45 protein-coding genes, 1 tRNA gene and 1 pseudogene (1 of these 47 only partly in view) are annotated in these 57,671 nt (G+C 43.0%); 15 read left to right on the top strand and 32 right to left on the bottom strand.

All coding sequences use genetic code 11. The annotated features are described in order from the left end of the window. On the bottom strand, nucleotides 1–922 hold the 5' portion of the coding sequence (locus tag V7R39_RS04605; RefSeq protein WP_334028646.1) for a diguanylate cyclase. It extends 344 nt beyond the left edge of the window; 922 of the gene's 1,266 nt are visible here — the first part of the coding sequence; it begins with the start codon at nucleotides 920–922; its stop codon lies off the left edge, out of view. Nucleotides 923–1,243: 321 nt separating this feature from the next. On the opposite strand from V7R39_RS04605, the gene V7R39_RS04600 reads away from it, so the two are divergent. From V7R39_RS04600 to V7R39_RS04590, 3 genes are all read left to right on the top strand, one after another. Beyond that, complete coding sequence (locus tag V7R39_RS04600) at nucleotides 1,244–1,891, top strand: NAD(P)H-dependent oxidoreductase (protein ID WP_334028644.1); 648 nt, start codon at nucleotides 1,244–1,246, stop codon at nucleotides 1,889–1,891. After that, the gene (locus V7R39_RS04595) at nucleotides 1,892–3,889 is read left to right on the top strand and encodes a monovalent cation:proton antiporter-2 (CPA2) family protein (RefSeq protein ID WP_334028643.1); all 1,998 of its coding nucleotides are present in this window, start codon (nucleotides 1,892–1,894) and stop codon (nucleotides 3,887–3,889) included. A gap of 176 nt (nucleotides 3,890–4,065) precedes the next feature. Then, entirely contained in the window at nucleotides 4,066–6,033 is a 1,968-nt protein-coding gene (locus V7R39_RS04590) for an EAL domain-containing protein (protein ID WP_334028641.1), read from the top strand. Nucleotides 6,034–6,044: 11 nt separating this feature from the next. On the opposite strand, the gene V7R39_RS04585 is transcribed toward V7R39_RS04590, so the two are convergent. The 6 genes from V7R39_RS04585 to V7R39_RS04560 form a co-directional block, all read right to left on the bottom strand. Then, nucleotides 6,045–7,766, bottom strand: a complete 1,722-nt coding sequence (locus tag V7R39_RS04585; RefSeq protein WP_334028639.1) for a sensor domain-containing protein — start codon at nucleotides 7,764–7,766, stop codon at nucleotides 6,045–6,047. A gap of 146 nt (nucleotides 7,767–7,912) precedes the next feature. Continuing rightward, a complete protein-coding gene (locus V7R39_RS04580) occupies nucleotides 7,913–9,199 on the bottom strand; it encodes an amidohydrolase (protein WP_334028637.1) in 1,287 nt (428 codons plus the stop codon). Between the two features lie 170 nt (nucleotides 9,200–9,369). Next, nucleotides 9,370–10,149: a ferredoxin--NADP reductase gene (locus V7R39_RS04575; protein WP_334028635.1), complete on the bottom strand. Its 780-nt coding sequence runs from the start codon at nucleotides 10,147–10,149 to the stop codon at nucleotides 9,370–9,372. 237 nt (nucleotides 10,150–10,386) lie between these two features. Beyond that, a complete protein-coding gene (locus V7R39_RS04570) occupies nucleotides 10,387–11,283 on the bottom strand; it encodes an SDR family NAD(P)-dependent oxidoreductase (protein ID WP_334028632.1) in 897 nt (298 codons plus the stop codon). Continuing rightward, nucleotides 11,280–12,122 carry an alpha/beta hydrolase gene (locus tag V7R39_RS04565; RefSeq protein ID WP_334028630.1) on the bottom strand — a complete coding sequence of 281 codons (843 nt, stop codon included), beginning with the start codon at nucleotides 12,120–12,122 and terminating at the stop codon, nucleotides 11,280–11,282. Before V7R39_RS04565 ends, V7R39_RS04570 begins: the two co-directional genes overlap by 4 nt. Before the next feature lie 46 nt (nucleotides 12,123–12,168). Beyond that, nucleotides 12,169–13,695: a flavin-containing monooxygenase gene (locus V7R39_RS04560; RefSeq protein ID WP_334028628.1), complete on the bottom strand. Its 1,527-nt coding sequence runs from the start codon at nucleotides 13,693–13,695 to the stop codon at nucleotides 12,169–12,171. A 145-nt stretch (nucleotides 13,696–13,840) separates the two neighbouring features. Between V7R39_RS04560 and V7R39_RS04555 the strand changes: the two genes are divergently transcribed. Continuing rightward, on the top strand, nucleotides 13,841–14,932 hold the full coding sequence (locus V7R39_RS04555; RefSeq protein ID WP_334028625.1) for a helix-turn-helix domain-containing protein: 1,092 nt from the start codon (nucleotides 13,841–13,843) through the stop codon (nucleotides 14,930–14,932). A 132-nt stretch (nucleotides 14,933–15,064) separates the two neighbouring features. Here the strand turns inward: V7R39_RS04555 and V7R39_RS04550 are convergent, their stop codons facing one another. The 4 genes from V7R39_RS04550 to V7R39_RS04535 all read right to left on the bottom strand — a co-directional run bounded on the left by V7R39_RS04550 (nucleotide 15,065) and on the right by V7R39_RS04535 (nucleotide 20,456). Continuing rightward, on the bottom strand, nucleotides 15,065–16,537 hold the full coding sequence (locus tag V7R39_RS04550; protein ID WP_334028623.1) for a M20 family peptidase: 1,473 nt from the start codon (nucleotides 16,535–16,537) through the stop codon (nucleotides 15,065–15,067). A 94-nt stretch (nucleotides 16,538–16,631) separates the two neighbouring features. Next, nucleotides 16,632–18,575: a DNA topoisomerase III gene (locus V7R39_RS04545; protein WP_334028621.1), complete on the bottom strand. Its 1,944-nt coding sequence runs from the start codon at nucleotides 18,573–18,575 to the stop codon at nucleotides 16,632–16,634. 302 nt (nucleotides 18,576–18,877) lie between these two features. Further along, the gene (locus V7R39_RS04540) at nucleotides 18,878–19,801 is read right to left on the bottom strand and encodes a DUF3307 domain-containing protein (RefSeq protein WP_334028619.1); all 924 of its coding nucleotides are present in this window, start codon (nucleotides 19,799–19,801) and stop codon (nucleotides 18,878–18,880) included. Nucleotides 19,802–19,823: 22 nt separating this feature from the next. Beyond that, a complete protein-coding gene (locus V7R39_RS04535) occupies nucleotides 19,824–20,456 on the bottom strand; it encodes a hypothetical protein (RefSeq protein WP_334028617.1) in 633 nt (210 codons plus the stop codon). Between the two features lie 316 nt (nucleotides 20,457–20,772). On the opposite strand from V7R39_RS04535, the gene V7R39_RS04530 reads away from it, so the two are divergent. Then, a complete protein-coding gene (locus V7R39_RS04530; RefSeq protein WP_334028615.1) occupies nucleotides 20,773–21,783 on the top strand; it encodes a helix-turn-helix transcriptional regulator in 1,011 nt (336 codons plus the stop codon). A gap of 60 nt (nucleotides 21,784–21,843) precedes the next feature. Here V7R39_RS04530 and V7R39_RS04525 read toward each other — a convergent pair whose 3' ends face one another. Next, nucleotides 21,844–23,127 carry a cell division protein FtsZ gene (locus tag V7R39_RS04525; protein ID WP_334028613.1) on the bottom strand — a complete coding sequence of 428 codons (1,284 nt, stop codon included), beginning with the start codon at nucleotides 23,125–23,127 and terminating at the stop codon, nucleotides 21,844–21,846. Nucleotides 23,128–23,333: 206 nt separating this feature from the next. Between V7R39_RS04525 and V7R39_RS04520 the strand changes: the two genes are divergently transcribed. Next, complete coding sequence (locus V7R39_RS04520) at nucleotides 23,334–24,008, top strand: nitroreductase family protein (RefSeq protein WP_334028611.1); 675 nt, start codon at nucleotides 23,334–23,336, stop codon at nucleotides 24,006–24,008. Between the two features lie 6 nt (nucleotides 24,009–24,014). On the opposite strand, the gene V7R39_RS04515 is transcribed toward V7R39_RS04520, so the two are convergent. From V7R39_RS04515 to V7R39_RS04460, 12 genes are all read right to left on the bottom strand, one after another. Beyond that, on the bottom strand, nucleotides 24,015–25,103 hold the full coding sequence (locus V7R39_RS04515) for a branched-chain amino acid ABC transporter permease (protein ID WP_334028609.1): 1,089 nt from the start codon (nucleotides 25,101–25,103) through the stop codon (nucleotides 24,015–24,017). After that, on the bottom strand, nucleotides 25,100–25,966 hold the full coding sequence (locus V7R39_RS04510) for a branched-chain amino acid ABC transporter permease (RefSeq protein ID WP_334028608.1): 867 nt from the start codon (nucleotides 25,964–25,966) through the stop codon (nucleotides 25,100–25,102). Before V7R39_RS04510 ends, V7R39_RS04515 begins: the two co-directional genes overlap by 4 nt. Further along, entirely contained in the window at nucleotides 25,963–26,667 is a 705-nt protein-coding gene (locus tag V7R39_RS04505) for an ABC transporter ATP-binding protein (protein WP_334028604.1), read from the bottom strand. Before V7R39_RS04505 ends, V7R39_RS04510 begins: the two co-directional genes overlap by 4 nt. After that, nucleotides 26,668–27,384, bottom strand: a complete 717-nt coding sequence (locus V7R39_RS04500; protein ID WP_334028599.1) for an ABC transporter ATP-binding protein — start codon at nucleotides 27,382–27,384, stop codon at nucleotides 26,668–26,670. It lies immediately after the preceding gene. Between the two features lies 1 nt (nucleotide 27,385). Continuing rightward, the gene (locus V7R39_RS04495) at nucleotides 27,386–28,690 is read right to left on the bottom strand and encodes an ABC transporter substrate-binding protein (RefSeq protein ID WP_334028597.1); all 1,305 of its coding nucleotides are present in this window, start codon (nucleotides 28,688–28,690) and stop codon (nucleotides 27,386–27,388) included. 330 nt (nucleotides 28,691–29,020) lie between these two features. Then, nucleotides 29,021–30,901: a methyl-accepting chemotaxis protein gene (locus V7R39_RS04490; RefSeq protein WP_334028595.1), complete on the bottom strand. Its 1,881-nt coding sequence runs from the start codon at nucleotides 30,899–30,901 to the stop codon at nucleotides 29,021–29,023. 129 nt (nucleotides 30,902–31,030) lie between these two features. Further along, nucleotides 31,031–32,386 (bottom strand): outer membrane beta-barrel protein, encoded by a 1,356-nt coding sequence (locus V7R39_RS04485; RefSeq protein ID WP_334028593.1) that lies wholly within the window; start codon nucleotides 32,384–32,386, stop codon nucleotides 31,031–31,033. 364 nt (nucleotides 32,387–32,750) lie between these two features. Next, the gene (locus tag V7R39_RS04480; protein WP_334028590.1) at nucleotides 32,751–33,035 is read right to left on the bottom strand and encodes a YciI family protein; all 285 of its coding nucleotides are present in this window, start codon (nucleotides 33,033–33,035) and stop codon (nucleotides 32,751–32,753) included. Between the two features lie 11 nt (nucleotides 33,036–33,046). Continuing rightward, nucleotides 33,047–34,843 (bottom strand): FAD-dependent monooxygenase, encoded by a 1,797-nt coding sequence (locus V7R39_RS04475; protein ID WP_334028587.1) that lies wholly within the window; start codon nucleotides 34,841–34,843, stop codon nucleotides 33,047–33,049. 59 nt (nucleotides 34,844–34,902) lie between these two features. Beyond that, nucleotides 34,903–35,862, bottom strand: a complete 960-nt coding sequence (locus V7R39_RS04470) for a VOC family protein (protein WP_334028585.1) — start codon at nucleotides 35,860–35,862, stop codon at nucleotides 34,903–34,905. A gap of 19 nt (nucleotides 35,863–35,881) precedes the next feature. Beyond that, nucleotides 35,882–36,784, bottom strand: coding sequence for a fumarylacetoacetate hydrolase family protein (locus tag V7R39_RS04465; RefSeq protein WP_334028583.1), 903 nt, complete (start codon nucleotides 36,782–36,784; stop codon nucleotides 35,882–35,884). Between the two features lie 373 nt (nucleotides 36,785–37,157). Then, entirely contained in the window at nucleotides 37,158–37,841 is a 684-nt protein-coding gene (locus V7R39_RS04460; protein ID WP_334028581.1) for a GntR family transcriptional regulator, read from the bottom strand. A gap of 417 nt (nucleotides 37,842–38,258) precedes the next feature. Between V7R39_RS04460 and V7R39_RS04455 the strand changes: the two genes are divergently transcribed. Beyond that, nucleotides 38,259–40,025 (top strand): FAD-dependent oxidoreductase, encoded by a 1,767-nt coding sequence (locus V7R39_RS04455; RefSeq protein ID WP_334028579.1) that lies wholly within the window; start codon nucleotides 38,259–38,261, stop codon nucleotides 40,023–40,025. A 117-nt stretch (nucleotides 40,026–40,142) separates the two neighbouring features. On the opposite strand, the gene V7R39_RS04450 is transcribed toward V7R39_RS04455, so the two are convergent. The 3 genes from V7R39_RS04450 to V7R39_RS04440 form a co-directional block, all read right to left on the bottom strand. Further along, nucleotides 40,143–41,543 carry a DUF1501 domain-containing protein gene (locus V7R39_RS04450; protein WP_334028576.1) on the bottom strand — a complete coding sequence of 467 codons (1,401 nt, stop codon included), beginning with the start codon at nucleotides 41,541–41,543 and terminating at the stop codon, nucleotides 40,143–40,145. 11 nt (nucleotides 41,544–41,554) lie between these two features. Next, nucleotides 41,555–43,387 carry a DUF1800 domain-containing protein gene (locus V7R39_RS04445; RefSeq protein WP_334028574.1) on the bottom strand — a complete coding sequence of 611 codons (1,833 nt, stop codon included), beginning with the start codon at nucleotides 43,385–43,387 and terminating at the stop codon, nucleotides 41,555–41,557. Nucleotides 43,388–43,668: 281 nt separating this feature from the next. Then, complete coding sequence (locus V7R39_RS04440; protein ID WP_334028572.1) at nucleotides 43,669–44,220, bottom strand: SDR family oxidoreductase; 552 nt, start codon at nucleotides 44,218–44,220, stop codon at nucleotides 43,669–43,671. A gap of 77 nt (nucleotides 44,221–44,297) precedes the next feature. Here V7R39_RS04440 and V7R39_RS04435 point away from each other — a divergent pair, with 77 nt between their 5' ends. Next, a complete protein-coding gene (locus V7R39_RS04435; RefSeq protein ID WP_334028570.1) occupies nucleotides 44,298–44,474 on the top strand; it encodes a hypothetical protein in 177 nt (58 codons plus the stop codon). A gap of 33 nt (nucleotides 44,475–44,507) precedes the next feature. Here the strand turns inward: V7R39_RS04435 and V7R39_RS04430 are convergent, their stop codons facing one another. Next, nucleotides 44,508–47,570, bottom strand: coding sequence for an efflux RND transporter permease subunit (locus V7R39_RS04430; RefSeq protein ID WP_334028568.1), 3,063 nt, complete (start codon nucleotides 47,568–47,570; stop codon nucleotides 44,508–44,510). 9 nt (nucleotides 47,571–47,579) lie between these two features. Then, nucleotides 47,580–48,275: an efflux RND transporter periplasmic adaptor subunit gene (locus tag V7R39_RS04425; RefSeq protein ID WP_334028566.1), complete on the bottom strand. Its 696-nt coding sequence runs from the start codon at nucleotides 48,273–48,275 to the stop codon at nucleotides 47,580–47,582. A gap of 192 nt (nucleotides 48,276–48,467) precedes the next feature. Between V7R39_RS04425 and V7R39_RS04420 the strand changes: the two genes are divergently transcribed. From V7R39_RS04420 to V7R39_RS04395, 7 genes and pseudogenes are all read left to right on the top strand, one after another. Continuing rightward, nucleotides 48,468–49,178: a PEP-CTERM sorting domain-containing protein gene (locus V7R39_RS04420; protein ID WP_334028564.1), complete on the top strand. Its 711-nt coding sequence runs from the start codon at nucleotides 48,468–48,470 to the stop codon at nucleotides 49,176–49,178. Nucleotides 49,179–49,456: 278 nt separating this feature from the next. Next, nucleotides 49,457–50,140: a spermidine synthase gene (locus tag V7R39_RS04415; RefSeq protein ID WP_334028562.1), complete on the top strand. Its 684-nt coding sequence runs from the start codon at nucleotides 49,457–49,459 to the stop codon at nucleotides 50,138–50,140. 411 nt (nucleotides 50,141–50,551) lie between these two features. Next, nucleotides 50,552–51,100 (top strand): superoxide dismutase [Cu-Zn] SodC, encoded by a 549-nt coding sequence (gene sodC, locus V7R39_RS04410; protein ID WP_334028559.1) that lies wholly within the window; start codon nucleotides 50,552–50,554, stop codon nucleotides 51,098–51,100. A 50-nt stretch (nucleotides 51,101–51,150) separates the two neighbouring features. Continuing rightward, a pseudogene (locus V7R39_RS17795) lies at nucleotides 51,151–51,566 on the top strand (IS30 family transposase); the annotation flags it as partial. Between the two features lie 227 nt (nucleotides 51,567–51,793). Beyond that, nucleotides 51,794–53,056 carry a CHASE2 domain-containing protein gene (locus tag V7R39_RS04405; protein ID WP_334028557.1) on the top strand — a complete coding sequence of 421 codons (1,263 nt, stop codon included), beginning with the start codon at nucleotides 51,794–51,796 and terminating at the stop codon, nucleotides 53,054–53,056. Further along, a complete protein-coding gene (locus V7R39_RS04400) occupies nucleotides 53,053–53,427 on the top strand; it encodes a hypothetical protein (RefSeq protein WP_334028555.1) in 375 nt (124 codons plus the stop codon). Before V7R39_RS04405 ends, V7R39_RS04400 begins: the two co-directional genes overlap by 4 nt. Next, complete coding sequence (locus V7R39_RS04395) at nucleotides 53,417–55,012, top strand: M48 family metalloprotease (protein WP_334028552.1); 1,596 nt, start codon at nucleotides 53,417–53,419, stop codon at nucleotides 55,010–55,012. Before V7R39_RS04400 ends, V7R39_RS04395 begins: the two co-directional genes overlap by 11 nt. Before the next feature lie 690 nt (nucleotides 55,013–55,702). On the opposite strand, the gene V7R39_RS04390 is transcribed toward V7R39_RS04395, so the two are convergent. The 3 genes from V7R39_RS04390 to V7R39_RS04380 form a co-directional block, all read right to left on the bottom strand. Then, nucleotides 55,703–55,779: transfer RNA gene (locus tag V7R39_RS04390), tRNA-Val, on the bottom strand. Nucleotides 55,780–55,916: 137 nt separating this feature from the next. Beyond that, a complete protein-coding gene (locus V7R39_RS04385) occupies nucleotides 55,917–56,993 on the bottom strand; it encodes a patatin-like phospholipase family protein (RefSeq protein ID WP_334028549.1) in 1,077 nt (358 codons plus the stop codon). A gap of 230 nt (nucleotides 56,994–57,223) precedes the next feature. Further along, entirely contained in the window at nucleotides 57,224–57,640 is a 417-nt protein-coding gene (locus V7R39_RS04380) for a MarR family winged helix-turn-helix transcriptional regulator (RefSeq protein WP_334028547.1), read from the bottom strand. Nucleotides 57,641–57,671 lie beyond the last annotated feature (31 nt).

Genomic DNA, 57,671 nt, shown 5'->3' with positions numbered 1-57,671 from the left:
TTATTTGTTTAAACTCGTTTAAGTCAATGTACACCAAGGTGGAAACGTGGCGTTCTCTTTTCATCCGCTCAACTTCTTTAGAAAGTTGCTTCAATATTTCTCGGCGATTAATAAGACCCGTTAGCGAATCGGTCTGAGACAGAACAGCGAGTTCGTTAACCGCTCGCTCTAGTGCCTGCTGCTGCTCTTTCTCTTTGGTTATATCGTCAGCCGCTCCCAAAATGAGGGTTTGTTGCTCTTTCGAATCATAAATGAGGCTGCCTCTATCATGTAGATAATGAATTTGGCCGCTAACATCATAAATACGATATTGAAGCTCCCAATTTTTCAGAGGGCGTTGATTAAATACTTCGAGAACTTTGGGTTTATCATCTTCATGCACGTGGTCGATGAATGCTAATGGCTTAGCGTACAGCTCATATTCACTGCGCCCGAAAATGCGCTGATAACCATCGTTGAGATAATGCATTGTTTTAATATCAGGGCTAGCTACCCAAATAAACGTGCGGGAAGAAAATTCATTAACAATCTTACTAAACAGCGCCTCAACCTGAAATAACTCGCCCTCTATTCGCTTTTTCTCATCGATGTCTTCGACTACCGAGATGAAAAAATCAGGATTGTCGTTAGCATCTCTCACTAAGGAGACCGTTAACTTTCCCCATACCGCCACGCCGTCTTTTCGAAGGTATTGCTTCTCCATGGTATAGCTATCAATTTTTCCATCAAGTAATTGTTCAAGGTTGGAAAGGTCAGTATGAAGATATTCGGCAACTGTTATTTCCTGAAACGTCATATTTTTGAGTATATGTCGCTCGTAACCTAAAAAATCACATAGCTTCTGGTTTACTTTGACAAAGGTTCCATGCGGACTCACGTGAGCTAACCCCACAGCACAATATTCAAAGGTTTTATCGATCATGTACATCCCTCACTATAAAAAAATGCATTCCTTGCCCTCTAGTGTTAGCTTCGCAAAACTAGCCGTTTGAAATTAGCTTCTTAAAATTAGCTTTGTAATAATGGCTTCATGGCAATAGTTCTGTTGATTTAGCGCTTCGCAGGTGTCTAAAGTTGCGAATTACCTATAGTCTACGACTAAAGTAGCAATTTTGTGGACCGTATCACAATTTATTTAATTGATTTATACGCCACCTAAAATTCAGAAAACGTATTGCTTAAGTTACTTGGCTTATTCAGCCTGTTTACATGGCCGACTTACTTGGAGCACAGGAATGAATAAATGAAAAACGATAGTTATCCAACATCAGCCTTAGCGAATAGCACTAAACGTATTCTTGTGCTGTTTGCTCACCCTGTGCCCCAACAATCTGAAGTGAACATTTTTTTATTTGAAGACGCACAGCAGTTAGCAAATGTAACGGCTGTTGATGTTTATGCCGAATATCCCGACTTCAATATCAACGTGATTAAAGAGCAGGAGCGACTGGTAAATCATGATGTCATTATTTTTCAGTACCCGCTGTACTGGTATTCCACACCTTCTATATTAAAGGAGTATCAAGACTTGGTGCTTGAATACGGGTTTGCTTATGGTAAGGGTGGTACTGCATTAAAAGATAAACTCTTTTTTTGTGCCATCAGCGCAGGAGGGAAAGAAGAAGCCTATCAGACCGATGGATTTAATCATTTTACTATACGTCAGCTGCTGCAACCTCTCGAACAAATGGCACGCATTACTAATATGGAATATTTAGCGCCTTTTGCGCTTTTTGGCTCTCGTTCAGCATCTCGAGAGGACAGAATTTCGACGCATAGGGAAAAGTGGAAAACACTTTTGAATGCCCTTGCTACAGAAAACATTGATTTGGACCGAGCAAAACACATAGAAAATCTCGCTGACTTAACCATAAATGGGACTAGTGAATAAATGACTGCCTACTTTCTTTATATTTTCATTTATTTAGCTGCCGCCGTTATTGCTGTCCCCATAGCAAAGCGTCTGGGGTTAGGCAGTGTATTAGGTTATTTAATAGCCGGACTCATTATAGGGCCCACATTAGGGCTAGTAGGCGATGAAACTACCACCATTCAGCATTTTGCCGAATTCGGTGTTGTTATGATGCTATTTCTTGTCGGGTTAGAACTTGAGCCTAAATCGCTGTGGGCAATGAAGTCTCGGCTTATCGGACTTGGCGGGCTTCAGTTAGGAATAACCACGGCGCTTATTACAGTAATTGCCATGCTGTTTGAGCAACCCTTTAGTATTTCCCTTACTATAGGTCTCATTTTTGCCCTGTCGTCCACAGCCATCGTCCTACAAACCTTTCAAGAAAAGGGGTTGCAAAAAACCGAAGGCGGAAAAGGTGCCTTTTCCGTTTTGCTATTTCAAGACATTGCTGTAATTCCTATGCTGGCGCTTATTCCTTTGCTGGCACTGCCGGAGTTAGTTGCCAGTGCAGCAGACGCTTCCGGCGATGCCGCCCACTCAGACAGCTTTAATCTTGTGAATGAATTAGCACCTTGGGCTTATGGTTTAGTGATTATTGGCTCGGTGGCTTTTGTGACCGTAGGGGGACATTACCTTAGCCGTCCGTTATTTAAGTTCGTTTCCTCATCAGGTTTGCGGGAGATATTTACTGCAACAGCATTAATGCTTGTTATCGGTATTGCAGCGTTGATGGGCTTGGTGGGGTTATCGCCAGCCTTAGGTGCCTTTTTAGCGGGTGTAGTACTGGCTAATAGCGAATTTCGCCACGAGCTAGAGGCTAATATAGAGCCATTCAAAGGGCTGCTTCTTGGTTTGTTTTTTATTACTGTAGGCGCTGGCATTAATTTTTCAGTATTCGCATCAAATACCCTATTAATTATTGCATTAACGTTATCGGTGATTGTTTTAAAAGCGGCAGTTCTGTTTGCTATTTCGCTTATATTTTCTTTTAAAGGCAGCAGCAAATGGCTGCTAACACTTAGTCTGGCTCAAGCCGGTGAGTTTGGTTTTGTACTTCTTAGTTTTGCTTCTCAAAACTATGTATTGCCGCAAGATATTATTGCCATTTTATCTCTAGTGGTAGCCCTTTCCATGTTCCTAACGCCAGGGTTATTTATCTTCTTTGAGAAAGTCATTCTCCCTCGTTATCAGCGAAGCGGTAGGCAAAATAAAGAAGACACTATTGACGATAAAGGCACCGTGATCATTGCAGGCATTGGTCGCTTCGGGCAAATCATCAACCGATTGCTCGTAGCAAATGATGTTCACACCGTGGTATTGGATATACGCGCAGAGCAGGTAGAACTTATTCGTAAGATAGGTACTAAAGCGTATTTTGGAGATGCCTCAAAACCGGATATCTTGCACACTGCGGGGGCAGAGGAGGCCTCGTTGCTTATTATTGCCATTGATAATAAGGAAACCGCAGCAGAAATGGTGAAATATGCAAGGCACGCTTACCCAAAGATGCAAATTTTAGCTCGGGCTTTTGACCGCGGTCACGGCTATCGACTGCGTCAATTGGGTGCACACTATGTGGTATCTGAAACTTACCACTCTGCGCTTGAAATGGGGGCTCATGCACTTCGCTCTCTTCACTCTCATCCGTCTCAGGTTGAGCGACAAAAAATGGCCTATAAAGATATTGAAGATCAGCAAAACGACGTGCTTTACAATGCATGGCTTGACGATGCAAGCGGCGAGCGTATTGACAATAATTACCTTAAGCTTTTTATTGAATTAGAATCTTTGATAGGTGAAGCCCTAAGTACTGGCCTTCACGATACGCATTCAAAAATGAAAGGCTGGACACCACCTCCTAAAGATCATGCCGATTCATTTTCTAGCGCTGAGGCAGCTTCTGAAGTCAATAAAGGTGCAGGTGCAAAACTAAATGAAAGCAAAGCTGAAAAACATCCCGAGGTAAAAGGCGACTGAATTCGATAGGCTCTTACGCTAACTGGAAACAACATGCGACGGCCACTATCTTACGTTAAACGCTTGAGCAATAAATAAACTACCTGATGGGGCATCTTGCTGATATCATGCTAATATAATCAAAGGGATAAGTGGCCTTTTAGAACCGGTAAGCAATAGGGAGTGCACAAAATAAAATGAAATTATCTACTCAAATTAATTTGGGCCTCTTCTTTATTATACTGTTGGCCGGAGTTGGCGCAGGATCAATTGAGGTATATCAAACCAAAACGCACGTTGAGCGCTCTGCAAATGCCTTAGCACAAAAAACAGCATCACAACTTGCTAGCCAGCTATCAGCGTTACTTTCACGGCAGAGTCCTCTGCAGCGCTCTGAGGTAGATGAAAATCAACTTTCTGAAGACAGTTTAGTATCATCTATTTTAACTACTGCATTATCCAGCGAAAAGCTTTCCACTATTAGCATAGAGAACACTGACGGTATTGAGCTGGTTAAAAAAGAAAGCGCAAGTGAGTCATCTTCAAAAAGCATATTATCCGGTGTTATCGAACTCCCTGTTGCACAGACACAGGCAGCTATTGGTTCAACGTCAACGGTTGTTAAAGTAACAAGCAGCCCTAAAACGCACTACCACTTTCTGTGGCAACAGCTACTTAAAATTGCAGTTTTTTGCGTGGCGGTTTATCTGCTCTCGGTAATCGCTGTTATGGTCATAGCAAACTTTGCCACGCGCCCTTTGAGTAAAGTCACTAAGAAGCTCAATGAAATACAAAACAACGATTTCACGCCATCTTCAATAAAATCTGCCACCGCTGACTTTCGGTATCTTGTCAGTGCGGCCAACAACCTGTCCCTTGCATTAGAAAGTAAGTTTCAAGAATTGACGCGTCAAGCAGAGCAGTTCAAATCTGTGGCCAGTAAAGACACGCTGACTAAAATCGCTAATAGAAATGCTTTCGACAGACATATGAAGGCCCTTATTAGTGGTATAGCAGGCCCGAAAGAGCATTCACTGACACTTGTACGACTAGCTCAGCTTACCACTATCAATCACAAGCTTGGCATGTTGGCGGGCGACAATTATGTGTGTGGTGTTGCTGATGTATTAAAAAAAGCAGGCCAAGATGATTTTAACGGAGCCTTTGTTTTTAGAATTTCGGGCGGTGACTTTGCCATTATTAGCGAAGTACAACCCAAAGAGGTGCACGAAGAGAACTTGGCATTGATAAGTAAAAGCTGTACTACCATCAACCCGCTTCGCGACGGCAACAAAGCCGCATGGATTGGCGTAGCACAATTTACTAATAGTATGTCGATGAAAGAAATTATGGAAAGTGCAGATAGCGCTCTCATGGCCGCAACAAAAAGGCCTCAGGGGTGGCAATTTGCGTCAGATATCGCGCAAGTTCACAGCAATTCGCAATGGCGTCAACGCCTTGAATATGTAGTTTCACAGCAGTACGCCGACATATTGATTCAGCCGGTTATGAACTTAGAACGCAATACCCCTTCGTATTACGAAACATTTGCTCGCTTCAAAGACAAGCAAACTAACGACGTTATTCCAATGTCACAGCTTATTCCAGCCTCTGAACGCCTCGACCTTCTCCCGCAGGTAGATAAGCTGGTAACCAGTATTGTATTTAAAAAGCTAAAAGTAACGTCACATCAAGTTGCTATTAACATTTCGAATGCCTCCATAGCAAATACAGAATTTCGAGAGTGGTTAATCCAGCAGTTATCTGAACATGAAGCATTGTGCCACCGCATTATTTTCGAAATTCAAGATGCAGCCCTTATTCATTACAACGAGGAAGCCATTTCATTTTGTAAGCGGGTAACGCAGTTGGGCTGTCGCATAACCGTTGAACATTTTGGTGACAACTTTGCTTCGCTATCTGGGTTACGAGCAATTCAGCCTGCATATGTAAAATTATCTGGGCGTCTTACCGAAAGTATTCACACCAACAAAGACAACCAGCTTTTCGTAAGCAGCCTCTTAAATATTGCTCGTAGCCTGAACATAAAAGTTATTGCAGAGAAAGTTGAAAATGAGGCCGAATCGGTGGCGTTGAATAACTTAGATATTATTCATCAGCAAGGTTATTACTTCTCTAAACCCGCCCTGTGGACTGTCTACTAGCGCTTGCAGACCTATTGTTGGCACTCTAGCCGCTTTTGGATAACAGAAGCGGCAAGCGGTTTGGCAAATAGGTAGCCTTGGGCGCATTCCGCCCCAAGGCGCTGACAGTAGGTAAGTTGGGTTTGTGTTTCTATGCCCTCGACAACAATTTTAAGATTGAGCTTGTGTCCCAAATGTACGATAGCCTCCATCAATGCACCATCGTAATCACTCTCAGGCGCATTTTCGAGAAAACTGCGATCAATTTTTAAGTGACTCACAGGAAAACGCTTTAAGTAGCTAAGTGAGGAATAACCTGTTCCGAAATCGTCGATAGACACCTCTACACCCATTGCACGCTGCTTTTGCAAGCCTAACAATACTTGTTCATCTGATTTTATTAGCATATTTTCAGTTAGCTCAAGTCCAATGGCTTCAGGGGGTAAAGCATACTTTTCACGGCATCGGGCTAGACGCTCAAAAAAACCATCTTGCTCTAACTCTCTGCCCGACACATTAATGTGAATACAAATTTCAATACCTATATTGCGCCACGCTCGTGCTTGTTCACACGCTTTCTCCATTACCCAAGAGCCAATAGAGATAATTAAATCTGTACGCTCGGCAATAGGGATGAATATATCTGGTGGCACGCTGTGTTCAGTAATCTCAGGAGTCCAGCGAAGCAGCGCTTCACAGGAAATGATATTGCCACTTCTCAAGTCTACCTGTGGCTGGTAGAGCAACGTAAACTCATCGTTCTCCACAGAACCTCTCAATCGAGATGCGATGTTTCTTTGTTGATGCAGCAGTACGCTTAAATCGTTACTGAAGATGCTGTAGCGGTTTCTCCCCTGCTCTTTTGCTTCATACATAGCAGCATCGGCATTTTTAAGTAATGTATCAACCTCTGTGCCATCATTAGGAAAAAGACTCACACCAACACTGGACGTGACAAACACGTTTTCTGTCCCCAGAGAAAAGCTTTCTTTGCAGCAATCAACCATTTCTTCAGCTAAACCTTTTAACGGTTCATTGTGGTCGATATCGTCGATGAGCACGACAAACTCATCACCACCAAAACGGGCCAAGAAAGCCCCTTCACCCACACACTCTTTGAGTCTATCGGCAAAGGACTTTAGCAGCTTATCGCCCCACGTATGACCTAAGGTATCATTGATATCTTTAAACATATCGAGGTCGATAAAAAAGACTGCCATTGATGTTGAATTACGCTCGGCTTTTTCAACTCGCTCTTTTATTGCCATCTCAAGATAGCGCCTATTGGGAAGGCCTGTGAGTAAATCTGTTGTGGCAAGCTTTTCTAGCTCGCAGCGTATGGCGTGCTGTTCGCTTAAATCAATGTCGACACAATACATTTCTGGTGAATCGGTGTGCTCACTGAGCATAACGTGGGATGAGAAAACATGAACGGCATCGCCATTTTTGCGCTGAAGTGCAAGTTCACCGCTTGGAATAGAAACGCCTTCTGACAGCCATTTCTCATGAGCGGATACCACTTCGTCTCGCATTATTGTTGGGATGATAAGATTTTCAAGACGCTTTCCTAGCGCTTCTTCTTGAGTGTAACCATAAATATCTTCGCTAGACGCATTCCAGTAAATAACACGCCGCTCTTTGTCGTAGCCTTGAACCGATACTTTAGGTAACGCACTAATGAGCTTAAGAAAACGAGCCTCAGCAGATGCGCAGTCTGTACCTAATGTATTTACGTGGTTTTTATTCAAAGCCATTCTACTTCCTTATGATTAGCCAAACCTTGTCGACAAGCAGTTTGCCTTGTCGAGGGCGTATTAATCGAAAATCAGCTCTAATTTAAGTGTAGTTGAAAAAATATAATTGTCTTAGTAATGCAACATTAACGCGGGCTACACCCGCGTTACAACTCACTGTAGTCTAACGCCCAGTTCACGTAGAGCTCAGTACCGATTTTGAGCGAAGACTCATCAGCATAAAAATAAGGAGAGTGGTTGCTGGGTGCTGACTTTGCATCTTGCCCCTCAGGCGTAACCCCTAGAAATACAAATAGACCTGGTACTTCAAGGGCAAAAAAAGAAAAATCTTCTGCGCCAGTAACAAGGTCGTTCACATGCACCTTATCTTTACCCGCAACACGCTCCATAGTGGGCAGCATTTGTTTAGTAAGTTCAACATTGTTAATGGTAACCGGGTAGCCCTCGTCAATGTGCACGTGTGCCTCAGCGCCGGTGGCTTTTGCTGTCATTTGTGCAGTGGTGGTTAAGTTTTCAAAGATTTGAGCACGATTATCCATATCGAAATTGCGAATAGTGCCCTCTAAGTAAACTTCATCTGGGATAATGTTGTTGCGAATTCCTCCGTCTACAATGCCAAAACTCACCACCGCTGGCGCTTTAGTTATATTGACTTGACGGCTAATAACCGTCTGAGTACTGCCAATAATCTGACCGGCGGCGACAATAGGATCTACGCCGCCCCACGGCCTAGAGCCATGAGTTTGCTTACCTTTAACGGTTATTTCAAATCGATCTGACGATGCCATAAGCGGCCCTTCTCGGTAACCAATATGTCCGGCAATACCTGCTGACCATACGTGTATACCAAAAACAGCTTCCGGTTTATAACGATCAAAAAGCCCCTCTTTCAGCATCAGCTCTGCGCCGCCTTCCTCGCCTTTAGGCGCGCCTTCTTCGGCAGGCTGAAAGATAAATACGACGGTGCCTTTAAGCTCGTCTTTCATGCTAGCGAGCTTCTCAGCCGCTCCCATCAGCATCGACATATGCAGGTCATGACCGCAGGCATGCATTACCCCTACTTCTTTACCTCGGTATTCCGATTTGGCTTCAGATTTAAACGGTACGTCGGCTTTTTCTACAACAGGTAGCGCGTCCATGTCTGCGCGCATTGCAATGACAGGGCCAGGCCGCCCACCTTCTAACACTCCAATGACTCCGGTATGAGCAACACCCGTTTCTACCTTCATACCTAACGTATTGAGATGTTCGGCAAGGACTTTTGACGTCCTAAATTCTCGGTTACTTAGCTCGGGATGTTGGTGAAGGTCTCGACGCCACTCAATAACTTTTTTCTCAAGCTCAGCAGAAATAGAAATAGGCGCTTGGGCTAACGTAAGTGGACTGAATGCCAGAGTGGCAAGGAGTGACAAAGCAGTGGTAGCGGCTCTCATGGACGTTCCTCGTTATTATCGTTGAATAACCAGTATGCCTGTGTCGCCGCCCGACCACAAATTGATTACAAAAGAGGGTGCAATGAGCCTGATTAAGACTGCCTATAAAGGACGTCGCAGGTGGACATCATCGAACGTCAGCAGCAACACTGGTTACCACAAGCACCACCTTACTCTAAAAAGGCGTGCTCAATAACGAAGTGTCCTTTCTCTCGTGATGTCGCTTTTTTGAACCCAAGACCGGAAAGTATCTCCATAGTGTCATCTAACATAGACTGGTTACCGCACAGCATAAAACGATCTTCTTCAAGATTAAGCGCTGAAAGATTAAAGTGAGCACATAATTCGCCACTTTTTAGTAGCTCAGTTAATCTGCGTTGATGAATGTCATCTTTAAACGGCTCTCGAGTAACAATAGGGAAGTACAAAAGTTTCTCTGATACAAGGTCGCCGAAGTATTCATTTGTAGGGAGCTCGTTGCAAATTTGCTCTTGGTAAGCCAGTTCGCTTTTGTAGCGCACACTATGAACTAGAATGACTTTGTCATAACGCTCGTAAATGTCCGGGTCCTTGATGATCGACATAAAAGGCGCAAGCCCAGTGCCTGTTGCTAGAAGAAAGAGGTTTTTCCCTTCAATTAAGAAGTCGGCCACAAGCGTACCCGCTGGCCTGGTAGACAGAAGCAACTGCTCCCCCACTTTTATGTCTTTGAGTCGAGAAGTAAGCGCACCGTCAGGAACTTTTATACTGAAGAATTCAAGCTCTTCTTCATAATTGGCACTCGCAATACTATAAGCACGCATCAACGGCTTGTTATCAACTTCTAAACCCAGCATAACAAACTGCCCATTTTCAAAGGTATAGCTTGGGCTACGGGTAGTCTTGATAGAAAATAGTGATTCATTCCAGTGATGGACATGGGTAACTGTTTCTGACGTTAAGTTTCGCATTTTCTCCCCAATATATGACTTACTGTGTTTGCGCCTTTCGAACAACAATGCTAGGCATTAAAGGCTTACTGCTCCTTCTACTCGTTTTTAAAATCGCCGATGCATATGCTTTTTTGCGCAAGTTTGCGCTTTGCTTTAAGCATTGGTAGTGCACGAATAGTACATGAATAATACCTGAGTAAATTACTCAGGTAAATAGCCCACTAAAACACTCAAGTATTATTGGCGTATAAACTCTCAGCCTAAAAGCTTCTTAATGCCCAGCAAGGGGTTAAATAATTTGTCGTAGCTACTTGGGAAGAACTTGTATAGCCAGTGGACTAACTTGGCATCAGAACCAATTAAAATACGTGGGGCCTTGTTTCTCATTCCTTTTTCAATAACCTTAGCCGCCTCTGAGGCTGAGGTGCGGGCCACAGCGTCAAAATGCATCACAATTCTGTCTTTAATAGCGTGATTACTGAGTTGGACTTCGCCGGTGCTCACATGTTTGTCTAAAGCCTGTTTTTTACTTTGAGCAGATAACACTTCGCTGGACCTAGCGATATTCGTTTTAATTCCCCCCGGCAACACACACAACACATCAATATTTTTCTTTTGATACGCCATATCCTGCCGCAATGCTTCACTAAACCCGCGGATAGCAAATTTAGATGTATGATACGGTGTCATCATAGGAATTGTGATCAAACCAAAAATTGACGCCACATTAACGATAAGGCCTTGCTGCGACTTTTCTAATAACGGCATCATCTCTCTGCATCCCGTTATAGCGCCATGTAAATTCACGTCTAACACTTTGTTAAATTGCGCCTCAGACGTTTCATCAAAGTAGCCAAATGTGCTGATCCCTGCATTGTTCACAAGCACATCGAGACTACCAATGTCTTTCTCAATAATCTGCGCAAGCTTTTGCCAATCTGCTTTAGCGCTTACATCAGCGACTTGAGCAATGAGCACTGAATTCCCCAGTTTATCAGTGATTGCTGACAGGTTTTCTTTATTGATATCAGTAAGGATAAGACTGGCCCCCAATTTAGCCAATAGCGTTGCCAAGGCATGGCCTATACCCGACCCAGCGCCAGTAATAAGAATACGCTTATTTTTCCACGTCAGTGCTTGAGATTGCTTCATTGTATTTTCTCTAACCATCTAAAAATGTGGTTGCTAACGGCAGGTAAATGACTTCCACCAATAGTCCAATGACACGCCTCATCAATAACCTTTAATGTGACGTTTACGGCCTCTTGAGAGGAGTCTTTTGCCGCACATTGAGTGCCGTATTTCTTTGCAATTTTTCGCTGCACTGAAACGGGCGTAATGCGGTCTTGTGCGCCGCACACTAACAGTATGGGGCAATGTATATTTTTGGCATTGACAAATGTTGGCGGATGACGAAACAAGAACCACATGCCAATTTCCATCGATGCCCTGCCCGATTCAAATGTAGCTTTGCGTAAAATATCGTGCTGAACCTGGGGTGACTGGGTGTTAGCAATGCCGTACTTTATGTTCTTAAGCAGTAAGTAAGTCGTTTTCTTGTGCAGCGGAAACGTAAATAGGTTATGACCGAACGTGCGTATTACCGACCACGACCAACTGTTTATGCCAGCTGGCGATGCGCTTGAAATTAAGATCATTTTATTAACGGCGGTACGCGCTGCAACAAGCTGCGCCAACAACCCTCCCATAGAATGACCGACCAAAATAGGAGGCGCATCTAGTGTGTTAATAAACGACAATACAGACTCAACATAGTCGTTGATACTAGCTTGGGCAAGAGCATTTTGCTTTGCCTTATCGTTCAGCTCGGCTCTTGAAAAATGAAAGGGCAAACGGGGTGAATACACTCGGTAACCGCTTTGTTCAAACTGCGTTTTCAATTCTGTCAGTGTCTCTGGTGTGCTCCACATGCCGTGAATAAGCACAACCTCTGGCGTACTGCTGGGCTGTTGCATGTTTGGGTGCTTCATAGTTTGCACTCTTCAAATATGAGCTCTCGTGTAAAGGGCTTAGACATCACGAGCTGTGCACGTCAGCAGCCGGTTTATGAAAATCGGCCAGAGGTTTATTATCGTCAAACCGCAACACGTTATCGGCCAGCTTACTGTGCTTTATGGCAAGTAAATCTTTTACGTATAAATCTTTGTTACACCATGGAAACTCTGAACCTTGAGAGGGTAATTCATCCAGCTTACGCAGAATATAACCAGACTTGAGCCCCACAATATTTTCTCTCGGTGCGTCTGGGTTACGGTATGGATAAACGCTGTCGTGGCCATTTTGCTCCATGTAATCAAGTAATCGACACACATAATCAAAAGTCAGTTCAGCTTTGAGCGTCCACGATGAGTTGGTATAGCCGAACACCCAAACAAAATTAGGAAGCTGACTGAACATCATACCTTTGTAGTTAGTGAGTTTGTTGCCGTGTACTTTATGCCCATCCACAGATAAGTTGATATTGCCCCATAGCTGCAAATCGAGGCCGGTGGCTGGCACAATAATATCCGCATCGATATGCGTGCCATTTTTAGTTAACACGCCGGTTGGTGTGAAACGGTCGATATGGTCGGTGACGATGGTGCTTTTACCTGTACGCACCGAATTAAACAAGTCTGCATCGGGTACCAGCGCCATACGCTGATCCCAAGGCTGATAGCTTGGGTTAAAATGCGTGTCGACATCTGCGGTGCCATCAAGGTCTTTAATATTCATTTTGCGTATTATTTTACGCACGAAGTCTGGAAATTTTTTCGATAGCACAAAGGACATCTGCTGCAAGGTAGTGTATTTGAGGCGCATTATTCGGTTGGTTAACCCAGCAGGTAACACTTGAGATAGTACGCGAAACAGCACGTCAGAGGCAGGGCGAGACACGATATAGCTAGGAGAGCGCTGAAGCATAGTCACATGCGCTGCCTTTTTCGCCATGGCAGGTACTATGGTAACCGCGGTGGCTCCACTTCCAATAACAATCACTTTTTTATCAGTATAATCTAGTTCTTGTGGCCATTTTTGAGGGTGAGCGATGGTGCCTTTGAAATCATTAAACCCATCAAAATCAGGCAGGTAGCCTTTATCGTAATTATAATAGCCTGAGCAACAGGTAAAAAACTTTGCGGCAATGTGGTACTCGGAACCATCTGCACGGGAAATAGTAACTAACCAGCGATTTTTTGTTGAATCCCAATTAGCCGCTTTTACTTTTTGTTGAAAACGGATGTACTGGTTAAGACCTTCATCTTGCACCAATTCCCCTAGGTAATGTTGAATTCGTTCGGCAGTGGCGATGTACTCTCTGTCAGTCCATGGCTTAAAAGAGAACGCAAACGTGTACATATCAGAGTCTGAGCGTATGCCCGGATATTTAAATAAGTCCCAGGTGCCACCAAAATTCTCACGACTTTCGATAACAGCAAACGAATTGTGTGGGCGCTTTTTCTTAAGTGTATAACTCATTCCTAAGCCAGAGATCCCAGCCCCAACGATAAGTACGTCAAGTGCTTCATACTCAATATGTTGTTCTTCGCCTGCTTTTTTCATGTGCCACCAGATTTTTTTATTTTCGACACTGTTCACAATAAAGAGCAGTGACAACATAAACTATGACACAGGCTGTCAATCATTGACCTAAACGGCCATTCTGGCAATATGTGTACATGAAGAAATAGGTAAAGCTGAAAACGTAATGACGGCCAACACATCTCAATTAAGTGAGCTTGAAAATATATTAGAAAATAAGCGCCTCCCTGATACTAATCAGCCGTTTAAGCGAAAGCGCTCTATTTTGGGTTTACTCCCCCTTTTTAAAGTGTTGGAAGAACAAGGGCGCAGCCCACAATCAATACTGGCTGCTCGCGGGTTGTCTCTAGATAACCTTACAGGGGCCGCAATGATTGATACGAATTTAGAGCTAGACATAGTGGGTGATGCTATTGAATTGCTTAATGATCCTATTTTAGGCGTTAAGGTGGGTAGCCAAGTGTCGTTTACCTCATATGGCACTTACGCCATGCTGCTGATGACCGCAGATACTTTTTTGGAGTCGGCGCGCGTCGCCGCACAATTTCAGCATCTTTCTCTGCTTTTTTCACACATGACGTTGCACTTTGACTCTCAAGGGCTTGAGGTGCGCTATACCGTGCCCGATGCACCTAGAAAGTTAAGAGATTTTATTGCTGATAGAGATCTTATGGGCACCTATATCTTTATGCGGGAGTTTTTGGCAGAGGCGCCACATGTATTAGTGGGAGGTACGGTGCGTTCCAAGCCAGAACGACATCATTTAGCGACTTATAAAAAATATTTGAATTTTGATGTGAGCTTTGACCAACCCTACAACTGGTTTCGCATTCCAGCATCCATGCTAAGGCTCAGCCAACAGCACAGTAATGTCTGGGCCCATAAATTATACAAAGCCCAAGCCTACGAATTACTCAATACATTTTACCCTGCTCAGCAGAACTTGGTAACCCAGGTGAAAACTCTAATTGCGGGCTATCAGTCGGGTTATCCTTCGGCATGTGAATTGGCAAAGATTATGGGCATGAGTGAGCGAACACTTCGGCGAAAACTTGATGCGGCAGGCGCTAGCTATCGCAATATTATTGATGCACAGCAGCAAAAACGCGCAATTGATATGCTTTCATCGCAGCGTCTATCCATCGCAACAATTGCCAGCCAACTAGGCTACGCCGAGCCAGCCAGCTTTTTAAGAGCATTTAAGCGCTGGACGGGACTCACGCCCAAGCGCTTTTTGCAGCAGCCAAATACGCCTTAGCACTCTGTAGCTAACTAGCTTCTGTTGGAGTAACACCAAATAAAGCTGAATCATTCGAATTGATATCAGCATAGCATACACGGAGCATGTACTTTGCCGTTCTGCAGCCTATGCTCTTTTAGCTTTTAGCGCTTATTCACCAGCATCTGCAAGCAAGCTGTAAAAGTAACTCACCGCTTGCAGGTAATCATTTACCGCTAGCTGCTCGTTAACACCGTGGAATCGCTTCAGGCTTTCTTTATCTAGCCTTACCATCATAAATCGATATACGTTATCGGATAAGCCATAAAAATGCTTTGCATCCGTGCCTCCCATTACCAGATATGGTGCAACCAACACGTTATCATCCATACGACGAATGTTAGACTCGATGAGTTTGTATCCTGTGCTGTTAAGGGGTGATAACTGCGATGGTTCGTTTTCCATAAAGGTCTCAACGCTTACTCTAGGGTCGTCAATTGCCTCAACAATGTGCTGCTTCACGCTGGCTATGCTATCACCAGGTAGAATTCGTACGTTCACCACTGCACTCGCCACTGTGGGCAATATATTCGATTTGCTGCTGCCTTCCAGCATAGTGGCTGCAATGGTAGTACGAATGCCAGCGGCGCTGCTTGGCGCAGACAGCATTGACTGCTCTACGATAGGCGAAAACAACCATAAATTGGCCATGGGCAACTGCAAAGAAAGCGGCGCATAAGCGGCTACATGAGAAAATGTGTTGTAGCTGTAGCTAAGGTTGGTATCAAACTGACTATTTTCTATATTCACAATGGCTTGGCTTAACACGCCTGCAGCTGTGTGATCAGGAGGCTGAGAAGAATGCCCGCCTTCTGAGGCAACAGTAAGTCGCAGGTTAACAAACCCTTTTTCTGCAACGCCAACCATAGCAACTGGCTGATCGACGCCTTTCATCAACCCTTGCGTAATTGCCCCGCCTTCATCAAGCACAAACTCAAAACTAATGCCTTGTTGCTTAAAATGCTCTGCAATCTTTGCGGCGCCCTGTTTGCCACCAATTTCTTCATCGTGACCAAAGGCAAAATAAATACTTCGCTGTGGAGAAAAACCCTCTCTTAGCCGGGTCTCCATTGCCTCAAGCAAAGCCATTACCGTCACTTTGTCGTCAATAGTGCCTCTACCCCAAACAACATCGTTTACAATGGCGCCACTAAAAGGTGCCTGCTTCCACTGCTCTGCTGTTCCCTCATCCACAGGCACTACATCCATATGCCCCATAAACAGTGCAGGCTTAAGAGCGGGATCGCTACCTTTTAGGTGATAAACCAAGCTGTACTGGTTAATGGTGTAATGCTCGGCCTGCTGATGAACAAGGGGAAAACTAGCGCGTATGTGTTCATGTAACCCTAAAAAAGCCTGAGGGTTTAGCCTTGAGGGATCATCAAATGAAATGGTTTCAAACTGAATCGCTTTAGCAAATCGCGCTACCGCCGCGTCTTCGTTAAGCGGTGCTTTAGGTAGTGGACTGTCTACCTGTAACTGAGTGTCTTCAAAACTCAATAAAGTATTCACGTACAACACTGTGGTAAGAACAAAAACGACTGACACTAAGCCAGTTATTATTTTAATTCGGGACTTTTTCATTATTCATTTACCCAAAAATAATAAAATGAGAGATTTGAAATAGTTTTAGCACGATGAAGTGATAAAGTCTTGTTGTGGAACATATAGTGCTGTTTTACGCTTCTTTCTTTTTGGTTCGTCTGCGCTTTTTAAAAGCGGGCTTCACCGTTGATTTTATGCCTTTCAGTGACACAGGCACGTTGCTTGACGCAATATCAATAAGCTCGTGTAACGATTTTTCCAGTGGCTGCATAAAGCTTTTATAGTTTGCCTGTTGCTCGGCAATGTTGTTTAACGTTGCCTCCCACTTGGCCGTCATATCGGGTGTTGTGCACATCTCAGGAAGGGCTTCTACTAAGCCAATTCCTGCAGGTGTAGCATTAATAATTTTGCCCTGTCGCTTCAAAAAACCACGCTTAAACAATAGTTCGATTATTCCGGCCCGCGTGGCCTCAGTGCCCAAACCGTCCGTATCTTTTAATATTGCTTTTAGAGCTCGGTCTTTAACGAAGCGGTTTATCCCCGTCATGGCAGCAAGTAACGTAGCGTCGGTAAAGTGTTTGGGAGGTTGAGTTTGCTTTTCTAGCAACTCTCCTTTTTCGCAATGCAGGCTGTCGTTTTTGTTCAGTTCTGGCAGCAAGCCTTTTTGCCATGGGCTATCAGAGTTCGACTTGCTCTCTGTGCCTTTATCACTGATTTTTTCAAAGAGCACCTTCCATCCCAGTTGCTCGGTAACATTGGCGGTTGTGGCAAATTTGCCACCTGCAATGGTGAGTGCCACGTGGGTTTGTTGATAGATAAAGGCAGGATAAAACTGAGCAAGATATTGCCTAACAATTAGCCCATATACGTTTCGTTCTAGATTACTTAAGGACAGCCCTAAAGGTGATTTTTGAGTCGGAATAATGGCATGGTGAGCGCTAACTTTCGCATTATTCCACGCTTTGGACTTAATCGAAGTATCTGCTTGGTGAGCCGCACTAGAAAACGGTAACTTTGCTTTAGCAAGCATGGACACAATGGACTTCGCTAAGGAAAATTGCTCGCCGGGAAGGTATCGGCAGTCTGAGCGAGGATAGGTAATGAGCTTGTGTTTTTCATACAGAGACTGACACACATCGAGCACCAGCTTGGCGTTCATACCAAATTGCTTAGCCGCATCAATTTGTAGGATTGAAAGGTTGTAAGGTAAAGGGGCGTTCAGCTTTTTCTGCTGCTTTTTAATATCGTCAATGCTTGCAGGCTGATTCGTTATCCTCCCTACCACATTTTCAGCTAACCCCTTTGAAAGTACACGCCCTTCATCGTCCATATAAGCCTGACACGCCTCGCTCGGCTGCCACTTTGCAGTAAAATGTTGCTGTGAAGGAGTAAATATGTGAGCCAACACCTCATAAAAGGGCTTCGATACGAAATTGTTAATTTCCTTATCTCTATTGACCACCAGCCCCAATATGGGTGTTTGCACTCGCCCTACAGACAGTACCCCTTGATAACCAACTTTGCCACCCTGAATGGTATAGGCTCGCGTTAGGTTAATACCGTATAGCCAGTCGGCGCGGCTTCTTGCCAACGCTGACACTGAAAGAGGAATAAAATGCTTATTTGGTTTCAACTGATTTAATGAGCGCTTTACCGCGGGTAGGTTTAAATCACTGATAAGCAAGCGCTGCATACTGTCGCGCTTCTGCGATGGCACGTTTAAGTAATCGATAACCTCATCAACCAGAAGTTGCCCTTCCCTGTCTGGGTCCCCAGCATGAATAATTTGGCTACATTGCTTAGCAAATTTACGAATAATCGCCAGCTGACTTTTTGTTTTGTATTTTGGTTTTAACTGCCACTGGTTAGGAATAATAGGTAGGTGTGCTAACTGCCATTTCTTAAACTTTTCATCGTAACTATCGGGGTCTGCCTGCTCGAGAATATGACCTACACACCAGGTAACTACATCGCCACCTGCAGTTTCGATATAGCCCTGGTGCTTTTTTTGAGGTTTAGGCAGTGCCTCTGCGATGGCTCTTCCTAAGCTAGGCTTCTCGGCAATGTATAACTTCATCGGCTCGTTTTGGCTTATTATTTTGAGTGTATGGTGCATGCTAGACTAGATGTGAAAGCATCGTATAAAAGCGGCCTGCGAGGCTACACCTGAAACTATTTCTGTAACTACTTCTGTTACTATTTTTGTTACTATTTTTGTTAGTACGTGCAACTACCTGTAACTACTCACATGAAAGCACCTTTTGCAGTGCTTCATTATGTCTATCGCTATAATAAATAACCACTGTCGTTATATCCAGTTATTTTATCAGCCAGAGTTTTAGTAGCTTGGTTAGTCGCCTAGTTTAGAGGCATGTAAAGTTACAGCGTGCCAATACACCATTTCGCTACAAGACCCGTAGCGATAGTAATGACCACACTGGTCAGCGTGCCTAGCAATACATACTCAGTAAGCTTTTTGTCTTCACTCTTTGTTAAATCGCCAAACCTAAAGATGGACTTTGCGGCAATTAAAAAGCCAATTGCAGCAAATTGGTTCAACAACACAAAAGTAAGAATAAGTAATCGCTCTAAATAGCCAATACGCTGGCCCGCCATGGCTAGGGTGCGCCGCACGGGAAGTTGTACTAATTCGCTGGTGCGTGTAGGGTTAGTCAGCTCCTCTAGCTCTTTGGTCCATGGCGAAAGCAGCTGTTTTATAAAAATAGAAGTAGGACTTAAAATAACTAAATAAGCGAGTAGCAGTACCAAATGGTGATAGTTTATGGCGTAAATATGCTGCAGTAACGGCGTGAACTGTTGTGTTAATAGCGCCCACAAGATGATAGCAACGATAATATGCGCAGCTTGGTCAATAACAAAGGCAAAGGTGGTTGGGCTAGCGTAAGACTTAACTGCATCAATGATGAAATGAGTAGCCATTACGCCAATAGACACAAAAAATAAGGGTGTAAGCTCTATTGCCGTTACACTTGCTGCAGATAGACCTGTTGTAGAAATACCTGTTGCTGCAGCGCCAGACTCTTTTGTTGCAAGGGTGGCAAATAAAGATAAAATCAATAAAGCAAAAAAGGCCAGCACGCCGTGAAGTAAAGCATGTAAGTACAATGCCGGAGACATCAGGTGTTTAGTATTACGACTTTTTACCCAGCTAGCGGGCTGAAAGTAAAAGTCTCCCAACACGTGGGCTAACAAAAGTCCCACTAATAGCACTAGCTGTTCTGTTGCTATTTCTCCCATACTCAGCACTCCTGTGCTCAGCGCTTCTATACTTGAAGCTCCCATTCTAAATCTCCTAGACCTAACGTCACGCGCTAATTTCAGATGCCATGTAACTGAGGTAATCACTCACCAAGTGATATCCACTGGCATTTAAAATACGGGTGATGTTGCTACGGGTTTTACCAAGGGTATTCGCAATATGTTCATGCGCTTTGTCTTTGGCACAAATATAGGCAAGCAGGGTTTCTGATTGGGTTTGAGTTAATGCCGTAATATGACTGTCTAAAAATGCGGTAAGTAACACTGCATGCTTATTAAGAGCCTCATCATCACCAGTGAATACTAAACATTGCGACTTCAGGCTATCCAGTGCTCTGCCCGAACGAACAAAGGCACCTCCACTTCCTGTTTTTACCTGTCCATCAGTAACGTTTACCTCGCCAAGGCCAACGCTAATGCGAATATCGGTAGAAGGGGTACACGCTTTCAGGGCGAGTCGAATGCACACTGCCGCCTGCATAGCATACTGGGGCGTTGATATTACGGCCTGAAACGCGTCACCGCGAAATACATCATATTCACCGTGATAGATGGCGATTTGAGCTTCAAGGTTTGTGGTGAGTACGCTTAATACGTGCTTTAAATCCTCATCCCGCAAATGCTGTGAGTTGGCGATGTCACCGGTGATCACCGCTGCCCGCTTTGTTAATTTATCCATTAGCCCCTCTAAAAATGAGTTTCGCTGAAGGTGGGTGCTTATCCATTATAATTTAAGATTGCCTGTATTTTTATACATATGCAACAGTGTGTACTGTTCGCTCTGTGAGCAAAAAAGAAACCATCAGCTCACACTTTTCAAAAAGACACCATAAATAATCACATTACTAAAAGTTACCATAAATAATCACATAAAATGCAATATTTATACATTCATTATGCTTCTGTGCCTCGTGAACTAACAACATGCGACATTTTTTGTCGCATGTTGTTGATATACTATTGTGCTAACACATGAAGGAATCTTATTTAATCCAATGAGCGCATTTCAACGCAAACTAGACATTTTACAATTTGTGCCAACGGCACCACGTAAAGTATCGAGCCGGCAAATATTTGAGAATCTGCAGAATTGCGGTCACAGCCACATTGATATGCGAACCATACAAAGAGATTTAGTCAATTTAGAAACCGTTGGTCTTTTTGGCCTTGAAGTAGACAAACGCTCTAAACCCTACGGCTGGTTTATTAACGCTAACTTTAAAAAACTGAATCTAAGTTTGATGGATGGCAATACCGCGCTTGCATTTAAAGTACTCGAGCAATCAGGCGCCACGCTGCCTAATTCAACACTTAGCGAATTGCAGCCTTACTTCACCAAAGCAACGCAAATTCTTCAACAAGACAGCGACTCACTGCTTTGCAACTGGTTAAAATCGGTAGCAGACTCGCACATCACCCAACCCCTTTTACCACCAGAAATAGATGCAATTTCTTTTGAACGACTTAAAAGCGCCATCTTTTTCAAAAAACAGATATCGGCTGATATCAAACGCATCTTTAGCGGTGGCAATACGATGGTTTGGAAACACTATGACCGAGTAAATCCTATGGGGTTGGTTAAACAGGATGGTCGTCAATTGTTTGTCTGTTCGTTTGGGGAGCTACATAAAAGGCGCTACGCGCTACCCTTACATTTTATCAGAAACGTGCAGGTAACCGAGGACGACTGTCAGCAGAGCTTTGGAGAACTTGAAAGCGTTCAGCTACTCAATAACAACAGAAAACAGAGCATTGAGCTTAAACTGCTGGTAAAAAATAATTCGCTCTTTCTTCTGCACGGCTACAGGCTTTCTGAAGATCAAACTATTAGTCAGTCTGCCAATCCCGACCAATCGTTTTTAAGGGCAACCGTAAAAGATACCAATAAACTAAGGGCCTTTTTGAGAGGGCTGGGCGACAATATTGAAGTTATCGAACCCCAAAAATTAAGAAATTATTTTTTAGAAATGTCGCAGAAACTATTCACAACTTATAGTTGCTCATAGACTAAATCTCAGATTTCTAATGTCGTCTTGCGCGCCAGTGCGTCACTGGCGCTTCATGAGTCACTGCTTCATTTGCTGGCGAATAAATGCAGGAATATTAAAGTATTTCGATTCAAGGTTTGCGCTAATGCGAGAACCATTCATTTTCATAGGTAACATTTCTCCAATGAACTCACGATATTCTTCTAATTCCCTGCTTTGCTCTACCATATCGACCTCTTCTAAAAGACTAAATTGATTTAACTGCTTGTATTGATCTAACTTAGTGTATTCGGCTGACTCAGTACTTTTCTCATCTTCGCTACGCTCTTTTATTTCGCTATGCTGCGGGGCCACAGGAATACCTGTTGCAATAACCAGTACTTCACCAAAATGGGGTAGTTCTGCCGATACCGTTACGCCAGTTATTATCAGCGCACGGGAACTCTCAATTATATTTTGTAGTGTAGCCAGCATTTGCTCATACATCGCTAAACTGGGCTCTTCCTTGCAAGTAAGCTGTACAATAACTCCCTGCGCTCCAATGATACTTTGCTCATCAACCAATGGATTTTCTAAAGCATGAGTTAACGCATCGCACAACAAGCTTCCATCTTCAGCTACCCCAACACCTAATGCCGTATTGCCCTCTAATGACAAAATATGGCTAAAGTCATTAATATCCACATTGATATAGCCGGTCTTCGTCAACATAGTGATAATAGCTTCTACAATTCGGTGCATCTGTGTATCGCAATGGCGAAATGCCGACAACAGCCCAACGGTTTCATTTAATGCGGCCATCAGTGAATCGTTTGAAAGCACTAAGGTGGCATTTGCGGCTGCTTTAATTTCTTGAAGAGCAGTAAGCGCAATTTCTTTTCGCTTACTTCCTTCGGACTTAAACGGCAAAGTAACAAAACACATCACGTCTATGTTGTTTTTCTTCGCTATGTCTAAAAGAACAGGCATAGCCCCACTGCCAGTACCACCGCCTAACCCAGCAATAATGATGATAATGGTATCGTTTTCTATCAGCGTACTCAGGGCCTCTTCACTTTGCCGAGCGGCGTTGTATGCCACCTGCGGATCGGCACCTGCTCCGTATCCTTTTGTTGTGGCTTCTCCTATCAGTAGAACCTCATGATTATTACATTGGTGTAGCGCAGATATATCGGTATTGATGGAAGTAAAACGAATATTGGAATGTTGACACAGACCGGCCATGTTGGTGATTGCGTTACCTCCACAACCGCCAACGCCGATTACGTGAATATTAATTTCTTCAGATTTTGTCTCTTTAAATTCCGAGTCTTTAGATTCATTTTCTTTAGATTCTTTTTCTTTAGATAATAAGTTGTGCATGCTGTTCCCCTAAATGAAATCATTGGCAGTAAGTAGGATTAAGAAGGACTTTAAGCATGCATTGTCATTACGACAAAAACTGACGCACTTCGACAGAGACACATTGTTATGATCACTCTTTTTTTGATAGTGAGCGTCAATCCCTTTACTCTATGGCTAATAAGATACAAAAAAATGACACCAATACGCACTCGACGGATAAAATAATGCAGCCTCATGACCAATTGCCCCTAAATGATTTTATAGAGTATTCAGAATCCAATATGAAGTCGCGAAGCGCCGACTTTCTGCAGACTATGCAACGCCGACACAGCATTCGTCATTTTAGCGACCGCCCGGTGGACAAACACGTTATAGAGAACTGCTTATTAACAGCGGGCACCGCACCAAGCGGCGCTAATCATCAGCCCTGGCACTTTGCCGCAATTAACTCTCCATCGATGAAACAAAAGATTCGTGAGCAAGCCGAAGCCCATGAACGTGGCTTTTATGAAGGGCGCGCCGGGCAACAATGGCTAAACGACTTGAAACCATTAGGGACAGACGCCGCTAAACCGTATTTAGAAATAGCGCCCTGGCTTATTGCTGTATTTAGTCAAAAGTTTGGAGAAACCGAAGGTGGAGAAAAACAGCAGAATTACTACGTGCATGAGTCGGTAGGCATTGCCGTGGGCATGCTTATTACCGCCCTACACAATGCCGGACTAGCAACACTTACTCATACACCTAAGCCTATGAACTTTTTAACCGACGTGTGCGGCAGGCCCGATAACGAAAGAGCGTACATGCTCATCGTTGCCGGATACCCCGCAAAAAATGCGTGCATACCAACCCACGCCACACAGAAAAAATCGCTTGGTAAGATAGCGAGCTTTTTGTAATGATTACTATTGATTAGCTCGATTATGTGATTTGGACAAATGCCGTTTATTTAACTGTTTCTTAAGCATTGCATCCACATCTATGTTCAGGTTGTCTCGAAAGATGCCCGCAATCCCTGTGGGCTTAAACAACATAATGCCGATACCTAAAACCCCTAGTACAATTAAATACCAACTGCCGTATCCACTCATTACGTTACTTAATAACCAGTACGTTATTGTTCCCCAAACAGGCCCATCTAGTGTGCCTATTCCTCCAATTACCACAATAAATATGATTATTCCTGTCCAATCGAGTAACGAAAATGCCACATCTGGTGAGACACGTCCAACGCTCAAGAAGAAGATAGCGCCAATAAGACCAAAACCAGTGCTTGCACCTACGTAAATCCAGCGTTTTAAACTCACTATGTTGATACCTATAGACTCTGCAGCTTGCTCGTTATCTTTAATGGCTCTTAACGCAAGACCAATGCGCGAATAGGTAATTTTTACGATAGCAAGTACAGTAAACAAAAACAGTAAAACGGCTACCCAGTAAATAACAATATCAATAGCCGCTGATGTTTTTAGACTCAACAGTTCTTTAACGTAACTCACTCCAGGAAAGTCGCTCATGTAACGTCTTGGTAAAGACAAACCTGTACCAGATCCAAATAGCTGAAACTGTATTATCGTAAGTCTGCACACCTCGGCAACCACCCAAGTACCAATGGCAAAATAGGGCCCAGTTAGTCTAAAAACAAACTGCGAGAATGCTACAGCCGCCGCAGCAACACCTACCGCCGCTATCACTATTGCAGCAATTACATTAACGTCGGTATGAATAGCTAAAACAAACACAATATAGGCGCCCAAGCCAACAAATGCTTGTTGTCCAACTGACATTAGCCCAGCGTAGCCCGCAAGAATATTCCAATGAAAAGCAAGCGTCATCAGCACAAAGAGTTGAAACAGTTCCTGAATAGAACTTCTCGATAAGAACAATGGTAAACAAACAAAACATGTTGCAGAAATAGCAAACACAATGAGTAAAATAGGTAACTTTGTTGTGTCTTTATTGTTACTAACTTTGAGTTTTACTGCATCAGTCATTTTGAACTTCCTAGAAAAAAGAGCCCCTTAGGACGAAGAATAAGTATTACTAAAAACGTAACATGCCCTGCCAGCACCTGATACTCAGGGCCTATATACGCACCAACCATATGTGCAATACCCAAAATAATTCCCCCTGCAAATGTTCCCCAAATTGAACCTAACCCACCTATAATTACGGCTTCAAAAGCGTATATAAGTCTTGCTGGTCCTAATGTCGGGTCAAAATTCGACTTAATGCCTAAGAAGAGTGCGGCTATGAGCGACACTATCATGGCTATGCCCATTGCAATTGATGCAATCTTTTTAGTGTTAATACCCATCATTATTGCTGTATTAGGATCATCAGAAGTGGCGCGTAACGAACGGCCAAACTCGGTTTTATTGAATATTACGCTAAGAGCAAGCACCACAGATATTGCGGTGACAAGCGTAATAAGTGGAAAAATGCCTATACTTTTACCAAACAAAGCAACTGACTGATTTTCTAAACCACCCAAAGTAAGGGTTCTCACGTCTGCAGAGAAGATTTCTAGTAAACCATTTTGTAAAACAATAGACAGACAGAACGTGACAATTAACGGGGGCAAAACCTGTTTATTTCCAAGTCTTTCTAGAATATGAGACTGCAACAAGTAGCCACAACAAAATGAGATAAATAAACAGACGAGAAATGCGGCATAAAGCGGCATATCTAAAAAATAGGTAAATGTAAGTAGCAAATAGGCGTTAAGAATAATAAAGTCGCCATGCGCTAAATTGACTACGCGCATTACTCCAAATACCAAACTTAACCCAATGGCATACAACCCAAACAAACTACCTAAAAATACACCTTGAATTACTATATCACTGGCATTCATGCTGCAGTCTCACCAAAGTATGCTGATTTAATATCGTTCTGTGATAATTCACTCGGCTTACCTTGAAGAGAAACTCTCCCTTCGAGTAAACAGTACATATAATCGACAGTATTGAGTAATCTACCCATGTTCTGCTCTACCAGTAACATAGAAGTTCCTGATTGCTTGACTAAGGCTAATGCATCGTAAATTTCGTTCACTACATTGGGGCTAAGACCCAAACTTAACTCATCACAAAGCAATAGTTTCGGGTTGGCAATCAGTCCTCGGCACAAAGCCGCTAACTGTTGCTGCCCGCCAGAAAGCATCGATGGATTGCACTTTCTTTTCTTCGCTAAAATTGGAAAAGTGTCGTATATACGTTCAAGTGTCCAATTGACTTGCGACATTGCTTTGCGTTTACCCGTCAAGATATTTTCTTCTATGGTAAGCGATGAAAATAAACGTCGGCCCTCAGGCACTATCGATAAACCTCTTGCGTGAAAATGAAAATCGTTAATAGACGTCATGTCCTCACCGCAAAACTGTATCGCTCCTGAACTCACTGGGTGCGCACCGCTCAGTACCTTCATTAAGGTGCTTTTACCTGCCCCGTTAGACCCTAAAATTCCCACTATTTGCCCTGTGTTAACATGAAGTGTAACGTCATGAAGAGCGACAAAATTGCCATACCGCGCTTGTAAATGATTAACAGACAGCATTTACGTTACCTCTCCTAAATAAAGTCGTTGCACTAACGTCGAATTGATCGTTTCATTTGGCTCGCCATCGGCTACAAGGGCGCCTTCATTGATAACTATTAACCTGTTAACGACGGCTAAGAGCGCGTGTACGATATGTTCAATCCAAACAACCGTAACACCCGTTTTAGCGATATCTTTTACTGTTTGTATAAGTTGTTGACACTCAGCTTCAGTTAACCCTCCTCCCACTTCATCTAGCAGCAGCAAGCTTGGCTTTGTTGCCATCGCTCGTGCCATTTCTAGTCTTTTCCGTTGAAGTAACGTTAAACTTTCAGCTTTGTAATTGGCGAGTTTATCTAAGCTGGTGAGCGTCAATAGCTCTATCGCGAGCGAATCTGCCGCAGTTGAATCCTTTTGAGCTCCGTAAATGAAGGCCGCTTTAATATTTTCCGCCACAGTCATGCTTTCAAATGGCTGTGGAATCTGAAATGAGCGCCCAATACCAAGGCGCGCCCTTTTGAATGCTGGCAAATTGGAGATATTTTCGTCGTTAAAGAAAACATCACCCGATGAAGGAGCCAGATTACCGGTTATTAAATTGAATAATGTAGACTTGCCGGCTCCATTAGGACCAATTATTCCTAATATATCTCCTTGTTCTATATTCAAATTAATATCGCGAGTTACCTTTAATTTTCCAAACGATTTATTTAAATTTTTAAGCGAGAGTAACATATTAGCTCCAGTCGATAGGACGCGTAACGTCTTGGGTAGCTATTTCGTTCGCCCGCTTATTATTGGTTATCTTCAAGTCCAAAGAAGATGCACCAGACTCTCCTACTCTCCATTGACCACCGACCAATTTAGTTTTAGTAACATTCTGCTTCGCAAAATCGGGAACTCCTTCCCCATTCCAATTCACATTTCCCACAATGGTGTTTAAGTTAGTTTCTTTAATACTGCTTACTACATCGTCACTGTTTGACGGTTTACCAGTGCGAGACATAACATCAACGGCAAGTTCAAACAGCGCGTGCACAAAACCTATTGGCTGTGTCCACGCTCGATTGCTTGACGCCTCATAAGCATTTGCCAAAACACTAGAAGATTGATTGGTTAAAGAAGACGAGTATGGATGTTCTGGAGACCACCATATTTCACTTGAAAGATTGTGTGCGCCCGCGCCTAGCGCCTTTACTGCGGAGGGAAACAAAATTGCTTTGCCGATACTGACAACTTTAGGATTAAACCCTTGCTGCTTAGACTGACTCCAGAACGTTGCAAAGTCTGGAGGAATAACAACCCCAGTTACAATTTCTGCTTGCGCTTGTTTGAATGCAGAAATTTGAGCTGAAAAATTATCAGTTAAGGGTTGAAAACGACCCGGGTCTACCAATGAGAAACCTTTAGATGCTAATGGCTTTGGAAACCCTGTTTGTTCATTGCCCCACGCATTTCCATCGGTATCGTTTGGAAATAAACCAGCAACCGTCCGATTGGTATCAAGATCATTCCACATGTCGGTAAATACATTAATCACATCCTCAATTCCCCAGAAAAAGTGATAGCAGTATCTCAACCCCTCCCACGTTTCTGGTGCTCGCGGGTTGGCCTGCTGACCTATAAAGGTGGGCTGCCATGGAGACAATGTTGAAATGCAAGGTACTTCCTCCATTTCGCACTGTATTGCAACGGGATTAACTGTTTCTGGGGTATGCCCTACTAAGATGAGATCAACTTCGTCATCAAGTATAAGCTCCTTTGCTACCGAAGCGGCTACGTTCGGGTTTGACTGCGAATCTTTTATAAACACCTGATAGGTATCGGCGCTTCCTGCTACCGCATTGTTAAAACCTTCAATAATAAAATCATCTGAGTCTGAAAAAGATGATAACGGCCCTGTTTGTGGTGATATATAGCCAATTTTTATAACGCGCCCTGCCGCACCTACTGTAATTGGTAATGCGCTCATCACGGCCAATGTAGTGGCACCTTTGACAAACGACCGTCTCGAAATTGTTTTATTTGATGAAGTACTCATACATGGCCTTTTATTGTTAACAAATTAGTAACTACAATTTAACCAATATATCGCTTATGTCAATTAAAATATATTTTTATGTTTAATATATTTATTTTATGCGTTTGTACCGTTGAGCAATGATGTGCTTTAGTGACAGCAGGGCGAGAGAGGAATGAAGGAAGGACGAAGGAAGGGCAAAAGCAGGGCGGCAAAATATAGCTTATGCAGCAAAGTAATGCCTTTCCAATAAGCAGACGCTGTTATGCGCGCACGCGTAACAAACCGTATTGACGTTGTCGTAAAGTGAGGAGCAGTACGTCACTTTCTGCTTACATTATTGAAACCCATTTATGTTGAAAACTTATCAACAAGCCTCGCTAAATCATTCATTTTTGTTCTCATATTCACGGAAATAGCAGACACTTCTAAAATGCTTTCGGTAGATTCAGTAGACGCCTGATTGATTGCATCAATGTTTTTATTCACACTGTCAGTCGCCGTCGACTGTTCAGCAACCGATGATGCGATAATTTCACTAATGTCAGATATGTTGTGTATATTAGACGATATAGAATCGAGAGCTGTCAGCGCTTTTTTCATTCGTTCATCAACTTCATGACAGGTATCTTTAGTAACCTGAAAATGCGACAGTGCTTGCGTGGAGGAGGTTTGCAGCGAAGACACCATATGCTGTATTTCTTTTAACGAGCTCTGTGTTCTTGTTGCTAAGCTCCTTACCTCATCAGCTACTACTGAGAATCCACGGCCAAACTCGCCAGCTCTCGCAGCTTCTATTGCTGCATTTAATGCCAGCAGGTTTGTTTGTTCAGCAATTGCTGCAATTGATGTAACTACACCACCGATATTTTCAGAATAACTATTGAGCTTATTTAATATCGTTACCGACTCATTAACAGAAACTGTCATCTGCGACATTCTTTCTGTTGTCTCATTTAAGTCACGCCTACCTATTTGACTAAGCTCTATGCAAGCTTTAGCTGAGTCTGCCGCTTGTCTTGCATTTCCAGTAATTTCTTTTATTGTAAAACTCATTTCTTCCATAGCCACCGCTGTCATACTTGTCTCTTTAGTTTGTCCTTCCATAACCGCAGCAATTGATGACGCTTGCTTGCTAACCAGCTCGGTGTCTAAAAGGCAGGCATTTGACTGTGATTTAACTTGAGCAACAATATCGTGAACCAGCGCAAGGAATTGGTTAAAGTCTGCTGACATATCAGAGAGCTCATCCTTTGTCATGGTTGGCAAACGGTAGGTAAGGTTGCCCCCTGAATCTGCTAACGAAGAAACCTTGTCTCTTATCGTTACAATAGAACGGGTTACATAGTTTGCGGCAGAAAGGTTAATGGCAGCAATAATAATAAACGCAGCGCCTATACCAATAAACAAGAAGGTGAGAAGACTTTCTATAACCGAGAATGACTCCGTCATCGCTTTATATTCAAGTGCGTCAATATCTCGCTGCAGCTTTTCAAACATAGTGTTTAAGGCAAGTACTTGCGTTTGCCTCGCCGCATTTTGTTTGAGATACAGAACTACTAGTTCTTTTACTTTACGATTGATTAACAACCCTTTCTTAGGACTTTCAGCAAAGGGAGTATTTGCAAGCGCTTGAACATCCTTCGTTGCATTGGCAATGGCTGTATCTAAAAGCTGCAAAAGCGAATTTTGTAACTGCAAATCGTTGCGCATCTGCAGGAAGAGAGACTGTATACGGTAGTTCGTGTCGGTATTGGTATTCGCCCCTTTGATAGTGTTTATCTCTAGCGCACTTACCTCGTTTCTTGCATTTGTCAATCGAGCAACGATGTAATCCATGAATCCATTAGACTCTAATGCAGACTGGCTCGTCATTGTGATTATCTGGTTGGCAATATCCTCAAGAGACTTATTGAGTATGTGGATATCTTCAATGATAGGCACAGCAGAAGCGATTCCACTTTTTACCCCTCTATCTGAGGAAGCAAAATCAGTTTGAATTTGACGATGAATTTGCTCATACGATGAGGGTTCAGCATTACCCTGAACAACCGACAAGGCGACTGTATTTGCCTCCCTCAATTTTTCGGCATAATTGATGTTTTGTATTAAATCAGCTTCGTTCTCACTTATAAACTGCTGTATGTAAACGTAAAAGACTAGCACTGCAAGCCCAGCGATGGATAAGATAATAACCGGTATTCCCAGGCGCTTTTTAATGCTCAGATTCATAACAATTTTTTCCTTTTAAACTAGGGCGCTGATCTTTTCTGTACATTTTTGCAGCAAAGATCAACACACCCCAAACTACCTTTAAAACGCGAAGCATGTTATTGAGCTGTGCTTTCAAACGTAAGCGAACTAAAAGTGAACAAAAACATTCAGTAAACCAAGAGCCTGAGATGACGCTGTGCCGTCATTGAATAGGCCAACACTATTGGAATCACCTGAAAAGTCGTCATATCTAAGCTCTGGTCGAATACGCACGAATCGATTCAGTTGCCAAGATAAATTAGCGGTAATACTTGTTACATCTCCTCTAGCCCCACCCCACAGTACGTGAGCCCCGTCAGGGTTTGAAAAGTATTCATATCGTATGGAGGCGGTCAATGCTTGGTTGATACGGAAGCGGCCCGCTAGGTTAATACCAGACCAATCAGCATCTTCGGTGACAAAAATGGGTACTGGAACAAAATCACCACCTTCTTGTGAGCCGATGGTGCCTTCTAGCGCCATTTCGAATTTGTCAGTAAATTTGTGCGTTACCACAAGGTAGGACACAAAACGCGATAAGTCTTCATTGTTTTCAGATAATGCAAATATTGGAGAACCACCTTGATTCGGCGCAGCCCCAAAATCATTAGCCCCATTACCTGAAATAAATTCAAAATCGACCCACGTTTTCATGTCAGGCGAGCGCCAGCGAGCGCCACCGATAACATGTAAATCATTGTTGGGACCGTCAAAAGTGTTCCAACCACGAACTACACCGGCTTCTAGGCTTAAGTGACCGAAATTTTCAGCTACCGGCAAATTAGCTTGAAATAACCCTCCGACATGCTTCGCTGGAGCAAACTGAAATGCGTAGGTATGAGAAACAAACCAATTTGGTGGATCAAAATCATAACCTATATCATTCGCTAAACTGGTATGCCACGACCCCAAAATAAGAGTAGCGCCATCTAGAATTGGAAAATAAATGTCAACATACCACTGGGTAAATGACAGCTGATGGTTTCCCTCTTCATTGCCAAAATTGTCGTCGAAGCCCGCAGTTCTGAATAGACCAGCATCTTCGCCGTATACCACTGATAAATTGTAACCAAACTCAATACTGTCGCCCCTCGGCGCAGGTGTCGGTGTAATTCTGCTGAGCACATTTTGTGTGGGTGCTAACACATGAGGAGGACAACCACTCCCTTTACACACCATTAGTCCTAGTTGATTAAAATTAACCCCAGTGTCAGTATCAAAAAATGCCGCTGGCCCGACACTATCCCCATGACTGCTGCTAAGTGCAGTCACTTCAGACCACCCATAAACCGCTATTTGACTATCTTTTTCTAACGACTCGGTAACTAAATTTCGAAAAAGACTTCCAGGCGCACCGCCCGCTACATCTTCTGTTTTTTCTTCCATTGTCTGTGCAAAAGACAATGGAGCGCCAATTAGCAGTGTCAAAGTAACAAAGCTAGCTAAAAGTAAGTGTGTTTTCATTCCCATTTCCTTAAATGATTCTTCGCGCGCCACAAATTATCGATTAGCCAACTCAATAAATATATTACGTTTAAAAATATATTTATGAAAAATTCAGTTTTTCGACACTATCACTCTTTCTTTAAAAATTTTGTTGAGTATTTGTGATGTTTGAGAATGCTGTGTGAAACTTGCTGGTTAAATATAGTAGTGTGTAAACGGCTCACTACCGTGTTATTTCTTTTAATAGTTGTTGTCTGTTTGCCCTAACAAACCTCATTAACTGCCTGCACGTTAGTGCAAACAATAGAACTGTTAATCAATACGGATGAACAGTTTAATGTTTGGTGTGAGGGAGCAAACAGGTGTTATACCCAGTTGTAATTTAGCCTATGTGTTTGTCCCATCGATGCACATGACTGGTTTCGAATAACCCCATTTTCGTAAACGGATCGTTATCGTGAAAACGTTTTGCTGCTGCTTCATTTTCGGCAGCAATGATTAAAAAACTTCCTAAATTTGTATCGTCACTATCAGACACACACAATGGCCCAGCTTGAACAATAGAGGCATCACTGCTTTGCATTAAATAGTCTCTATGCGCCTGCCTATACTTTTCTCTTAATTCGTTGGTGCCATGTTTATCAATACACAATCTTATATATAACATTGAAACTTTCCCTATTTGTATGCGCTTTCTATCAATGAACTATTCAGTGAATGCACATCGTTTGATAATAATTTATTGCTACGGGTTAAAACGAAGTCCATTGCCAGTGTTAATTGTTTCAACGGATCCTCAGGTAAAGATTTGCAGCGCCAAGCAATGTGAGCGTCTGGCCGCACGATAAGCGCGCCACCGTCTTCTATTTCACAAACATCAGCCCACTGAAAAAAGACATCAGCGTTATCTTCACCAAGCCCAATCTTTTCGGCCAATAACGGTACTCCCGTTTTTTGACTGTATAGTTGCGCTGCGATTATCCACTCGCTTCCACCTGTGCCCGTTAACAAGACAAAGCGACCTTTACCAGTGATATCGTGCGTAGACACTTTTTCGCCGTGTTTCATTAACCATACATGGGGAAGTCGACTACCAGGAACGGTATCGGGCTCTATGTAAAGTTCTGGATCTTTTGTGGGAGGTTTTTTTTCTTGTCCATCAGTTTTAACGGCTTTAGAAAAATAGTGCTGTCCTATCTCTATGCCCAATGCATTAAAATGCCAATTTTGTAAATTAAGTGCATCTCTAAGCTCTCGTCGGCGCTGGGCACCCTTTTCGTTGTCCGAGAATAATATGTCAGTATTAATATCGCCTTTTGTATCTACACCATCTTTTGCAATAGACTCCATCACTGGAACAAGATTTCCCATGCTTTTAATAGCTCGAGTCACAATTTGCTCGCCAATCGGTTGACGCTCATCTTCATAGCTATCTAGTAGCGATTCGCCTGCAAACCCTTTAAGAACATAAGCCAATTTCCAACAAAGGTTGTAAGCATCTTGAACTGATGTATTTGTGCCCAAGCCGTTTGCTGGCGGATGCCTGTGTGCTGCATCACCAGCAATGAAAACACGACCCTTTCTATATTTCTCTGCAACAAGATTATTTACGGTCCAGCGGCCAGTACGCTTTAATTTTACTTTTAAATTCGGATCACCTGCATGCTCACGAACCTGCGCTATAATTCGTGCTTCGCTAAGATCAGGGTCTTCATCTATTCCAACGACAAACAATAGCATCCATTCATCCCACTCTCTCACAGCAACGTAGCATCCTGTGCCTAACCACGTCTCGCCGCCAGGTTGAACAACCCAGTAAAGAACACTGGGCCTTTGCTCCACGTAGGGACGCAAATCAGCCTCAATCCATGCAGTTACCGCAGACCCCAAGCCCGCTTGGCCTTTAAAACTAATACCTAGCTTGTCGGCAATCATACTGTTACCGCCGTCTGCCCCTATCATGTACTTCGCCTGAATGGTCTCAGTGGCACCAGTTTTTCGGTCTTTTACGGTAGCAAGTACGCCATCATCATCTTGGGTGAAGTCTATAAGCTCTTTGTTAAACCTCACATCTGCACCAGCATCAACTGCACCTTGATGGATAATGGGTTCCATAATGTGTTGTGATAAATTACACATAGAAGAAGGCCCAGCCAATTCATAGTCGTGTCGACGTGCAGCACCTCCCCCCCATGCCTCAAACCGGCATATTTCTTGTTCATTGAAACGCTTCATCCAACATACATTGGCCATTTTTTCTTGCGGTATGGCCGCTTTTTTCATCTTGGCTTCAAGACCTTGATCTCTAAAAACTTCAATGGTTCGTTGATTGGTAATGTGTGCTCTGGGGGTGTCAGCAAGCCATGGATATTTTGTTATCGTAACGGCATTGATACCTAATTTTGCGAGGAATAGCGCCGCTGAAATACCAGCTGGTCCGGCGCCTACAACAAGTACATCTGTTTGTGTATGCATGAGTTTATCCTTTGGCAGGCACCAAAATAGATGCCTAACCTGTTATTTCGAATAGTGTTTTATTCGTAGTTGGTAGTAAATATTTCGGGGGTATCAGGCCCCCAAAGGTATAAAGAATCTTCTGGTGGGTGGTTACTTGCAGACCAATTTATCTGTGCAGGAATATAGTCAATATCGCAAGAATATTCGTGGAATGACCCCCAAGGGTCTTGAACATAATGAAAATAGTTTGAACCAAGAACATGACGGCCCAAGCCCCATCCTTGGCTATAGCCTGCTTCGTTCATTCGCATAGCACCTAAGCCAACCTCACCTATTGTGTCGACATCCCACGCTGCATGATGAAATCCTTTGTGAGTAGACTTGGCAAAAGCAACTAAATGATGGTCTGAACCGTGAACACCATGCATAAACGCAATAATGTCTTCGCTATTGTCTGACAGTGAAAGGCCTAATACGTCACTGTAAAACGCTATTGCTCGTTCTACATTAGGAGTAAACAATAAAATATGGGCCAGGCGATGAGGGTGAACAGCATCAGCATGGCGTCTATACGAACTGCCACGCTCTGCAGGGCCTGCCGTGGTGAATGAGCCCGAAAACTTTTCATTCGGTGAGGTTTTTGGCCCAACCTTAATTTGAATTAAATTCTGATCTTGGTCGTAAAACCAAAATCCTTTGCTATCAAGAGGTGTAGGTGGTGTGACTTCTTCAATACCAAAGGACATCACCCGCTGCTTAATTTTATTAAAATCATCAGCAAAACAATTAAATGAAACGTAACGCAGTGATTTTTTATCTCCCTTATAAATTTTCAGCCACGTATGGTTCAGGTCGAACGTGCCAATTAACAAGTAGTTATTGCACCTTTCCACGTTAAGCCCAAAAGCGCTGAAAAAATGTTCTGCAACAGAAAGTTCAGGAACAAAAAGTGAAAAGTGGTCGATACTGTGAACAGCCGTTATATTTTCTTTCTTACTCGGTTTATCATCAAACCGAATGCGCTTTTTGGATAACATAAGACGCTTCCTTTATAACCTACCGCATTGAACGATATGCCGTTTTAGATAGAGATGGTTTTGACACAGATTCTTGCTTAATAGGATTGCTAAGCGTACCAATGCCCTCAATTTCCACTTCGCAAACATCTCCCTCTTGCATGAGTATCTTTGGATCTCTTGCCCAGCCTATCCCAGAAGGCGTGCCGGCCACTATAACATCGCCAGCTTCAAGAGTGACCGCTTGAGACAAGATTGAAATGAGTTCATCGACATGGAAGATCATGTCGCTTGTATTCGCAGACTGAACGACATTGTTATTCAAACGGGTCTGTAGCTTGAGCGACTTGCCGCCTGCAGGGAGTGAATCGGCGGTTACTATTGAGGGTCCAAAAGCGCCAGTATCATCAAAATTCTTGCCTACAGTCCATTGAGGTGATTTAAACTGAAACTCGCGTACAGAGCCATCGTTAAAAATGCTATAGCCAAACACATGATTAAGCGCATCTTGTTTAGATATGTGTCTCCCGCCCTTACCAATAATCACGGCGAGTTCGCCCTCAAAATCCAGTGAATCTGAAATCGTCGGGCGAATAATTGGGCAATTATGACCGGTTAAACTGGAATTAAAACGCGGAAAAATGGTTGGATAATCAGGCTGGTCATAACCTGATTCTTTCGTATGATCATGATAATTGAGCCCAATGCACACTACTTTACCCGGCGCCGATACTGCAGGTAAAAAATCAACCGTGTCCATATTGATTTCTTTGCCATCAGAAATTCTTTTGCTGATTGAAGCTTGTGCAGCTTTTGTAAGCGTCAGGAACTCTTCTATTGTTGGAATAGACCCCGTTGCAACTTCGAGCCCACGAACCGAACCGTCTGCTTGTTCAATAGCGATAAATCGCTTATTTGATTGATGTAAATTAAATAACTTCATACTTTCGCCTTCACAATGAGTTTACATATTTTTTACACATACTATTTAAATAAATATTTTTGTCAACAAAAAATATATTTTATTGAAAGGCAGCGAAATATCGAATGGAACGTTGAGTAAATGTAAGCTGTAAAGTAGTAAGCTCTTGACTATTTATTGTTCGAGGGGAAAAAATACGAAAGGAAAGCAGGGACACAATAATGCAAACTGTCCCTGCAAGAGAGTAACTCAATCAATGTGTTGTACTATTCAGTACTTATTGAGTACTTATTGAGTACTTATTGAGTACTTATTGAGTACTTATCGTGTATTTAGTTGAGCTATATGGTGGTAGAAATGCGATGTGATGTAACGTGATACGACCATGATTTTTTTACTTCTCAATTTCAAAGGGTTGCTCGCTAGACAAAACAATGTCCATGGTTAAGCGAAGGTGAGATGCAATTAAACTGCAACAAAGATCTATATCACCATCTAGCGCAGCTTGACCTATTGACTCATGCTCTTTTGCCACATCACGTTTTGCTTTGTTAAGCGGCACTGAGAGTCGCCTATATCGCTCACTTTTTGCATACAGCTGAGCCCGAATATCTAATAAAATTTGACTATCGCAAGCGCTGACCAACACTTCGTGATATTTTTCATGCGCATTGCTCCACTCACTGCTTAAAACCCTTACGTTATTGTAGGTATCATATTGCTCAACATTTCTTAACAAGTACAATGCTGCTACCATGTTAGATTTCCATGTCAATGTACTGTTTTTAATTGAGCTTGCTATACATAACTTCTCTATCTCAATTCTGGTTTTAGTTAAATCAACCAACTCGTCAATAGATACAGGTGCGACAACAAAACCCTTCTGTGGGATAGCCAACACCAACCCTTCAGCCGAAAGACTAGAGAGTGCCTCTCTTACTGCGCCTAGACTTACCGCGTATTTTTTAGCAAGTTCGTTTATTTTTAGTTTAGTCTCAGGCATAAATGCACAGGTAAGAATGTCATTTCTAACGCTATCAGTTATTTTGTCCGCTAGTTTCAGCGATTTACCCTTCATTTTTGCGTTCTCATAGATTGCTTGCTGTCAGAATAATAATATATTTTTTTACAGAAAATAACAGTAGTTCATTTTTACCCTGTCGAATTCAGATAATAAGTGCACCACTCTTCTGTAACTCTGAACCACTCTTTTTAATCTGCAACAGAATGATCCGTATTCAATATACGTCCCACCCACTAGCTTTCCGCTACAAATGCATATCAACCCAATAAAATATATTTTTAATGGATTTTTATATTTTTATTTGATATATGTAAATAAATTGTGAAGTGAATCACAAAAAAGATATGTTCAAACCCGCATTTTTTTAGGTCAGAACAGCATAAAAGCACATTTCGTATGAGGTATTTTCTCAGTGCGCATTTATCAATTAGGTCATGACAGTCACCTATACAAATATACTGGACATAAACAATGAACAAGCAACAGTCTATACCCATAATTGAAACTGACGTACTTATCGTCGGTAGTGGACCCGCAGGTGGTGCAGCAGCGCTTCTTCTTGCAACCTACGGAATAAAAGCACTTATGGTAACCCGGTTTAATTGGCTGGCACATACACCCCGTGCTCATATCACTAACCAACGTACATTAGAGGTACTGCGTGATGTAGGGGTTGAGCAAGAAGCCCTTGATATAGGCACACCACAGGATTTAATGGGGCATAACGTTATATGCGAGAGCCTAACCGGGGAAGAACTTGGGCGTCTTCATTCTTGGGGAACGTCACCAGAGAGAAAAGCTGACTATAAAAATGCGAGCCCGTGTCCAATGTTGGATATTCCCCAAACATTGATGGAGCCGATACTTGTATCGAACGCGGCAAAACGCGGTACAAAAACCAGATTTAACTCTGAATTTATATCTATGACGCAAGACGAGAATGGGGTGACCTCGAAACTGAAAGATAGAGTCACCGGTCAGCAGTTTGAAGTGCGCTCTAAATATCTTTTGGGCGCAGACGGAAGCAACTCGGTTATTGCAAAACAACTGGCGCTTCCATTTGAGGGCGAAATGGGTCTAGCAGGCTCAATAAACATTTTGTTTGATGCAGATATGACAAAATATGTTGCCCATCGCCCCAGTGTGCTTTATTGGGTTTTACAACCAGGCTCAGATGTTGGAGGCGTTGGCATGGGTGTAGTGCGCATGGTGAGGCCTTGGAATCAATGGCTTGCAATTTGGGGTTACGATATCAATGAAGGGCCGCCTGACCTTCCAGACGATGAAGCCATTAGAATTGTGCGTAACCTAGTTGGCGACCAAGAGCTAGACGTAAAAATTAAGTCTATTTCAACATGGACGGTAAACCACATGTACGCTACAAAGCTCAGTGAAGGGCGCGTGTTTTGTATGGGCGATGCTATCCATAGACACCCTCCGACAAATGGCTTAGGTTCGAATACATCAATTCAGGATGCGTATAACATTTGTTGGAAAATCGCGATGGTTTTAAGAGGAAATGCTAATGAAAAACTTCTTGAGTCATACGATAAAGAACGGGCCCCCATTGCTAAACAAATTGTTGAACGAGCCAATAAGTCAGTCGCGGACTATGGACGTATATTTGAGTCTTTGGGACTAATGTCAACTAAAGATCCAGCTCAAATGATCAGTAATATTGCAGAGCGAAAAAACAATACTGCTGCTGGTGCAGCAAAACGAAAAGCGTTACGAGAAGCTATTCATAACAAAAATTATGAGTTTAATGCACACGGCGTCGAACTTAATCACCGATATGTCAGTGATGCAGTAGCCACTGATGGTACAGATGAACCAGCTTATCACAAAGACAAAGAGCTGTTTTATCATCCAACAACGTTCCCGGGCGCTAGGCTTCCTCACTGCTGGTTATATAATGACGGTAAGGAAGTCTCTACACTGGATTTAGCCGGTAAGGGGCGATTCACGCTTTTCACTGGGCTAGGTGGCGAGCAGTGGAGTGTTGCAGCAGAAATACTTGCTAGTAACTTGAATATCGACATATTCTCAGTAGTTGTAGGGCCAGGACAGGATGTTGAAGACCTATTTGGTGAATGGGCAAGGTTAAGTGAAATTGATGATGATGGCGTGTTGCTAGTTAGGCCAGACGGTCACGTTTGCTTTCGAGCTTTCACAAAATGCGCAGACCCCCACCACACGCTTCATGAAGCCCTGTCTACTGTACTGGGCCTTAGTTAAAATGGAGGGCTACGAGGGTGCATATGCGCCCTCCAGCTTCTTACAGAGAAACACCAAAGAAATACCAAATAAGCGCATCAGAAGCCTTATGAAGCTAAGGCCATAATACGGTAACCATTAGGCATGAAACAACGCTAAATCAGTGGAGTCAAAGTTTTTCAGGTTTGGCAACGCGTTCATAATTTCCGTGTCATTTAGTCCCCACCATCGACCAAGAGACGCTGCGTATTGCTCTACCGAAATGGTGGGAGCAACTCTACCATTGCCCACATCTAAGTCGTGGCCTAGTAGTGGTGGAGGGACCTCACCAATAATATTGTTCCCGCGTACTGCCCCACCCATCACAATTTGGTTACCACCCCACCCGTGGTCAGTGCCATCGCCATTGACCGTAAGTGTTCGGCCAAAATCTGAGGCGGTAAAGGTAGTCACATTTTGTGACAACCCAAGCTCGGACATGGCTAAATCAAAAGCGCCTAACGCACTATCAAGTTGCGATAGTAATATGGGGAGATCTGCGGCTTGATTCGAATGCGTGTCGAAGCCTCCTAATCCAACAAAGAAAATTTGCCGAGTAGCTGAGAGGCTGTCGCGGATAGATATGGTTTCAGCCACGGTTTTTAATTGGCTGCCAAGTCCGCTTGTTGGAAATTCAGTAGTAAGTAAAGAAGCTGATGCACGCGCAGTATCAAACACTTCATTAGCCTCTATTCCGTTTTTGAATTTAGACGCGATGTCTCGCGCTAAAATGTTGGTGCCAGTGAAGCCTTCTGATAAAAAACGTTGGCGAGCAGCGTCTAGGAAGCCCCGAAAATCATTATTCACTGAATTCGTTTGCTGCAGTGCCGTAATACCCGCCGTACCGGCTAATGATATTTGATAAGGAGACACACTTTTTCCTGTTAAGAAGGGACCAACACCGGCTGTAGATAAGGTAGCAAAATCTCCTATATTTGCATTTTCACCAGCCGCCAACATAGCGTCGGCAAACAACCCTCCCCAACCGAATTGTGCGCCCTCAGGAGCACTTGCTTGCCAAATAGACTGTTGGTCGTTGTGCGAAAATAATCGCGGTGGAATATTGACAGAGCCGTTAGCAAAAGACTGCGCAGATACAGGCTCAATGAGCGGTCCGACGTTACTCACAATAGAAGCTCTACCCAAATCGAACATCGACTTAATCATGGGCATTTCAGGCACAAGTGCAAACGTTCTACTACCAAACTGCGCGCTATTGTTGGGCGTAAGCTGAAGTAAGTTTTCTCTATCGCGAGCGCCTTGATAGCGATTCAATAGCGACTGCCTAATATTGGCAAAACCGTTGTAGGAGGGCAAGTCGTAGGGAAGCAATAGGTCGTGCCCGTCAACGCCCCCAAAGAGAAACACACATACAAGCGCTTTGTAGCTCTCTGGAGAGGCTGCATGAGCGGTGATGCTGTTAGGTAATCCCATTAATGAAGCCCCTGCAACTGAAGAAGCGATGGAATACCGTAAAAAATCACGACGAGATAATGGCATAACAGTTCTCCTTAGCGCTGAACGAGGTAATCAGGGGTAGACATAACCATAACAACGGCGTAGGCAATTAGCCTTTCTCGCCCAGCACTGTCTATAAGAGCTTCTTGGGGATATGCGTTTAAGGTTTGAATTAGTAGCTGTCGCGATGCTTCACTCATACTGCCATAAACTAACGTTTCGTTGAGGTATTCGACAAGTGCTGTAGCGTCATCGGCTAATGGCAAAACATTGCTATAGTTAGGGACAAAACTGGCGCGAGCGCGGGCTTCATCAAACGGAACAAGAAAGCGCGAAAATACAGGTCGCATTTGATTAAAGTTGTCTCGTTGCGAGCCAAATGCGCCGTAAGACAAGAGGTTGATATAGCCCGGAATACTTGACGCATTTACAATTTGCAACTCGGGAGCAACCAGATCTGATTGCGCTGATAAAGTGCCGGGCGCTGTGTATCCCGGTCGGTAGAAGTTGAATACCGAAGGAGCACGATAAGGGTGCTGTCCTAGCACACTTAACGACGATGTGTCATAAAGTTGAAACACGTATTCGGGGTTGTTCATATCGGTACTGAATGCTCGCATAAAATGACTTAAGCGCAAAATAGGTTCGCGTATCTTGCCAAACTCATCATTCGTAAAAGCAAACTCCTCTGCGGTGTCGGGGTCGAATAATACAGCTGAAATAGTGGCTTTAAGATCGCCCTTGCGGCCATCCCCTACTTCAATACCGTTTGGCAGGATAAACTTCCCCTCATTAAATGCCGTTGCGACCCTTGCAACGTATTGTGGGCGCGGGTTGCTTGTTACAAAGCGCTGAATAAGTTGCTTTGCTACAAAAGGTGCCACATTGGGATGACTCATAATGTGCTCGAGCGCCAACGAAATCGATTGTTCAGCGGGTGTATCTGGGGCAATGGTAAAATTGAGAAACGCTTTTTCTAAAGAGGAGTGTTGCGCTTCTTCTATGGCAAGGGGCTGAGAAACCGCTTGGCTTATTATTTCTAGTCGTCCGACAATGCTGCGCTCAAGGTCTAGTCGCGGGTCGTTTAAACCGGTAAACACTCTCGCAAGACCTGTAATATCGTTGTTGTCGTAAATTTCAACTGGGTTTCCTTGACTATCTAACGACAGCGTACCATCAACGTTTAATTCAACTAGGCCGGTAGTGAAGAGCTGTAATATTTCTCGCGCGTAATTTTCATCCGGAACACGTCCTGTATTCTTATCTCCTTTTTGATTTCCAAGGTACGTTAAGTATTCTGCCATTGCTGGTGAATAGGTAACTGCCGTTAGTAAATCTTGATAATTGCCAAGCGCATGCTCTGCCAAAATATCTTGAAAGTAACCCACAGTTTGCGGAAATATTCCAAGTAAGCCACCACTGGCGTTAGAAACCACCATTATTTGAGAAAGTGCATACGCCATTCGCTGGCGAAGCTGATCTTCACCATGAATGGCATTTTGCCAAAAAACCCACGTGGTGGCACCTTGATCAAAACCATCTGCTGCCATACCCGCTGACCGAGTACCCAGTTCAAAGTAGTTTTGAACCTTTAATAGAAATGGCGTAATGGGTTTATCAAATTGGTCAAGCATCCACTCTGATGGGCTTGTATTTGTAAGTGCAGCAACTTCATCAGCCTTGGGGCCAAACGTTGCCATTGTCAAGAATCGAGAGGTTGATTGAGGTGTTGCAAACTTACCGCTAGGCTCTGATACAGGTTCAGAAGGCGCTGGAATTGGCGCAGTCACTTGTTCAGCAACAGCATCATCTGAACCTTCCCCGCCTCCACACGCAGAAATAAGCCAAAGCAGTATTAAAACCAGTAACCACTGTAATCTAAGCATGTTTAGCTCCCATTGATTAGAGTATTTACGGTGCAGAGACCACCTACACGCGCACGACTCACAGTTTCTATGGGCAGTATATAGACGTCTTTATTGAGAACTCTATAGAACTACGGACTCTTTACTTAATCTTTACACAGTATTGACACAGCGAGAAGCAGGGGGAGCGGTACTATATGATGCAGTAACTAAACGATGCAGTAACTAAACAACTACAATATAATATTGCCGCCGCGGCTATTTAAGCTATTAAAAGCCTAAAGCTTTTAATAGCACAAGCCTTAGCGCGTTAAGTAACCGCCATTAATCCAGAGAGTTTGACCGTTTACCCATCCGCTTTCAGCCTGAGCTAAAAATGAAACAACCGGTGCAATGTCGTTAACGGTACCAAGGCGATTTTCTGTAAACAAACTGGTGGCGTATGCAGTAGATCCTTCGTTTTCTTCAGCGTGGAGAAAAGGTGTGTCAATAGGTCCTGGTGCAACACTATTAACCGTTATGCCCCGACCTCCCAGCTCTTTTGCTTGCATACGCGTGTATTCTTCAACGGGCGCTTTGGTTCCACCATATATTGCATACCCAGGTGCAGCACCTGCTAGTAGTGATGTTGCATTATTAATAATGCGGCCACCATCACGAAGGCGAGTACTTGCTTCTCTCAAAGAATAAAATAGGCCGCGGTTATTAATTGCGTTTAAGCGCTCGAACTCTTCATCGGTAAAGTCAGCTATTGGCTTTTTAATTATCGCTCCTGCGTTATTCACTACGATATCGATACCTCCAAACGTGCTTTCTGCCTCATCAAACAAACGTTTTATATTAGCTGGATGCAAAGCTGCTTGATCGCAGCCACGGGAAATCTGTTATTACTGACGCGGGTGAGCGCTATTACCTTAAAATGCGAGCGCTTTTGCCTCAGTTAGAAGAAGTTGAAGCAAATATAGCTGGAGAAGCATCAGTACCTAAAGATCTCCTTACTGTGAATGCCATTTTCTCTCACAGCACCGTTATGCCTGCTCGACTAAGAAAGTTCATTGATTATATTGCCGTGCAGGCTCCCCTCGTTCCAGGGCTTGACCCTGCGTAATGTATGAATCAAACCGTAATCTATAACATCGTACTATTTATTTTTTAACAACGTTTCATAAAGCAAAGGTGTAACACCAACGGTTAATAACGTACCGACAAATAAGCCAAAAGCAATGACACTCGCCATACCAAAAAACAGCGGATCTTTTGAAATAATAAGTGGTAGCAAGCCTAAAATGGTCGTTATTGTTGTCATCAGAATAGGCCGCAACCGACGCTGTCCTGCCACAAGAATTGCATCTCTCAATGTAGCTTGCTTACTCCGCTCTATGTCAATTCTATCGAGTAATACGATTGCATTATTAATAATAATTCCAGCAAGAGACAGCAGCCCCAAAATAACCATAAAACCAAAAGGGCTTTGGGTCACAAATAACCCCAACGCAGCTCCTGCGGTTAATAAAGGAATTGTCATAACGATAATAATTGGACGAATGAAACCATTAAACTGAGCAATAAGCAGTAAGAATACAACACCTAAGGCCATAGGAACGTTTGCTGCTAGCGCGGCTTTACCCTTTGCAGAATCGGTAATAATGCCATCAAATTCCACGCTATGCCCATCGGCAAGTGTTTCTTCAATCTGTTTGAAAATGGGTAGCACCGTTGGCGCCAAATCTTCTGCTGATTGTAGAGTGGGACGTGCCTCCACGGTTACAGTTCGACTAAAGTCCTCCCTTTGTATTGCGCCATATTGACTTTCTACAACCAGTGAAGCCACTTGAGACAACATTATTTCAGGGTCTCCTTGGGGATTAACATTAATTCGCTTTAGCGTATCTATCGAGCGCCTCTCACCCTTTTGGCCAATAGCAACAAGTGGTATCTCGTCATCTCCCTCAATCAGGCTCCCTATTGAGTTTCCACGATAGAACATAGACAACGCTGAAAAGATATCTTGAGTCGAAATACCCGCACGTCGCGCTTTTACGTTATTTATTTTCACTCGAATTTGAGGAGTGGGGTTTTCCCAATCCTGCCACGCATCAATCACACCCGGTATTGAAGCGATTTTTTGTTGTAGCTGTAAACCTTTCTGATATACGTGCTCTGCGTCTGGTCCTTTAATTTGAGCATGAATAATGCCAGGGTCTGATGGACCAAGAAACATGTCAGTAGCTCGTATCTGCACAGAGGGAAAATTATCGGCAAACGTACGTCGTATATCAGACAATGCCTGTTGCATTTGAGTTTCTTGGTTTACCGATAGCACCATGAACGCTTTATTATCGGCTGGATCAAGTGGTGCAAGCGACAGCACAAAACGCGGCCCGCCGTAACCTGTATACGCAACAGCGTTTTCTATAAATTGCAGTGAATCATTTGTTTGAATTAAATTAAAAACCTCATTTACATATTGGTTTGTTGTTGTCAGCGAGGTTTGTGTCGGAAAATCTAAAGTGAGCAGAACTTGCTTTCTATCGCTGCTAGGAAAAAACTCTGCTGGTGCGTTGCTAATGCCATAAATCCCTATAAAAAATACACAAATTAACGCAGCACCAGTCGGAAGTTTATTATTCAAACAGCGATTTAGCAGCGTTGCGTAATGTCTCTCTATTTTGACGAAGACGGTTGAGTTAGTATTCTTTTTTTGCGGCAATGATTTGCTTTCAGTTACCGGCTGTTGCATATATTTCTTACATAAAATTGGGGTAACCATCATTGCTAAGAGCCAAGAACTCAATAGTGATATCAAGATCACTAGGGAAATAGAGCGCGTATACTCACCCGCCGAATGTGCTGCCAGCATAAGCGGTAAGAAAAATAAAACAGTGGTGAGTGTTGAGGATAAAAGAGGAAGTGAAAGCTCTTCGCCTGTTTTCTCAAGGGCGTCTGATTTACTTGAACCCTCTTCTAGCTTTCGTTTAAAGTTTTCGGCGATAACAATACCATTATCAACTAAGAGCCCAAGCGAAATAACCATTGTAGCCAGCGACATTCGCTCAAGCGGAATACCCCAAATCCCCATAACTGCGAGGGTTACTAGCATTACACTTGGAACTATTGTACCCACTATTAACCCCACCCGTATTCCGAGAAAGAAAACGACTACGGCAAGTACAATAACCAAAGTTTGTAATACGTTTGTTGTAACACCAAATACGGCTTTTTCGACTTGTTCTGCTTGATACGTGATGATGTGCAATGACGTTCCTGCTGGCAAACTGTCGCGCATCAAGTCCAGTTTATCTAATAGCCTTGGAGCAAATTTCAACACTCTGAAGCCATCTAGCATAGTAATGGAAAAAACGATGGCTTGCTGTCCGTTGAAAAACGCTGAACGCGAGGGCGGTGAAACAGCTTGACGACTAACGTTGGCAATACTTTTGAGCGCAACGGTGTCGTTGGAGTTTGGCAATTGAATAGGCTTATTTCGAATGTCGTCAACCGTTTCGGTGGTACTATCAATAACAACCGAAAAACCATTATTGGGTTTATCAACGGGCACTCCCTGCTTTAACAGTAACTGTGTTGATAGCTGTGATAAAACCTGTGATAGCGGCATTCCTAATTTAGACAACGCTAAACTCGAAAACTCAATTGTAATTTGCTCTGTCTGCACGCCATGTAAGTCAACTGTTTTAACACCGTCTACTGTGTACAGTTGATCTTGAATATGATGGGCATATTGTTGTTTTTCATACATACTGTAGTCTTTACCCACCAGCGCAAATGTCATTACTGCGACGTCACCAAAGTCATCATTGATAACAGGCTGCATTGTGCCTTGAGGTAGTTGAGGGTACACCTCGTCAACTTTTTCGCGCAAATCATCCCACACTTGATCAAGTTCAAATAGGTGATCGTAGGCTTTTGCGTGAATAATAGACACGCCGTTGCGACTAGTACTTCTTATCTCTTCTATCTTAGAAACTTTGCGAATAGCTTGTTCTAGCTTTTTAGTTACCAGTAGTTCCATTTGCTGAGCGTCAAGCCCCGGAAATTTTGTAGTTACCACAGCCTCACGAATTGTGATTTTAGGATCCTCTTGTGCCGGCAATGTAAAATAACTGTAAATCCCCATCGCCATCAGTAAACCAAGAACAGTGAATACAAACGGCGGATATTTATTTGCCAAAGTCGTGATATTCATAGCGTGCCCTTATTCATTAATTAGTTCAGGGCGATTAACCCCAGCGTGCACGGTTTGACCATTAGACAAATACTTAACGCCTCTACTCACAACCCATTGCCCTTCTTTAAGTTCGCCAGAAACAAAAACGCCCTCTTCATTAAAGTCACCAATTTTTATTGCCACCTGCTCAAGACGCTGCTCCTGCTCATCAATTCTAAACAGGTAGGCTTCCCCTTTTGGCATGATGAGATAGCTTCCATGTGGAATAAACCACCGAAAACCTGTATTTGAAGGTGTGATAGAGATAGACACCGTGGCACTTAAGCCGTCGATAGCATTTCTCAAGACGTCGTTGGTTACAAAGGTCGTTCTGTAAGTAGTTAATTGTGAATTATTTGCAGTAATTTCTTGTAAAGTAACATCGAGGGTATCGATGGAAAGTGCCGGAACACTTGCCACGTGATGTGAGCCGATAGCTAAATGTGTTGCTAGGCTCTCGTCAATAAGCACTTCAATTTGAGAGCGAGTATCTTGACGCAATATACGCACAATGGGTTGCAACGCGCCAACTTGCTCTTGGGGTTCTACCAACACCTCAGAAACGACACTATCGTAAGGTACAGTAATAATAGTATCGTCAAGCTGCTGTTGAGCACTTAAAAGAGCCGATTCGGCATTTGATACAGCATTGCTGTTTATGCAAAGACAGCTTTTAAGCGTCAAATAATTTTACACCCTAAAAGGAAAATCAAATTAAGCCATTGTTTTATAATTAAAAATAAAACTGGCACGTTTATTTCTTGTCATGCACTAAATAGTGCAGTCAGCGCGGCCATGTTGAAAATCGCTCAGCTGATAACTCGATCAGGTGATTTCTTTTTTGTTGTTGAAGCAATAGCTTTATAAGAGGTAGTCATGACAATTTTGCGTTTAACCTTTCTAAGCGTACTATTGGTTTTTTCACACGTTTCTTTCGCGTCTTTGGTTTTGATTGGCCAACCAGATGAATACGAAAAACTTTTCTTTTCAGAAGTAAAGGTTGATGAGAATTTATCGACTGGCGCTACTGCAGGTAAAGACGTGTTCTTGTCCCAAGGGCAACAGTGGGGTAATAATACATCACGTGATTTGTTCTGGAAAAATGTCAGTAGTACAGACACATTTTCGCATCAATTTACGTGGTCATTGAGCCGTTCCAATTTAGTCACTACTTTTATTTTAGATGACTTAGTGTTAACTCACACGTCCAATGAGGGTGTTTGGAACACCGTGGGTATTTGGATGAATGTTAGTGGTTTTGATGGCATGTTTTCTTCTTCAAGCCTCACTTTTTCGGTAGATGGGCTTAATTTTGGTGTAAACCGAGATAACAAAAAGACGTTTTACTTACAGAACGACAGTGGTATGGAGTTTAGCACCATTGGTGGCACTGCAACCTTTAATTGGGAGCTTGACCCCAATTATTCTGGCACAAATTTTAAGCCAAATGGTCGCGTAATGTTCTCAGTAAAAGCGCTTGAAACCCAGACAGTTTCAGAGCCTAGCGCACTTGCTTTGATACTTGTTGGTGGCGCAGTGCTACTGCGCAGGCGCCAAGTAAGAGCAAAAAGCAACAACCACTGCTAAATCGTGGTGAATCGTTGCTTTTATTGCGTCGCTCGGATATTGCACGGGCGACGTTACTCACACCGTAAACCAGTTCAACGTTTAAGGTGCTTTTATTGGCACCTTATTCACCTTCCATCAACCTTGCCCATTTTCTTCAGCGTTCAATCGTAAATTTTATAAAGCGAATACCAAATGCCGTTGAGTTAATTTGGCTCTGCCCTCATTTATTTCTGTGCTACTCTGCTCGCCGACATTCAATTCACGCAATATATACGGTTAAAAGGGCACGTGTTCACATGGTTTCATGGGTTAAATTGGGTACAGCTAGAATTCCAAATGATGGTGGCGAGTTAACCTTTTCTCAGCGAGATCAGCAATTTAGTATTAGGCTTTCTGGAATTCGTGGCGAATTGATGAATAGCCGCGTATTCAATTCAGAGAAAGAGTTATCTCAAATGGGATGTGCTCACCTTAAAACAACACCAAACGCACACGTTTTAGTGGGCGGTTTAGGCATGGGGTACACACTAAAAGCGGCCTTAAACGAAGTTACGCCGAGCTCAAAGGTTACTGTTGCCGAGCTCATTCCTGAAGTTGTTGAATGGAACAAAGGCCCCCTTGGCAACTGCGCTAAAAACCCACTTCAAGACCCTAGAACGAATGTTGTCGTTGGTGATGTTAAACACCTTTTAAATACGGGAAAGCCAACGTTTGATGCAATATTACTCGATGTGGACAATGGACCTGAAGGCCTAACGCACTCTGACAATAACTGGATATATTCAATAGACGGTTTAAAAGAAATCTATAATGTGCTTCAACCTGGCGGTATGCTTGCCATATGGTCAGCTGGGCCTGATTATTTGTTTTCCGTGCGTTTAAAAAATGCAGGCTACAAAGTGTCTACTCGTATTGCCAGAGCTCGCAAAGGAAAAGGAAGTAAGCACACTATTTTCCTAGCTAAAAAAACTCTGGATTGAAGCTTAAATGCGCTAAGCCACAACGATGTTCATTACCATCTGTCGCTTACGGCATATCTTTTATCAGCTATATCTTACAGCTGTCTCTGAAGAGTATGCCTTTCATTCACCTCTGGTATTGCTTTCAAGATACCCTGCCGGTTACTAAAAACACCGTTGTGAGCCAAGTAAAAAAGCGTGACGAGATAAAAAATGTTTCGGTAATTTTTTCATAATAGCGCGTGATCTGCATGATTAAGCGCTGGTACTAACCAGTAGACATTTAACCTAAACATAGCTTGAGAGCTCCTCTCACTAGGGCCAGCAGCGTTTATGTTATTCACACATCAAACTGGCTTGTTTTGTGCTCCCTCTCTTTATACTTAGCCACAAGTGCTTAATAACGTTGAATATGAAGATAAGGAGAACATCATGAAGAAACGTCTACAATTTACCCTCGCAGGGTCAATTTCATTACTACTAAGCGCAGGTTGTTTCGCGGGCCATCATAACGATGATGGCAAAGAGGTTATGATGAAAAACCTAGAAACTGGCAATAGTATTGGCAGCGTAATGGTGAGTAGTTATGACGATGACGGCGTTGTGTTTACGCCCAGCCTTTCAGGATTAACACCAGGCGTGCATGGTTTTCACGTGCATCAGAATGGCGATTGCTCACCTTCAATGAAAGACGGTAAAAAAGTACTGGGTGGCGCAGCAGGCGGACACTTCGACCCCGAAGACACAGGCAAACATAGAACGCCCTGGTCTGAAAAAGGCCATGAAGGCGATCTCCCTGTTATCTACGTTGACGAAAACGGAAATGCCGACCAACCTATTTTTGCGCCAGAACTGGAACTTGAAGACATTAAAGGTAGAGCGTTAATGATTCACGCAGGCGGGGACAATTATTCAGACACCCCCAAAAAGCTCGGCGGCGGTGGCGAACGCGTGGCCTGCGGTGTTGTTAGTAATAATTGAATATAGCGCTGTAAACATTTTGACATCCGAATTCAGATCATTAGTGCACCACTCTTGGTATTGTGAGTTTGGTTGAGCGCAAAAGTAAGTTTTATCTAATTCGTAAGGTGACTGCGAAAAGCGCAACGGAAGTTAGTCGTGCAATGAATGGTATATTATGGCCTATCGCAGGTAGGTGCCCACTATTTCCGCAGATAATGGAACCGAATTCTGCGGGCACGAGTTGGTCGCTGAAAAGCTGAAAACAGACTTCTACTTCGCCAACCCGTTTTCATCTTACGAGCAAGGATTAAATGAAAACTTTAATAGGTAGCTGCGGCAGTACATAAGTAAAGGCTCATACCTGAGCACAGTAACAGACAAGCATGTTGTGCAAGCGCAACGTGCTCTGAACTTGAAACCAAGGAATTGCCTTAGTTACAAACAGTCTGAAGCCATCTTTAATGAATCACGCGAAACGGCTTGATTTTGCGAGTGATGCACTTCTGACTTGGATTCGCGGTTACATTAAAAAAAATAAATGAAAATGAGTCTACACTGACATCTTAGCATTGTTGACAAAACAAACGATCGGCGATAAAACTTTAAACAAAGGGACTAAGACGGAACGCTGTCATCAAAGCAATCATTGTTTATTTCATAACCTTCGTAGAAAGTGGCCATTGGGGACGTTTCGGACTGTGGATTCGTTCAGTGGCCCTAGTGACATTACTTCTGCTTGACCCTTTTAAGATTACAACTGCTACCGACGCTGCGTCAGCTGACATATTAAATCGCATCCTTGCTATGTACTATCCTAATGACTCTCAAGAGGAAGTTGTCGTAGTGTTTATAGACGATGATTATTTGAGTAAAAATAATCTTACGTGGCCTCTAAGCTATAAAGAGCAATCTAAACTTATACGCAAAATATTAAGTTATCAGCCTAAAGGGCTTTTTATAGACTTATTGTACACACATGATAGATCTTCCAATAATGATTCATCAAGGCCACTAGAAAACGTCTTTGAAGGTTATGGAAAGCGCTTTCCAATTTACGTTCCTCGCGTTGATGGCTCAGCTTTTTCTGAAAACGATTTATTCGGCAACACAGTTCCTGTAGCCGTGCAATGGTTCGGACACGATACTTTCTATCCAGCATCAGTTAATAATGTATCAACCCCTGCATTTGCACTTTATGAGCAGTATTGTGAGCAGAGCGACTCATGCTCTCCCTTACAGAACACCCCGCCTATTGCGATACAATGGGGCATGAACCTCTCAACATCTCAATATTCACTAACCAACAATGATGGGTGTTTAATCAATCAAAATGCCGCTTTAATGTCGCTCAAAGTGTTGTTATCCGAAGTATTTTGGAAGCTATTGCCAGAATGGCGACAACCTTGTGCTTATTCAACTACTTTACCGCCAGACTATTTGGAGACAACCTCGACCGAAGGTCGCGCTTTACTTTCGTCGTTAATAAAGGACAACTTTGTCATGGTAGGAGCATTGATTCAGGGGGCGCGTGATCAGGTGTATTCTCCCATACATGGAAATATTGCTGGTGTATATCTCCATGCTATGGCACTAGATAATCTACTCACTTACCACAATAGGTACTTTCGTCCAGCCCCTAATGTGTGGCGCAATATTGATCTTGCTGATATTACCGACTGCTTGTTGTTTCTATTGGTGTTTATGTGGCGCGAAAAAGTAACCACCCATTCGATTGCAGGTTTGCCTCTAAACCATACCAACAAACGCTTTATTGCTCTTTCTGCAGCATCACTAGTAGCCTTCGTAGGCACTACCGTGTTTTTCTTTTCGTTTGTGATGAACTTTCAACCAATCAATTGGGTAGCGCAAATAACGTTGATCCTCACGATTCTGGCAGTAAAAATAAGGTTATTTACACCACTTAAAACACTAAGTTCTAAACTAAAAGGTTATACCAAGGAGAAAAACAAATGATGAAGAAGTTTTCAGTGATACTGATGATGTGCTCAGTCTTCGGACATCTCAACGCCGACCCTCTCGCTATTACAGAGTTTAATGTAGAGACAATTGATACGTTTAGTTCTGATGGTAAAGTTATTGCAACTGTTCCCGTTTCGTCGCTACCCAAAACTAATATTCCAGTAATGGAAATCAACGACGATCTAGATTTGGTCGCTATTGAGGATAACACTGGACAAATCGTATGGTTAGACACTTATTTCGTTAAATTGAATCAGGGAAAAAAAGTGGATCTGCCATGCTACAAGATTGGTCACACTGACGCAAAAGACAGCAGAGAAGCGGGTACTATGGGCTTTGGGGGAACATGTGAAAATGCAAACTAATTATCAGCTTTTAAAGTCTACATTGATGGCTTGTGTGGTTTTGAGCCTAACCGCATGTCAGAGCACCTTAGAAGGTATGTCCGATGCCGTTTCAAATCTCGCAGGTGACAGTATTCACAATAACTTTGATGGTAAGTACATTAGCCAGTCTAAATTAGCTGAATACAAAACCCGAGAAGACGAACTAAGTGGTGTAGGTGGCCTAATAAGCTACTCTGGTGCAGACCTATCACCAAACCACATTCGAAAAACTCACGTGGTCCACTCACCAATATTACAAGAATACGTAGACGGCATACTGGCTAAGGTACTGGCGCATTGGGATGGAAACCCGGTTAATGTCCAGATTCAAATAGTTCACTCACAATCATTTGCACCATATGCTGACTCATTCGGCATGATTAGATTGCCGATTGGTACGCTAAACAATGTTGAAAGTGAAGATGAAATTGCGCTACTTATCGCTCATGAAGCTAGCCATATATTGCTTCGCCACCACGAACGCGACGTAGTGGTTCAAGAGAATAAAGAAAATGTGAATATGCTAGCCAGTGCTATAGTGATGGCAAACGTCGCAAAAGACACCAGTATTGTAAAACAAGGGGGCACTCGTAAGCTGCAGTACAACCCCAGTGAGCAAGGCAGCGAAAACATTTCGAAAGCCATGATATATAACAGTGTTATTCAAACTATTTCAGATAGCGTCTGGAGTACCGCTTGGAAACGCACTCAAGAGGATGAAGCTGACCTGCTCGGTTTCGACCTCGCAATGGCTGCAGGATATTCACCACGCGCTAACTCACATGTGCTGCAACGTCTCGAGAATTATCAAGGAAAACAAAAGGGCATGCTAAGTGTGTTTTGGGATAAGAAACAACAAGCGCTTACCGCAGCTTTGTCTGCTGGTGATTTTAATTCGCTTGGTAAAGAGTTTGACAGTTTCCTCACCGAAGGATTAACGAAGTCGTTGGGCGCAGTGTCAGACTACTTTCAAAAACGTCATATGGCTCCCGATATTCGCGATGGGAACATGAAAAGTTATGCAATGCGGGTTTATCAACCTGAAATTCGACGTCGTGTTAACAAAAAATCATGGCGCGAAATAAAAGAAATTACACAAGTAGATGAAACTTTAACAAGCTACAAATTAGCCTTTCAGGCCGCCAATGCACTTAGCGAAGGTGAGACCAAATTGGCTGAAAGGCTAGCACTTCGGTCACTAACTTCTTCAACTAAGTCGCATCCATACATGCGCGAGATTATGTACGATATACGTATGGCACAAGGCGATAGTAATAAAGCAATGAAAAACCTTGAACTGATATCCCGCTGGGAAGATGCGTCACCCGACTTGTTTGAACGCCGTATCGAGCGCCTTTTGAAAATGCAGAAGTTTAAAGAAGCTCTAACCGCTATCGAACTCGCCGAACAAACCTTCGGAAACGAAAGTAAGTTTATTATCCAAAAAAGTATTGCACAGTCTAATTTGGGTAGTAACGACAAAGCGATTGCAACATTAGAGAAGTGCGAAAAATATTCCGAACAAAAAGATAAATGTGCGTCGCTTAAAAAGCGTATAAGTTAATGTTTTTTGCTCTTCTTCTTAAGCTGCAGAAGAGCATTTTATTTTTCTGTTTTTCGGTCCATTGTAACTACTGTCGCAAGTCCAAATCTTTGGACCGACCATTTCTATTGTTGCTCTACAACCAATCAGTTGGCGAGTAGATTTCAGATCGAAGAAGACCAAGGGTCATACTTCTAGATAATCAAGTGCGTCTTCATCTGTTCTTCAGAAATATTGGAGATAATGAATATATTGCATTTGCATCAATTGATGGGGTCACGTTATTCAGTGTTAAGTGCTCGGCAAATGGATACGGCATATCTACAAGCAGTACATTATTTCGCGATACCGCTCTCCTAAAACCTCATGAAAAATCGGCATTGCATAACTTAATGCGTGGTTGTGCGAAGCAGAATTGGGAAATGTTCTTGGGTGACTTTGTTAAATACAAAATGCTATAAGATAAAAACGCCATGGTTTTTAACGGCAAATAACAAAGGAGTGGAATCTAGATTTGGTCACGCGTGGTCACGAATTGTGACCACTCGTGACCATTCTGACAGTACTCATCTGTTTTCAAAGGAAAAAACGAAAAGAAACAGAAATCCTGAAAAAAATGCTTAAAACCGATTATTTCAATGCCGTCAATGAGTTAGGAATCTTAAATATTTTTGAAATGACGCTAGAAAAAATTCTTAGGGGAAAAATAGATGGTGCGTCTACCCTGATTCGAACAGGGGACCTCTACCATGTCAAGGTAGCGCTCTAACCAACTGAGCTATAGACGCATTGTGTATCTGGGCGTTGATAAATAACAAATGGGCATTTGTTTGCTCAACGGCGCGTATAATACTGAGGCAGAATGAAAGCTGCAAGAAAAACTTAACAAATCGCGCTTAAGTGTTTATTTTACCAGCAACTTCATCTAACGTTGATTGAAAGGAAGGGGTTTAATACTGTCTACCAATCTTCCGTCGTTCACCGCTTCCATAAAAAACTCACCCAACCTATCGGTTTCGCTTAGTACAGTTTGCCAGTATTTTATGCGCGTGGGCGCATCGAGTACTTCAAAATCTTTTCTATCAGGTATCTTGCCGTACGGCAGTTTTGCAACAAACGATGGTGAGGGCACTAGCATCACTACATTATCGTAGCTTGAACGGTGGGGTACTCTGCGCTTTAAGCCTTTATCGAACCATCCAGGAATGGGTTTGTTGTAGAAGTGAGGATACAAAACCAAGCCTTCATCGGGGCCAAAAGACACGTCAAAATGATAGTCGATAATACCGCCGTCTCTGTACATACCCACTGGCGCGCCCTCAATCTCTTTCACCCCTTCAATAACAATGGGGATAGACCCTGAAGCTAGAAGTGCGCTATGAATATTCCCTTCAGTAAGGGAATGAAAATGAGATGGCATACCGTATGGGTCGTTAATGGTTAAATAACTATTGGGTGAAGAGAACACGTACCGCTCGTAAAGCTTTGCTAAGTTCTTGCGGCTGACCGTATTGGCCGCTGCGCTCATGGCAAGGCCCGAGAGCTGTTGCAATTTACTTTCAAACCGTGTGGCACCCAAGCATTTAGCCACAATTAAGTGCGCTTTGAATCGCTCATTCGCCAGCACTTCTTGCTTGCCCTTGTCACTGACCATTTCCTTTAAAAGATCTAATGCTTTCGCCGTAATCTCTCGAGCCGTTGGCTTATTGCTGCTGTAAGTAGTGGTAGAGTATGATTGTGCCAGCCTGTTTATGGCGGCAAGCGGATCGTTTTGTACTGCACAAATTGCGCGAAACGCACCTGCTGAAGAGCCTATAACATGAATTTGATGCTGAACGTTGGCAAACCATTCAGGGAATAAAACTCTGTCTAAACCCGCTAGCGAAAACCATTTTGGGCCGCCTGAAGCGCCTAGAAAGTAACTAAACAATTCAGGGCTGAAACCATTTTTTAAAATTGTTTCGCGTGCTTTTTTACCTGCATATACTTCTAATGGTGCCACTGGTTTTCCTGTTCTAATTTTTACAGCCATCGCGTTGTGTTTTGTGCTGTGTTTTTTGCCGTATTTTGTGCTGCGCTTTTTGCTGTGTTTTTGCTGTCTTTAGTGAACGCTGTGCTGTATTTTGTGCTTTACCGTATTTTGAACACAAATTACCAGTTAACCTGTTAAAAGTAACCGTTTTACCTCGCAGAATATCACTTGTCTTACCACGCTATTTAGGCACCAAGCCTTTACTTTTGTTGGCTTAAGCTATTTATCACTTTTAAAAATATGTGGTACTCATCGTCAGTGATATTTTCTAATCTGTCTGTTTGCCACTTCGCAACTAATGGCGTAAGCGTGTTGTAAGTGCGCACTCCTTCTGCAGACAACGATATGTTGATAGCTCGCTTATCATTTTCATTCGTTTCGCGAACAATCAGCTGCTTACTCGCTAATTGCTGAAGCGCTCTACTGGTTTTGACTTTGTCTAAACGAGTGGCAACTGCAATATGCTTTGATGTTAACGACGTCGCATTACCAAGCGTAGCGAGCACGCGCCATTCTGGCATGGTTAACCCATAGGGCTTGTATACCGTAGCGAGCGAATCACTTAAATCACTGGATAGCATAGCGACCTTATAGGCGAGCATATCGTTTAACTGCACAGGTAACTTCCTTGCATTAATCGCTTCTTCT

Source organism: Alteromonas sp. P256 (assembly GCF_036864455.1).
GTDB lineage: Bacteria > Pseudomonadota > Gammaproteobacteria > Enterobacterales > Alteromonadaceae > Alteromonas.
Note: the sequence above shows the minus strand (reverse complement) of the source record. Positions and strands in the feature narration are given on the sequence as shown.

What these genes read in the sequence shown, in the direction of transcription:
- V7R39_RS04460 (WP_334028581.1), bottom strand. Translation starts at nt 37,841, where the DNA reads ATGAAGGGTAAATCGCTGAAACTAGCGGACAAAATAACTGATAGCGTT.
- V7R39_RS04540 (WP_334028619.1), bottom strand. Translation starts at nt 19,801, where the DNA reads ATGGGAGCTTCAAGTATAGAAGCGCTGAGCACAGGAGTGCTGAGTATG.
- V7R39_RS04415 (WP_334028562.1), top strand. Translation starts at nt 49,457, where the DNA reads ATGGTTTCATGGGTTAAATTGGGTACAGCTAGAATTCCAAATGATGGT.
- V7R39_RS04590 (WP_334028641.1), top strand. Translation starts at nt 4,066, where the DNA reads ATGAAATTATCTACTCAAATTAATTTGGGCCTCTTCTTTATTATACTG.
- V7R39_RS04560 (WP_334028628.1), bottom strand. Translation starts at nt 13,695, where the DNA reads ATGAAAAAAGCAGGCGAAGAACAACATATTGAGTATGAAGCACTTGAC.
- V7R39_RS04485 (WP_334028593.1), bottom strand. Translation starts at nt 32,386, where the DNA reads ATGAAAACACACTTACTTTTAGCTAGCTTTGTTACTTTGACACTGCTA.
- V7R39_RS04495 (WP_334028597.1), bottom strand. Translation starts at nt 28,690, where the DNA reads ATGAGTACTTCATCAAATAAAACAATTTCGAGACGGTCGTTTGTCAAA.
- V7R39_RS04595 (WP_334028643.1), top strand. Translation starts at nt 1,892, where the DNA reads ATGACTGCCTACTTTCTTTATATTTTCATTTATTTAGCTGCCGCCGTT.
- V7R39_RS04585 (WP_334028639.1), bottom strand. Translation starts at nt 7,766, where the DNA reads ATGGCTTTGAATAAAAACCACGTAAATACATTAGGTACAGACTGCGCA.
- V7R39_RS04450 (WP_334028576.1), bottom strand. Translation starts at nt 41,543, where the DNA reads ATGCCATTATCTCGTCGTGATTTTTTACGGTATTCCATCGCTTCTTCA.
- V7R39_RS04510 (WP_334028608.1), bottom strand. Translation starts at nt 25,966, where the DNA reads ATGAATGCCAGTGATATAGTAATTCAAGGTGTATTTTTAGGTAGTTTG.
- V7R39_RS04530 (WP_334028615.1), top strand. Translation starts at nt 20,773, where the DNA reads ATGAGCGCATTTCAACGCAAACTAGACATTTTACAATTTGTGCCAACG.
- V7R39_RS04470 (WP_334028585.1), bottom strand. Translation starts at nt 35,862, where the DNA reads ATGTTATCCAAAAAGCGCATTCGGTTTGATGATAAACCGAGTAAGAAA.
- V7R39_RS04555 (WP_334028625.1), top strand. Translation starts at nt 13,841, where the DNA reads ATGACGGCCAACACATCTCAATTAAGTGAGCTTGAAAATATATTAGAA.
- V7R39_RS04400 (WP_334028555.1), top strand. Translation starts at nt 53,053, where the DNA reads ATGATGAAGAAGTTTTCAGTGATACTGATGATGTGCTCAGTCTTCGGA.
- V7R39_RS04475 (WP_334028587.1), bottom strand. Translation starts at nt 34,843, where the DNA reads ATGCATACACAAACAGATGTACTTGTTGTAGGCGCCGGACCAGCTGGT.
- V7R39_RS04500 (WP_334028599.1), bottom strand. Translation starts at nt 27,384, where the DNA reads ATGTTACTCTCGCTTAAAAATTTAAATAAATCGTTTGGAAAATTAAAG.
- V7R39_RS04600 (WP_334028644.1), top strand. Translation starts at nt 1,244, where the DNA reads ATGAAAAACGATAGTTATCCAACATCAGCCTTAGCGAATAGCACTAAA.
- V7R39_RS04575 (WP_334028635.1), bottom strand. Translation starts at nt 10,149, where the DNA reads ATGCGAAACTTAACGTCAGAAACAGTTACCCATGTCCATCACTGGAAT.
- V7R39_RS04455 (WP_334028579.1), top strand. Translation starts at nt 38,259, where the DNA reads ATGAACAAGCAACAGTCTATACCCATAATTGAAACTGACGTACTTATC.
- V7R39_RS04580 (WP_334028637.1), bottom strand. Translation starts at nt 9,199, where the DNA reads ATGAGAGCCGCTACCACTGCTTTGTCACTCCTTGCCACTCTGGCATTC.
- V7R39_RS04445 (WP_334028574.1), bottom strand. Translation starts at nt 43,387, where the DNA reads ATGCTTAGATTACAGTGGTTACTGGTTTTAATACTGCTTTGGCTTATT.
- V7R39_RS04430 (WP_334028568.1), bottom strand. Translation starts at nt 47,570, where the DNA reads ATGAATATCACGACTTTGGCAAATAAATATCCGCCGTTTGTATTCACT.
- V7R39_RS04465 (WP_334028583.1), bottom strand. Translation starts at nt 36,784, where the DNA reads ATGAAGTTATTTAATTTACATCAATCAAATAAGCGATTTATCGCTATT.
- V7R39_RS04550 (WP_334028623.1), bottom strand. Translation starts at nt 16,537, where the DNA reads ATGAAAAAGTCCCGAATTAAAATAATAACTGGCTTAGTGTCAGTCGTT.
- V7R39_RS04565 (WP_334028630.1), bottom strand. Translation starts at nt 12,122, where the DNA reads ATGAAGCACCCAAACATGCAACAGCCCAGCAGTACGCCAGAGGTTGTG.
- V7R39_RS04480 (WP_334028590.1), bottom strand. Translation starts at nt 33,035, where the DNA reads ATGTTATATATAAGATTGTGTATTGATAAACATGGCACCAACGAATTA.
- sodC (WP_334028559.1), top strand. Translation starts at nt 50,552, where the DNA reads ATGAAGAAACGTCTACAATTTACCCTCGCAGGGTCAATTTCATTACTA.
- V7R39_RS04525 (WP_334028613.1), bottom strand. Translation starts at nt 23,127, where the DNA reads ATGCACAACTTATTATCTAAAGAAAAAGAATCTAAAGAAAATGAATCT.
- V7R39_RS04545 (WP_334028621.1), bottom strand. Translation starts at nt 18,575, where the DNA reads ATGAAGTTATACATTGCCGAGAAGCCTAGCTTAGGAAGAGCCATCGCA.
- V7R39_RS04535 (WP_334028617.1), bottom strand. Translation starts at nt 20,456, where the DNA reads ATGGATAAATTAACAAAGCGGGCAGCGGTGATCACCGGTGACATCGCC.
- V7R39_RS04490 (WP_334028595.1), bottom strand. Translation starts at nt 30,901, where the DNA reads ATGAATCTGAGCATTAAAAAGCGCCTGGGAATACCGGTTATTATCTTA.
- V7R39_RS04515 (WP_334028609.1), bottom strand. Translation starts at nt 25,103, where the DNA reads ATGACTGATGCAGTAAAACTCAAAGTTAGTAACAATAAAGACACAACA.
- V7R39_RS04395 (WP_334028552.1), top strand. Translation starts at nt 53,417, where the DNA reads ATGCAAACTAATTATCAGCTTTTAAAGTCTACATTGATGGCTTGTGTG.
- V7R39_RS04570 (WP_334028632.1), bottom strand. Translation starts at nt 11,283, where the DNA reads ATGAAGCAATCTCAAGCACTGACGTGGAAAAATAAGCGTATTCTTATT.
- V7R39_RS04420 (WP_334028564.1), top strand. Translation starts at nt 48,468, where the DNA reads ATGACAATTTTGCGTTTAACCTTTCTAAGCGTACTATTGGTTTTTTCA.
- V7R39_RS04520 (WP_334028611.1), top strand. Translation starts at nt 23,334, where the DNA reads ATGCAGCCTCATGACCAATTGCCCCTAAATGATTTTATAGAGTATTCA.
- V7R39_RS04505 (WP_334028604.1), bottom strand. Translation starts at nt 26,667, where the DNA reads ATGCTGTCTGTTAATCATTTACAAGCGCGGTATGGCAATTTTGTCGCT.